This is a genomic window from Pseudomonas batumici, from assembly GCF_000820515.1.
Taxonomy (GTDB): domain Bacteria; phylum Pseudomonadota; class Gammaproteobacteria; order Pseudomonadales; family Pseudomonadaceae; genus Aquipseudomonas; species Aquipseudomonas batumici.
On the sequence record NZ_JXDG01000070.1, the window covers coordinates 57,672 to 113,648 of the forward strand.

A 55,977-nucleotide genomic window follows, 5' to 3' on the forward strand; every position below is an offset into this window, starting at 1 on the left:
GTAACTCAGGGACGAATAGCCGGTACCGAAGTCATCGATGGCCAGCTTCACCCCCAGGTCGCGCAGTTGCTGGAAGGTGGCGATGATGTGCTCGACGCTGTCGAGCAACTGGCTTTCCGTCAGCTCGAGCTCCAGCAGCTCCGGAGCCAGGCCGGTTTCCTCCAGCACCTGGCGCACCAGGCTGACCAGCTTGCCCTGGCGCAACTGATGCACCGACAGGTTCACCGACACCCGGATCGCCGCCAGCCCCTCGCGTTGCCACTCACACGCCTGCCAGCAGGCCTGGCGCAGAACAAACTCACCGATCGGTCCGATCAACCCGGTTTCCTCGGCCAGGCCGATGAAGTCGCCCGGCGGCACCTGGCCCAGGACCGGATGCTCCCAACGCACCAGCGCCTCGGCGGCGTTCACCCGCCCGCTGGCCAGGCACAGCTTGGGCTGGTAGAAGACACTCAGTTGCTGCTCTTCGATGGCCTTGCGCAGCTGGTTCTCAAGCTGCAAGCGCTCCAGGGTGCTGGCCTGCAGGCTTTCGGTGTAAAACTGGAAGTTGTTCCCGCCCAGGTGCTTGGCATGCTGCATGGCGATGTTCGACTGGCTGAGCAGCAGCGGTATTTCCCGCGCATTGTCCGGTAACAGGCTGATGCCCATGGACGCGCTGACCACCAGTTCGTGCTCCTCGATGGTCACCGGCACCCGCAGCTTGCCGAGCAGGCGGGTCGCTACCCGGGCCAGGCTCGAGAGATTGCCGTAGGCATCGAACAATACGGCGAACTCGTCCCCGGATAGACGGGCGATGGTGTTGGCTTCCGGCAGGGCGTTGACCAGGCGCCGGGCCATTTGCTGCAACAACTGGTCGGCCACTTCATGGCCGAGGCTGTCGTTGAGCAGTTTGAAACGGTCCAGGTTGATGTGCAGCAACGCCAGGCTGCGGCCCCCCTGGCGAACTCGCTGATGGACCTCGTACAGGCGCTCGCGGAACAACGAACGGTTCGCCAACCCGGTCAGTTCGTCGTAGTGGGTCAGGTAGCGCATGCGCTCTTCGGATTCGCGCCGGGCCGACAGATCGGCGAAGAAGCCCACGATATGACTGACATTTCCCCGCGTATCGCGCACCACATTCAGTTGCAGCCATTGCGGGTACAGTTCGCCGTTCTTGCGCGCCTCGACCAGTTCACCCTGCCAACTGCCGTGCTGCTCCAGGGCCTGGTGGATGATCGAATAGTGGCGCCGGGCATCGCGACTGCACGGCAGGTCGACCACATTGCGCCCGAGCATGTCCTCGGGCAGGTAACCGGTCACCCGGCTGAAGGCCTGGTTGATCGCCAGCAGGACGTAATGCGGGTCGAAAATCACGATGCCTTCGCTGGCCGCCTCGAACACCGTGGCGGCCAGTTGGCGCTGGGCCTCCTGCTCCTTGTGCGCGCTGATATCGCGACGGGTGCCGACCATGCGCGACACACGACCGCTGGCGGTGCGTTCGACCGCCCTGCCCCGGTCCTCGATCCAGACCCAGTGGCCATCGCCATGCCGCACCCGGTACTCGATCACGTAGTCCTCGGTGCGCCCCTTCAGATGCTCCACCAGCGCACGCTTGAGCGCCGGCACATCTTCGGGATGCAGGCGCGGCTTGAGGTGGCCGAGCACGGCGGTCACGTATTCCGGGTCCAGGCCGAACAGCTCCTTGAGCTGGGTGTGATGCACTTCGTCAGTCTGCAGGTTCCAGTCCCACAGCCCCAGCTCACTGGCTTGCAATGCCAGGGCCAGGCGCGTTTCGCTTTTGCTCAGGGCCTGGTTCGCCGCGTCCAGTTCCAGGCTGCGCTGGGCGACCCGGCTTTCCAGGCCGACCTGGGCCTCGCGCAGTTCCTGTTCGGCCCGGCGACGCTGCTCGATCTCCCGTGCCAGCTCGTGGTTGAGCTGTTCGCTGCGGGTGTGCGCCTGTTGCAGGCTCTCGATCAGCGCCTGGTTCTGGAAGCGCCGCAACAGGCCGCGCTGGATCAGGCGATTGACCTGCAAGGCCACCACGCTCAGCGACACCAGCAGGATCAGCCCGAGCCAGCCCCAGCCTTGCTGTTGCTCGCCACCGCCCCAGAACAGGTAGCCGATGGCCGGCAGCAGGCAGGGCAAGGTAAAGGTCAGGAACGCCGGGATGCTCACGGCATAGGCCACGCTGGCGGAGAGGGTCGCGGCGCCGATCAGGCCAAACACCCAGGCCTGTTCGAGGAAACTGTCGGTGGGCACCAGGGCGATGCCGGCGCAGGCCAGGGTCAGGCCACTGACCGCCGAGCCCAGCAGGAACATCCGACGCCAGATCGGCTGGGCCTGCCGGCTGGGCATCGCCGAGTCGAACGCCGCCACCTGGATGACGCGCAAGGCCACCAGCGCCATCAACCACACCAGCCAGATACTGACCAGCAGGTAGCGCTGCGGGCTCCAGAGCAACCAGGCGCAGACCAGACCGTTCAACAGCATGAATAAAGTCGGCAGCAACGAGCCCTGGTACAGCAGGCGCGTGCGCTCGACCATCAGCTCAGTGGCGAATTGCTTGCGGATAACCCGCCCAGCCTCCATCGAGGGGCTCAGCGCGTCAAAGCTCTGGGTCATGGGCAGTATTCTTATAATGGTTGAGCCATAAACGTGGCTGGAGCATACACAAGCATCCGGCAGGACCAAACTGCCCTGGGTCATAAAATGTAATGAATTGGTTTGTACCTGGAACCCTTGTATAGAGCCGGAGCGAGACACGACGCCGCCTGCAGCCGATGACTGACCGGTCATCACAGCTCATCTTTTTATCGGACGATACGCGTCCCTGTGTAGGAGCAGCCGGTCGACGCTCGATTGCTCGCGATGGTGGCTGGTGCACCGCGGGGTATCAGGCTTGTCGCGTTATCGTTGACGTCCATCGCGAGCAAGCTCGCTCCTACAAGGGCACGCGTCGCCTTGGGCAGCATTAGGGTTTGCCCGGCCACGCCCCGCACCCTAGAATGCGTCGATGCGCGATGATCTCTCCCTTTTGCTGAATTCCCTCAACGATGCCCAACGCCAGGCCGTGGCCGCTCCCGTTGGCCGTCAGTTGGTCCTGGCCGGTGCCGGCTCGGGTAAGACCCGGGTGCTGGTGCACCGTATCGCCTGGCTGATCCAGGTCGAAAACGCCTCGCCCCATTCGATCCTGTCGGTGACCTTCACCAACAAGGCCGCTGCCGAGATGCGCCATCGCATCGAGCAGTTGCTGGGCATCAGCCCGGCCGGCATGTGGGTCGGCACCTTCCACGGCCTGGCGCACCGCCTGTTGCGGGCGCACTGGCAGGAAGCCGGCCTGAGCCAGACCTTCCAGATCCTCGACAGCGACGACCAGCAACGACTGGTCAAGCGGGTGATCCGCGACCTTGGCCTGGACGAACAGCGCTGGCCCGCCCGCCAGGCCCAGTGGTTCATCAACGGCCAGAAGGACGAGGGCCTGCGCCCGCAGCATATCCAGGCCAGCGGCGACCTGTTCCTGGCGACCATGCGCGGTATCTATGAAGCCTACGAGGCCGCCTGCGCCCGCGCCGGGGTCATCGACTTCTCCGAACTGCTGCTGCGCGCCCTGGACCTGTGGCGCGACCATCCGGGCCTGCTGGCGCACTACCAGAAGCGCTTCCGGCACATCCTGGTGGACGAGTTCCAGGATACCAACGCCGTGCAGTACGCCTGGCTGCGCCTGCTGGCCAAGGGCGGCGACAGCCTGATGGTGGTGGGCGACGACGACCAGTCGATCTACGGCTGGCGCGGCGCGAAAATCGAGAACATCCACCAGTATTCCGCCGACTTCCCGGACGCCGAGACCATCCGCCTGGAGCAGAACTACCGCTCCACGGCCGGCATCCTCAAGGCCGCCAACGCCCTGATCGCCCACAACACCGGGCGCCTGGGCAAGGAATTGTGGACCGACGGCGGCGACGGCGAGGCGATCAACCTCTACGCTGCCTTCAACGAACACGATGAAGCGCGCTACGTGGTGGAAACCATCGAAAGCGCCCTGAAAACCGGCCTGGCCCGCAGCGATATCGCCATCCTGTACCGCTCCAACGCCCAGTCCCGGGTGCTCGAAGAGGCCTTGCTGCGCGAACGTATCCCGTACCGCATCTACGGCGGCCAGCGCTTCTTCGAACGGGCTGAAATCAAGAACGCCATGGCCTACCTGCGCCTGCTGGAAGGCCGAGGCAACGACGCGGCGCTGGAGCGGGTGATCAACGTCCCGGCCCGTGGGATCGGCGAGAAAACCGTCGAGGCCATTCGCGAGCACGCCCGCCACAGCGAGCTGTCGATGTGGGAGGCCATGCGCCAGCTGGTCGCCAACAAGGGCCTGGCGGGTCGTGCCGCCGGGGCGCTGGGGGTGTTTATCGAGCTGATCGAGGACCTGGCGGCAAAAACCCGGGAAATGCCACTGCACCTGATGACCCAGGTGGTGATCGAGCAGTCCGGGCTGATCGCCTACCACGAAGCGGAAAAAGGCGAGAAAGGCCAGGCCCGGGTGGAAAACCTCGAGGAACTGGTCAGCGCCGCCCGCAACTTCGAGGCGGCCGAAGAGGACGCCGAGCTCTCGCCGCTGGCCGCTTTCCTCGGCCACGCCTCGCTGGAGGCCGGCGACACCCAGGCCGACGAGCACGAAGACAGCATTCAACTGATGACCCTGCACAGCGCCAAGGGCCTGGAATTCCCCTACGTGTTCCTGGTGGGCATGGAAGAAGGCCTGTTCCCCCACAAGATGAGCCTGGAAGAACCCGGCCGCCTCGAGGAAGAACGCCGGTTGGCCTACGTGGGCATCACCCGGGCGATGCAGAACCTGGTGCTGACCTACGCCGAAACCCGACGCCTGTACGGCAGCGAGACCTACAACAAGGTGTCGCGCTTCGTCCGCGAAGTGCCGAAAGGGCTGATCCAGGAGGTGCGCCTGTCCAACAGCGTCAGCCGACCGTTCGGCGGCGCCCAGGCCCAGGTGAGCAGCAGCCTGTTCGGCGGCAGCGACATCCCGGACACCGGCTTCAGCCTCGGCCAGACCGTGCGCCACAGCATCTTTGGCGACGGCGTGATCCTCAACTTCGAAGGCGCCGGTGCCCAGGCGCGGGTCCAGGTGAATTTCAGCGAAGGCAGCAAGTGGCTGATGCTCGGCTACGCCAAGCTGGAAGCGGTCTGAGTCACCCCGCCAGGCGTTGCCGCGCCTGGCGGGGCAACGTCGCCGGCGCTGCCCGGCGTCACGCCGGTTCCCCATCATTCAATCGAGGTCGCGACACACCATGGGCTCAAGCTTCTTTTCCACGTGGACATTCTGGGCCCTGCTCTCGGCGACGTTCGCCGCCCTGACGGCGATCTTCGCCAAGATCGGCATCGACAACGTCAACTCGGACTTCGCCACCCTGCTGCGCACCATCGTGGTATTGGTCAGCCTGGCCTTGATTTTGTACGCAACGGGCCAATATCAGTCATTGAGTTCGATTTCCGCCAAGAGCTATCTGTTCCTGCTGTTGTCGGGCCTGGCCACCGGTGCGTCGTGGTTGTGCTACTTCCGCGCACTTAAGGTCGGCCCCGCCTCGCTGGTGGCCCCGGTGGACAAGCTCAGCGTGGTGTTCGTCGCCATCATCGGCGTGCTGTTGCTGGGCGAGAAGCTCGACCTGCGCCAATGGGGCGGTATCGGCCTGATTACCGCCGGCGTGGTCATGTTGGCCCTCCGACGTTAATCGGGGACATTTCACACAGGGTTTATCGACTCGACTGACGAAACAAACGGCATCGGCGCATTGGCCTTTCATGAAACCTTCAGGTGGGGCATGGGAGGATCAGGCAAAAGCCGGAAACACTCTCGCGCTAGCCAGTAACATTTCACCTGTGCAGTATGGCGCGCGTGCACTCCACAAACGGGAATACCCTTATGCAACGTTTTCTCAGTATCGCCTTGGCACTCGTCATCGGTCTGACGATGAGCCTCGACGCGAACGCCAAACGCTTCGGCGGCGGCAAGAGCATGGGTTCGGCACCCAGCCATCAAACCAGCCAGATGGCGCCTTCCGCCGGTGCGGCCGGTGTCGGCGGTGCAGCCGCGACCGCCGGTGCCGCGGGCGCTGCGGCCAAGGCCGGCGGGGCTTCGCGCTGGTTGGGCCCGCTGGCCGGCATCGCCGCCGGTGGCCTGCTCGCTTCCCTGTTCATGGGTGGCGGCTTCCACGGCATGCAGTTCTTCGACATCCTGATCATGGCGATCATCGCCTTCGTGATCTTCCGTTTCATTGCCTCCCGTCGACGCAAGCAGCAGGAGCACATGGCTCCGGCCGGCGCGCCGTACCAGCGTGAAGCGTTCGAGCAACCGGCGCAGCCGCAGAACGCGATCTTCGGTGGTTCCGCCCCCGTCGCCCCGCGCCGCGAGATCAACGCACCGGCCTGGTTCAACGAGGAGCGCTTCCTGGAGGCGGCCCGCAGCCACTTCATGGCCCTGCAACAGCACTGGGACGCCAACGAGATGGACAAGATCGCCGAGTTCGTGACCCCGCAGATGCTGCAATTCCTGAGACAGGAACGCGCGAGCGAGGGCGACGGCTTCCAGTCCACCTACATCGACAACCTGCACGTGCAACTGGACGGCCTGGACGATCGCGCCGACAAGACCATCGCCACCCTGACCTTCAGCGGCGTGGCGAAGAACTCGCGTTTCGACCAGGGCGAAGCCTTCAGCGAAAGCTGGAACATGGAGCGTCCACAAGGCGAGAACCAGCCTTGGCTGGTGGCCGGTATTCGCCAGAACGGCTGATCCACGGCGCCCGCTGAAAAAAGCTACAAAAACCCCGGACCTGTCCGGGGTTTTGCATTTCACAATTGTACTTTTTGCAAGCTACTGTATAAGACCCGGGATACGAACCGCGCCATGAAGCAAGAGGATTGAGGCCGTGGAAGAAGTCATTGAACAATTGCGTGAAGCCAACGAACCCGTACCGGTGCCCCTGGAGTTGCCCGACGAGGATCAGTTGGTAGAAATCGAAGAGGAGCTGTTCATCAACATCCCTTTCGTTTTCAAGGAATTCCTGCTGACCGTCAGTGACGTGGTCTATGGCAGCCTGGAACCGGTGACCGTCACCGATCCGCAGTCGCACACCTACCTGCCCGAGGTAGCGGCCAACGCCTGGGACTCCGGGGTGCCGCGGGACCTGATCCCGATCTGCCAGGACGGTAACGACTACTACTGCGTCGAGGAAGACGGCACCGTGGTGCTGTGGTCCGGCGAGGAAGAGCTGATCACCGAAGAGTCCTGGGAATCGGTGTGGCACTGGGCGCGGGATGTCTGGCTGGAAAGCTGATCCGCTCACGACCGCCATCGCCCCCCTGTAGGAGCATCGGCGCCTGGGCCTCAGTGCCCCGCCGAATCGCTCTTGTGCTCCAGCGTCTCCAGCAAGGCGACCTGCATCCGCGTATGCACGCGCACAAACCAGCGCCACAGCACGGCCGCCACCGCCGCCGCGACCACCGCGATCAACACCAGCAGCTCGCTGGTCGGCAGGATGCTCGCCGACAGCGCCGACAGCAGCAGGAAAAGCACCAGCAGCGACACGATTGGAATGACCTCGGCGATCACCCTTCTGACCCGCTGGGTGTGCCGCCCCGCCACCTCGGCCTTGACCCCCATCTCCGCCAACAGCATCGACAAGGCCTTGAGCTTGCGGTACGCCGCGATCAGGAACGGCAACGACACCAGCAGCGCCCCGCCCCAGATCAGGGCCTTATGCCAGCCCGGCTCATTGACCCAACTGCCCAGATAGTCGGCAATCGGCACCGCGAAGAAAGCACCGGCCAGGAAGATCGCCACCACCAGCGCCAGGTTGACCCCCACCTGCAACAGAATCCGCCGAATCATCGACGCCAGCAGCGCACCCTCGCCCCGGGGCTGGATACTGCGCAGCCACTCGCCGTAGAGACCGAACACCCGCGCCAGGCGCCCGGGCATAACCGCCGCCAGCTTGAGCGACAGCGGATCCGCCGCGCGGATCAGATAGGGTGTGAGCAGCGTGGTCATCACCGAGACCGCCACCGCGACCGGATACAGGAAGTCACTGGTGACCTGCAAGGTCATCCCCAGCGCCGCGATAATGAAAGAGAACTCGCCGATCTGCGACAGCCCCATCCCGACCCGCAACGAAGTACGCCCGTCGTTGCCGGCAATGAACGCCCCCAACCCGCAGGACAGCATCTTGCCCAGCACCACCGCCACGGTGATCATGGCAATCGGCCAGGCATAATCCAGCAGGATCGCCGGGTCGATCATCAAGCCAATGGCGACGAAGAAAATCGCGCTGAACAGGTCGCGAACAGGCTCGATCAAGCGTTCAATTTTCAGTAGTTGCCGGGACTCGGCCATGATCGCGCCAATCAGGAAAGCGCCCAGCACCGTGCTGTACTCCAGCTTGACCACCAGCAGGCAGAAGCCGAAGCACAGACCCAGCACGGTGATCAGCAGCATTTCGTTGCTCTCGAAGCGGGCGACGTAGGCCAACAGCCGCGGCACCAGCAGGATGCCGACCACCAGGGCGACGATCATGAACAGCGACAGCTTGCCCACGGTGGAGAACACCTCGCCCGAGCTCACGCTACCGCTGAGCGCGATGCTCGATAGCAAGGCGATGATGCCGATGCCGAGGATGTCCTCGACGATCAGCACCCCGAAAATCAGCTGGGCGAAGCGCTGGTTCTTCATCTTCAAGTCGTTGAGCGCCTTGACGATGATGGTGGTCGAGGAAATGGCCAGGATCGCGCCGAGGAACAGCGAGTCCATGGTGTTCCAGTCAAACCAGCGGCCGATTTCGTAGCCGATCCAGATCATCAGCACGATTTCCAGGAACGCCGCGATAAACGCCGTGGCACCGACCTTGAACAGCTTGCCCAGGCTGAACTCCAACCCCAGGCAGAACATCAGGAAAATCACCCCCAGCTCGGCCAGGGTCTTGATGGTGTCTTCGTCGTGGATCAGGCCGAACGGCGGCGTGTGGGGCCCAATGATGAACCCGGCGACGATGTAGCCGAGCACCACCGGTTGCTTGAAACGATGGAAGAGAATGGTCACCACGCAGGCCACCAGCATGATCACGGCCAGGTCCTGGATAAAACTGATGGCATGCATGACGTGGCGCTCCTTGCTGTTCGGAAAGCGGCCCTGCAACAGCTTTTTGAGCTGTCGGTAATCACCGTTCCTGGTGTGAGAGTCTTCTATGGCATGGCTTTCTGAAGGTTAACACCGCGACTTCCGACAAAAAGCCGGTGCAATATGTAGAAACAGATCCCTTGAAGCGTGACGATGGCCCGATCGCCGGCGTCCCGTTATCGAGTGTCTGTGAAAATGAAGGAAGCGCCCGTAGAGGTGCTTGAGCCAATCCCTGCCTACCCTACCGTGAGCGTGCTATGGAACCCGGAAACGCCCAGCTGTCGATGACTGTTTTGATGACCCCGGACATGGCCAACTTTTCTGGCAATGTCCACGGCGGCACCCTGCTCAAGTACCTGGACGAAGTGGCCTACGCCTGTGCGGCCCGTTATGCCGGTCGTTATGTGGTGACCCTGTCGGTGGACCAGGTGATTTTCCGCGAGCCGATCCATGTCGGCGAACTGGTGACCTTCCTGGCCTCGGTCAACTACACCGGCAACACCTCCATGGAGGTGGGCATCAAGGTAGTGACGGAGAATATTCGCGAGCGTTCGGTGCGCCACACCAATAGCTGTTTCTTCACCATGGTCGCGGTCGACGACCAGCGCAAGCCGGCCTCGGTACCGCCGTTGCAGCCGCAGAACAGCGAAGACAAGCGTCGCTACGCGCAGGCGCAACAGCGTCGGCAGATTCGCCAGGAGCTGGAGAAGCGCTACCAGGAAATCAAGGCCGACGCGCCTTGATTGCAGGCTATTGACGCCGTGTAGAGCCAGGGTGAACGCGATCACTGTAGGAGCCGGCTTGCCGGCGATAGCGGCCGTAAGGGCGATGCAAGGCTCAAGGACCTCATCGTCGGAACGCCGCCCGCAGCAAGCTGGCTCCTACAGGGTATGTTGCGCCTTCAAGATCCCGATCAGAGACTGATCGACTCCGCCTCGAAACGCACCCGCGGATGCGCGATGCGATCCTGGGCCCGCACCAGCTCCAGTTCGTAGCTGCCACAGGCCTGGGTTTCCAGCAGCACCTCATGCACCGCCGAGGCGGTGAACTCGAATGCCGCCACCAGGCTGTCGCCCAGCAGCACCCGCGCCAGGAACAACCCCGAGGTCAGGTCGCCCACGCCCACCGGCTGCTTCGGGAACGCCAGCAAGGGTCGGCGCAGGTGCCAACTGCCCTCGGCGGTGACCAACAACATCTCGAAGCTCTCGTCAGGCTTGCCCGGATAGGCCAGGTGCTTGACCAGCACCGCCTTCGGCCCCCGTGCCAGCAGGCTGCGGGCCATCGCCAGGCAATCGAACAGGGAATGCGGCGTGCGACCGCAAAAGCTGTCGAGCTCGAGCTGGTTGGGGCAGAGAAAATCGGCCATGGTCGCCGCTTCTTCCAGCAGGAAATCACTGACCTCGGCCGGCACGCTGCAACCTTTCTCCGGATGGCCCATCACCGGGTCGCACAAGTACAGGACATTCGGATTGACCGCCTTGATCCGCGCCACCACACCGAGTATCGCCCGCCCCTGGGACGCGCTGCCGAGGTAGCCGGACAGCACCGCATCGCAGTGGCCCAACTCACCGATGGCGGCGATCCCCTCGACCAGTTCGGGAATCCGCTGCGGCACCAGCACCTCGCCCGCCCACTGCCCGTATTGGGTATGGTTGGAGAACTGCACGGTGTTCAGCGGCCAGACATTGACCCCGAGCCGCTGCATGGGAAACACCGCGGCACTGTTGCCGGCATGACCGAAAACCACGTGGGATTGAATGGCGAGCAGATGGGGAGTGCGTTTCATTCCGTATTCCAGAAGGGCCAGTGGATTCAAGCCACTCAGTATGCGACTAAACGGAGCCTGTACGACAGACCGGGGAGCCAGTTAAGCTGAGCTGACTTTGTTGGAGTGGCGTTCATGCTGACCCTGGGAAATATGTTCGTGCTGATGTTGCTGGCGACCGGTGCTGCCTGGCTCTGGCACAACCATGGCCTGCGCGAGCGGGCGCTGGAGCGGGTCAAGCAGCATTGCGCCAAGCTCGACATCGAGCTGCTCGATGGCAACGTCGCCCTCAAGCGCATCGGCTTTGTCCGTGACGCCCATGGCCGGCGGCGCCTGGCGCGGATCTACAATTTCGAGTTCACCGTCACCGGTGAGCAGCGTCACGCCGGGACCATCACCCAGTTCGGCGCCCACAGTGCCCATATCGAGCTGGCACCCTACCCGTTCGAGGTCAAGCCGGAACTGCGTAGCGCCGAAGTGATCGAATTGAGCCAATGGCGCCAGGATCATGGCAAGGACCACAATAATTCGCGGCGCTGAACAGCCTCCGGCGAACCTGTTGACGAGGGTTTACCAGTGATCGCGATGCAAGATGCATTGCCGCCATCGCCAGCAAGCCGGCTCCCACAGTACGGTGTTTCACCGTGACCTATCGTCAAGCCCAGGACCTTGTAGGAGCCGGCTTGCTGGCGATGGCAATGTCACATTCACCGCTGCTATCCCGGCAAACGACAATGGGCCATCCCCAACTTTAATCGCTCGATAGCCTGCTTTTCAGCGAAGATCAGCTCAACACGGGAATCCCGCCGCCATTCACTGGGCTGCCACTGCACCGTGGAGTTATCCACAGCGTTGGCGGAAACCCAGCCGTCCGGGCTGTGGATAACCAGTTTGGCGCGTAGCCAGTCCAGGTCGGACAGCCAGTGCTGGAGCTTTTCCACATCGAAGCGCTGGCTCGGGTGCCAGCGCCAGCCGATGCTCCAGTTGCCGTCTTGTGTCTGATCCAGGCAGATCGGTTGAGTCGGGTCGGTCCAGATGGCTGGCAAGGGTGCGTTGACCGGCGCGCCGACAGGCGGCGTGATATCAGCGTAGGTGTGAGCCTGCTCGGGATGGCCGCTATCCAGGACGAGTAGCTCGGCCAACCCCAACACCCCCTGCTCCGTCCAGTGCACCGGCCCTGCAGGTAGCCGCGCCAGCACCCGCTGCCGTTCAACCGGGTCCAGCCCTTCAGACTTGTTCAACACCCGTAGCCCCGCCAACCCCAGCGCCTCCTGTTGCGAGTCCGGCAGCGGCTTACCCGCCGCCAGCGCCCGCGCGTCCAGCACCAGCACACACGGCTGCAAGGCCAGCACGCCCGACCAGGGCGCCTCGGCCAGTTGCTTGAGAATCTGCGCCGGATGCCCCAACCCGGAGGGCTCGATAAACAGCCGGTCCGGCCGCGCCTTGCGCAACAGCCGCGTCAGTCCCACCTGGAACGGCGCACCGTTGACGCAGCAGACACAACCGCCTGCCACTTCGCCCAGTGCGATACCCTGGTCGTCCCGGGTCAGCAGCGCGGCATCCAGGCCGATCTGGCCGAATTCGTTGATCAGCACCGCCCAGCGCTCGCCTTGCGGCTTTTGCGCCAGCAAGTGCCGAATCAGGCTGGTCTTGCCCGCGCCCAGGGGGCCGGCGATGACATGGGTGGGAATGTTCTGCAACATAGAGGGCCGTGGGTCTGAAAGAGATGAAAGCATGATGCGCCTGATCTGCCTGGCGTTGCTGTTCGGTTCGAGCCAGGTGCTGGCGCAGGCCTGTGTGGTGCATAGCCATGCGCAGCGGCTGGACGTCAAAGTCTGCCAGGAAAACATCAATATCCCGGCCAAGCTGTTCAGCGACGGCTTCTGCCAACCGAACCTGCCGGGACAGAAGGTCGAGGTCGAGTACCTCGAGCAGTGCCCGGGCGGTTCGTTCGGCGTGTGCAGCCACGCGCAGGTGGCCAATATGCCTTATCGGCAGAATATCCACTATTACGGCGTGGCGGGCGATGCGGCCTACCTCAAGCCATTCTGTGAAGGCCAGAGCGGCGGCCAGTGGCAAACACCGTAATCAAGACCGCCAGCGACCTTCCAATGACCACAAATCCCCTGTGGGAGCCGGCTTGTCGGGACGCCGCACCGCGGCGATGGCGTCCTTGAATTCAACACTTGACTCACGGGCCTCATCGCCGGCAAGCCGGCTCCCACAGAAGAAAAGGACGGCGTGAACCCGCGCGATCAGCTCAACCAGTCCAGCGTCAGGATCAACCGCCGCTCACCCTCCGGCACCGGCGGCGAACGATGCACCAGGCCAAAGCCTTCATTCCCGCGCCAGCGCTCGCCCTTGAGCAGCGCCACCGCACCACTGCCCACCTGGCGGATCAACGCGGAATCGCCAGGCTCCGCCGCCGGATTGCCCAGTTGTCGGCGGTCGATCGCCCCTTCCGCCAGCCACTGGCTCCCCACCCCCGCATAGGTGGTGATCAACCGCACCGGCACATGGTCGACGTGAAAGCGCGGGCACATCGCCTTGTCCAGCACCCGCAGGCGCAGGCCGATCCGCCGCGCACCAAGCAGACAGGCGTAGGCACTGACCAGCCAGGACACGTCACTCAAGAACCCCTCGTACCCCTCCAGGTCACGAAACCCCGAGGCCAGGCCGTACAGGTGCGGCTGTGCCTCGTCGTCCGGCATCTCCAGGCTCAGGGATTCGGCCAGCGGCTCGCCCAACGACAACAGCAAAGCCGCGAAATCGGCAATATGCCCCGGTAACCGACGCTGCCAGACCGCCAGGTTGACCCCCTCGTCGAGAATCTCGCCCAGCACCGTCGGGGCTTCGCCCTGCACCTGCCGAATCGTCGGCAAGGCCTTCCAGTGTGGCGCCAGCATCAGGCCGCCTCCTCGTCATGCCAGGCACCGAACGGATCAGGCATTGCGCTCCAACCCTCGACCCCCAGGGCCATTTCTTCATCACTCAACAAGCAGCTGTCCAACCGCTCGGTAAGCTGCGCGAAGTCGATGTTCTGTCCGATAAACACCAGTTCCTGCCGGCAATCACCGGTCTCGGGAGTCCAGTGCTGCATGATCGCCGCGCTGCTCTCCTGATCCTGCGGCCAATGCTGTTTCGGCACGAAACGCCACCAGCGCCCGGCAAAGCCATGGCGCATCAAGCCGCCGGCCTGGGACCAGCTGCCGGCCTCCTGATACTTGCTGGCCAGCCAGAAGAAGCCCTTGGAGCGCAGCAGCTTGCCGTTCACCCAGGGCTGGTTGATAAAGTCGAAAAAGCGCTCGGGATGAAACGGCCGCCGTGCCCGGTACGCCGTGGAGGCGATGCCATACTCCTCGGTTTCCGGCACATGCTCGCCGCGCAGCTCCTGCAACCAGCCCGGCGCCTGGGCCGCGCGATCGAAGTCGAAACGGCCGGTGTCGAGGATCTTCGCCAGCGGGATCTCGCCCATCACCATGGGAAGGATTTCCGCCTGTGCGTTCAGACGCCGCAGAATCGCCATCAACTCCTCGCGTTCGTGACGGCTGATCAGGTCGATCTTGCTGATCAGGATCACATCGGCAAACTCGACCTGCTCGATCAGCAGGTCGGTGATCGAGCGCTCATCCTCTTCACCCAGGGTTTCGCCACGGGAGGCGAGGCTTTCGGCCGCCTGGTAGTCGAGCAGGAAGTTCATGCCGTCGACCACCGTGACCATGGTGTCGAGCCGGGCGATATCCGCCAGGCTCTGGCCGTTTTCATCACGGAAGGTAAAGGTCTCGGCCACCGGCAGCGGCTCGGAAATGCCGGTGGATTCGATCAGCAGGTAATCGAAACGACCGTCGCGGGCCAGCTTGCCGACCTCCTCCAGCAAGTCTTCGCGCAAGGTGCAGCAGATGCAGCCGTTGCTCATCTCGACGAGCTTTTCCTCGGCGCGGTTGAGGCTGACGTCGCGCTGGACCTCACTGCCGTCGATATTGATCTCGCTCATGTCATTGACGATCACCGCCACCCGCAGGTTTTCGCGATTGCGCAGCACGTAATTGAGCAGAGTGCTTTTACCGGCGCCGAGAAAGCCGGACAGCACGGTCACGGGTAGACGTTGGGTCATGGGGGTTTTCCTCATCAGGTCGGCCGGGTCAAAGCGCCCGTTCATGGCAGGGGTCGGGGCCTGGAATTTATTGAATGTTATATTATAACAATGCAAATAATCCAATCCTCCGCTTGCTCGCCACGACGAAGGGCGCAATGCTGGCGGCGATCCCGTTGACGAGAATGCCGATGCGTCCTGTCCTGAACCATCTGCTGCCGGCCCTGTTGCTGCTGGCGGCGAACGCCCAGGCCCAGGTGCCTGCCGCCCCCCAGACCAACTGCACCCGCAGCGCCAACCTGCTGTCGTGCAAGGATGGGCTGGGCAACGCCTATGGCGTCGCCACCCAGGGCAATACGATTTACCTGCAAGGTTTTGAAGTGATCGGCAAGCGCTACTGGGCGCAGACCAGCAGCCGCTATGGGCAGTTGACGTTCTTCACCGGGATTGCCTCGGACGGTGAAGCCTGGGTCGGTTACAGCCGGCGGGTGGGCTGGACCACCCAGAACCGTTTTTCCAGTTCAGGCGGGTTGAGCAAGAAGTTCGTCTGCGACCGGATGGTGGGCTGCTAGGCCCCTCGGAGTGACGCGCACGCCTCTTGTAGGAGCCGGCTTGCTGGCGATGGCGGCCGAATAGTCGATGCAAGACTTGCCGGCCTCATCGCCAGAAAGCCGGCTCCCACAAGGGTGGCGCAGCCAGTCCTACACCAACCCTTCCTGCATCTGCTGCTGCCAGGCGATATAACTGTCCGCTGGCGGGTTCTTCTCGAAGTAGCGCTTCAAGCCCTCGAACAAACCATCGGCAATCGCCTGCTGATGCCGCGCCGTCACCAGCCGCTGGCTGTCGCGGGCATTGGAGATGAAACCGGTCTCGACCAGGATCGACGGCACGTCCGGCGACTTCAACACCGCGAAACCGGCCTGTTCCACGCGCTTCTGATGCAAGGTGGTGATGCCTTCCAGGCTGCCCAGCACACTGTGTCCCAGTTGCAGGCTGGAGGCGATGGTGGCGTTCATCGACATGTCGAGAATCACCCCGGCCAGCATCGGGTCCTTGTCCTTGAGATTGAGCAGGCTCTGCGCGCCCAACAGGTCGGCACCGTTTTCGCGCTGGGCCATGAACCGCGCCGTGGTGGACGTCGCGCCACCTTCGGACAGGGCGAACACCGAAGCTCCCGAGGCGGTGATACGCGGTGCGGCGTCGGCGTGCACCGAGATAAACATGTCGGCCTTGTTCTTGCGGGAGAACTCCACCCGTTTGCGCAAGGGTACGAAGAAGTCGTCGTTGCGCACCAGGCGCACATCGAAGCCTTTCTCGCGCTTGAGGCGCTTGGCCAACAGTCGGCCAATCGACAACACCACGTCTTTCTCACGCTCGCCCTTCGAACCCACCGCCCCCGGGTCCTTGCCGCCATGGCCGGGATCGACCACCACCATGATGTCGCGCTTGGGGTGGGCCTTGCCGCTGGCCGCTTCATGCCGCACGGGCGGCGGCGCTGCAACCGCCGGGGCCGCCGCCAGGGTGGCCGGGGGCACGGCGGCGCTGCCATTGCTGGTCAAGTCGAGTACCAGGCGATGGCCCTGCGCGCCCTCGGGCGGCAACAGGAAGCTGTTGAGCTGAACCGGACTGGCCAGGTCGAGGACGATCCGCGTATCGCCCTGGCCGAAATGCCCGGAACGGATCGAGCGGATCACCGTGTTGCCCAGCGCCAACTGTCGGAAATCGCCCGTGAGCTTGGCGCCGCTCAGGTCGATGATCAGCCGCTCGGGCGCGGTCAGGGAAAAGGTCTTGTATTGAATCGGACCGCTGAGATCCAGCACCAGCCGCAGCTTGTTGCCATCGCGCCACAGCCGCGCATTCTGGATCTGCGCCGCCGACAAGCCGAACGGCAGAACCGCCGCACTGGCTAATAAAAAGTTGAGCAACTGACGTCTATGCATGACAGGTACCGCAAATAAGGGAGTGTTCGTACGCGTTGTCGCTGTGTAAGCCCAGCAAAAAAAGCATCGTCGATCTAAAAGTTATAATATAACATGTCATTCTATTTCCGACGATGGACCTGCTCATGAATGCGTTGACGCTGCCGGATATCGCCGCGCAGTCATCCCGGCAAGCCTTGCCCCTCGAGTGGGTGGGCATGTGCGGCATTGCTCTCCCGATCTCGATTGACGGCCAGCGTCTCAGCGCCAAGGCCGATGCAGGCGTGAGCCTCGACGATGGCGAAGCGCGAGGCATTCATATGTCACGTCTGTACCTGGCCCTGGAACGACTGGAGCAGGAAGACCTGACGCCCGAGCTGATCCGAGAAACGCTACAACAGTTTCTCGGCAGCCACGACGGACTCTCCAGCAACGCTTACCTACGCATCCATACCGACCTGCTGCTCAAACGCCCGGCATTGGTCAGTCCGCTGGCCGGCTGGAAAACCTATCCAGTCAGTGTGTTAGTCGAACTGAAAAACGGAGTGTTCCACGTGGAACTAAAAATTGACGTGGCCTACTCCTCCACCTGCCCGTGCTCGGCAGCCCTCGCCCGGCAATTGATCCAACAGCAATTCATCGATGACTTCGCCGACAAGCCCCTGGAGCACAGTGACATCCTGGGCTGGCTTGGCGGTCAGGGCGTCGTCGCCACACCTCACAGCCAGCGCAGCATTGCACAATTGCATATTCGTTTAGATGAAAAAATCGGTCGGTTTCCTCTCGAGCCTCTGATCAACGAAGCCGAGGCCGCCCTCGGTACCGCCGTGCAGACCGCCGTGAAACGCGCCGACGAACAAGCCTTCGCCCTCGCCAACGGCCAGAACCTGATGTTCTGCGAAGACGCGGCACGCCGCCTCAACCTGGCGCTCAAGCGTTCGGACGCGGTCAGCGCTTTCCACCTGCGGGTGGTCCACGCCGAAAGCCTGCATGCCCATGACGCCGTGGCCGAAAGCCGCTGGAACTGGAGGCAGGCATGATCCGCTGCCAAGGCCTGCGCTGGGGCGCCCCGGGCCAGCCCCTGACTCCCGCCGTGGATTTCGAACTGGCCGCCGGCAGCCTGACCGCCGTGATCGGCGCCAACGGCACTGGCAAAAGCAGCCTGTTGAAAGTCATCGCAGGGCTGCAAAAACCCCTGGCCGGTAAAGTGAAACTGGATGTTCCACTCCGCGGCAACCTGTCGTTCCTGCCACAACAACAGCACCTCGACCGCCAGTTTCCCATCAGCCTGCAAGAACTGGTGGCCGCCGGGTTCTGGGGCATCAAGCAAACCCCGCAGCAGCGTAGCGAACGCCTGCGAGCCGTGCTCGAAGACTGGCACCTCGGCGGACTGGAACAGCGTCCGCTGATGGCCTTGTCCGGCGGTGAGTTGCAACGTGCCGTGCTCGCACGACTGAGCCTGGCCTCGGCACCGATCCTGTTGCTCGACGAACCCCACGCCGCCCTCGATGAGGAGGGTCAGGCCCTGCTGTGGAAACACATCCATGCCTGGCACGCCGAAGGTCGCACCCTGGTGGTGGTCTGCCACGACCTCGCCGCCGTGCGCCAGCACATCCCCAACGCCCTGTTGATCAAAAACAGCGGCTGCACCCTGGCACCCAGCACCCAGCTGATCCAGCAACAACCCCATACGCAGGTAGCCTGATGCTGATGTTCGCCAGCCACCTGTGGCAACCGTTCCAGGATTTCGTCTTCATGCGCCGGGCCTTGCTCGGCGGGCTGGTGCTGGCCTGCAGCACCGCGCCGCTGGGGGTGTTCCTGATCCTGCGGCGCATGAGCCTGATCGGCGATGCGGTGGCCCACGGCATTCTGCCGGGCGCCGCGGTGGGCTTCTGGATCGCCGGCCTGAGCCTGCCGGCCCTGACCATCGGTGGTCTCGGCGCGGGCATGGGCATGGCCGGGCTCTCGGCCTGGATCACCCGCCGCACCGGCCTTCGCGAAGACGCCAGCCTCGCGGCGATCTACCCGATTTCCCTGGCCAGCGGCGTGCTGCTCCTCGGCATCGCCGGCAAACGCCTGGACCTGCTGCACCTGCTGTTCGGCTCGGCCCTGGCGGTTGACGGCCCGACCCTGACCGGCATGCTCTGGGTCTGCGGCATCAGCCTGGTGCTGATGGCGATCATCTATCGCCCGCTGCTGCTGGACACCCTCGACCCGCTGTTCCTGCAAACCGTCAGTCGTCTCGGCCCCCTGGCCCACGGTGTGTTCCTGACCCTGGTGGTGTTGAACCTGGTGATCGGCTTCCAGGCCATCGGCGCCCTGATGGTGGTCGGCCTGATGATGCTGCCGGCGATCGCCTCGCGCTTCTGGAGCCGCAACCTGCCGGTGCTGATGGCAATTGCCGCGCTGATCGGCTGCGTCTCGGTCACCCTCGGATTATTGCTGTCGTTCTACTACTCGCTGCCCAGCGGGCCCTCCATCGTGCTGGTCGCGGGTGGTTTTTACCTGCTGTCCGTGATCTTCGGCCCGGTACACGGCCTGCTGCGCCGCCCGCCTTCGCTAACGTCCCAATGAGGTGTCATCCGATGCGCGCTCTACTCGTGCTATTCAGCTCCGTGCTGGCCTTGTCCCTGAACCTGTCCACCGCCCAGGCAGCGGACAAGCTCCCGGTGGTCGCCAGCTTCAGCATTCTGCGAGACATCACCCAACAGATCGGCGGCGATCATATCGAGGTCATCGGCATGGTCGGCCCGGACGCCGACGCCCACACCTACGAGCCGACGCCGGATGACGCCAAGGCCCTGCTCAACGCCAAGCTGATCGTCAAGAACGGCCTGGGCTTCGAGCCCTGGCTCGACCGCCTGGTGACCAGCACCGAGACCAAGGCGCCGGTGGTCACCGCCAGCAAGGGCGTGATCTCCCACACCATGGAAGAAGACGGCGAAACCATTCCCGACCCCCACGCCTGGCACAACCTGGCCAACGCCGAGCTGTATGTGAACAACATCACCAAGGCGCTGATCAAGGTCGACCCGGCGAACAAGGACGACTACACCCGTAACAGCCAGACCTACCTGAAAGAGATCTACCGCCTGCTGGCCGAAGCCAAGGTCAAGCTCGGCAACCTACCGGCCGGCAATCGTCGCATCGTCACCTCCCATGACGCCTTCGGCTACCTGGGCCAGGCCTACGGCATCCAGTTCATGGCGCCACAGGGCCTGTCCACCGAACGTGAGCCGTCCGCCGCCGAAGTCGCCACGCTGATCACCCAGATCCGCAAGGACAAGGTCAAGGCCGTGTTCATGGAAAACATCAAGGACGCCCGCCTGCTCAAGCAGATCGCCGACGAAAGCGGCGCGCAGATCGGCGGCACCCTGTATTCCGACGCCCTGGCCGCCGAAGGCCCGGCCAGCACCTTTACCGGCCTGTTCGAATACAACATGAACACCCTGCATGCGGCGCTGAGCAAATAACCCTGCGGCCACCCTCCCCTTGATCAGGTCCGGGGCTTCACCGCCCCGCAATCCTGCCCCATCCACACCGCTCGGGTTTCCATGCTGCCGTTCTGCTGAATGCCGGTAGCATTGAAGGTCCCGCTGACCTTGGTGGTGAACTCACGGTCATTGACGAAGTGCGCCACACCGGCACCCTGGGCCTTCGGACAACTGAAACGGAATTTCCAATCCGGCCCGTTGCGCTCGGTGATCTGCTGGTTGCAACCCGATTGCGGATCGGTCAGGGGAATCGACTCGGATGCCACCTGCTGCGGCGTCAGGCACACCCGTACGCCCTCACCCCCGAGGTTGATTCCCTGCTTCTCCAGCGCCGCGCGCTGCTCCGGGGTGGTGTTCTGTTTCAGCACGCCCATGAGCATGCCCACATCCAGTTGCTGGTTCTCGACCTGCACATTGCTGGAGGTCAGCTCCCACAAACCCGGTTGCAGCACCTGCGCCTGGGCAACGGAAATCATTGAGCCAAGGACAAGGGCCAGGCTCGGCAGACGAAGGTTCATCGAATAGCTCCTAGAGAATGGTTCGCCTTAGACGTCAGAATCATGCTGAGGTTGCGTCAATAATTAAATAGCGACAATAACGGCGGAACATGGTCTGTTAGACATTGAGAAACACTTGAGCAGGATCGCCCATGGATTATTTTGGCCCACATATTTTCGGCTACCTGATTGCCCTGATTCATTCCCTTGGCCTTATCGCCGCCCTCCATGCCGTGTTGACCGTGCGCACCGCCCAAGGCGCCATCGCCTGGGCCCTGTCGCTGATGTTCATCCCCTACCTGACAATGATTCCCTACCTGGTCTTCGGCCGCAGCACCTTCGACGCCTATATCAAGGCCCGGCGCCAGGCCAACGTGGAAATGCGCAAGGCCATCGCCGACCTGAACTGGCGCCCCTGGGTCGAGGAGGCCCTGGCCGCGCGCAGTTCCCAGGCCTATGCCTCGCTGCGGGCGATGCCGAAACTGGGGCGCATGCCCTGCCTGGCCAATAACCAGGTGCAGTTGCTGGTCAATGGCGACACGACCTTCGACGCGATTTTCCAGGCCATCGAGCAGGCCAGGGAAGCGGTGCTCGTGCAGTTTTTCATTATCCATGACGACCAGCTCGGGCGACTGCTGCAGAAACGGCTGCTGGAAAAGGCCGCCGAAGGCGTGGCGGTCTACGTGTTGTACGACCGGATCGGCAGCCATGCCCTGCCCCACGAATACGTCGAGACCTTGCGCGAGGGTGGCGTGCAGATTCGCGCGTTCGCCACCCGCAGCGGCTGGCTGAACCGGTTCCAGGTGAATTTCCGCAACCATCGCAAGGTGGTGGTGGTCGACGGTCTGGTGGGATTCGTCGGCGGGCATAACGTCGGCGACGAGTACCTCGGGGCCATGCCGCCGCTGTCACCCTGGCGCGACACCCATGTGCAGGTGAGCGGCCCGGTGGTCGCCTGCCTGCAGGAGTCGTTCGCCGAAGACTGGTTCTGGGCCTCGCGCAAATTGCCGCCGCTGATCCTGCCGGAGTCCTACCCGGACGACGGTGTGCTCTGCCAGTTGCTCGCCAGCGGCCCCGCCGACCCGGTGGAAACCTGTTCGCTGTTCTTCGTCGAAGCCATTCACTCGGCCCGGGAGCGGATCTGGATCACCAGCCCCTACTTCATCCCCGATGAAGCGGTGTTCGCCGCCTTGCGCCTGGCGGTGCTGCGCGGCGTGGATGTGCGCCTGCTCCTGCCGTCACGCCCCGACCACCGCATCGTCTACGCCGCGTCCAGCCTGTATGCCTTCGAAGCAGTACGCGCCGGTGTACGGGTGTTCCGCTACGGCCCCGGTTTCCTGCATCAGAAAGTGGTATTGGTGGACAACGAAATCAGCGCCATCGGCAGTGCGAACCTGGACAACCGCTCGTTCCGGCTGAATTTCGAGCTGATGTTGCTGACCGTGGACGAAGCCTTCGCCCGGGAAGTGGAACGCATGCTGGAGCAGGACTTTGCCCTGGCCCATGAGGTGGCCAAGGAGGAAAGCCGGCAGACCCACCGCCTGCAACAGCTCGGCATGCGGGTCGCGCGGTTGATCTCGCCGATTTTGTAACCGGCATGAAGGATAGATTCTCGAGGCTGGCAGGAATGGTCTGAAATCATCGTAATGCGCTACGAAGGGCGGGAAGTTCTTCTAAGCTGGACGGTTCTCAGACCAACGGAAGGTATAACGATGAAATCCACCTTAATGGGGCTGCTCTTGAGCCTCGGCGTTGCCCAAGCGAGCGCGGCACCGTCGCTCAACGTCGAGTTCGGCAAGCCCAGCTACATTCACCACCTGACCTACGAGGTGCTGTACAAGGACAAGCCCTTCAAGGAGGCGACGCTGTATTACTACGACAACGGCCTCTACAAGATCGTCTCGCCGGGGGAAGAACACTACGGCGTCTACGTCGTCAAAGGCCAGTTCAGCGACACCCGGTACGCCATCAGCTACATCTCGCTGCCATCCAGCGACTGGTATGGCAATGTCGCCCTTCATGATCTGGCCTTCGACAAGAATACCGGTGTGTTCCAGCAACAGGCGCACCTGCCTTCGGACCAGAACATTGCGCCCCAGCACGGCAGCTTCCGCCTGGAGCGCAATGAACTGGCCGACCCGTTGCCCATCCGCTGGCAGACGCCTCAGCGATAAATATCGGCGCGGGTCCAGGGCAGGTTGTGACTGCCGTCGGCGAAGGGTTTCACCGCCAGGATCTGGTGCAGGTTGATCCAGCCTTTTTCGAAGGCGTAGGCGCAACCGGCCAGGTACAGCCGCCAGATCCGCAGGGCCCGTTCCGGCACCTCGTGGCTCGCCGCCTCGAGGTTGTTTTCCAGGCGCTGACTCCACTGCCCCAGGGTACGCGCGTAGTGCAGGCGCAGGCTCTCCACGTCGACCACTTCCAGATCGGCCTCGCTGATGTGCGCGGTAATCATCGACACATGCGGCAACTCGCCATTGGGGAACACATAACGATCGATGAAGTCGCCGGCACCGCGTCCCACCGGACGTCCGTCGGTATGCTTGGCGGTAATGCCATGGTTCATCACCAGGCCGCCTTCGCGCACGGCGCCGAACAGGATCTTGCAGTACTGCTTGAGGTTGGCATGGCCGACATGTTCGAACATGCCGACGCTGACCACCTTGTCGAAGCGACCGTCCTGGGGCAGGTCGCGATAATCCAGCAGTTGCAGGTCGACCTTGTCCTGCAGGCCCTCGGCGGCGACCCGCTCCTTCGCCAGCGCCAGCTGTTCCTTGCTCAGGGTGATACCGAACACCTTGACCCCGAACTCCCGCGCCGCATAGCGGGCCAGCCCGCCCCAACCGCAGCCGACATCCAGCAGGTACTCGCCCGGCTGCAGGCGCAGCTTGCGGCACAGGTGGCGAAACTTGGCTTGCTGGGCTTCCTCGAGGGTGGCGTCATCGCGTTCGAAGTAGGCGCAGGAATAGACCATCTCGCGGTCCAGCCAGAGCTGGTAGAAGGCGTTGGAGAGGTCGTAATGGTAGGAAATGGAGGCGGCGTCGGTTTCCTTGTCGTGGGCCTGGCGCACCGGAAGATTGTCCCCTTCATCCTCCAGCAGAGCCTGGCTCAACTCATCGCAGACCCGCACGACTTCGCTGATCGAGCCTTCGAGTTCCAGCTTCCCCTCGACGAAGGCACTGCCCAGCAGGTCCAGCGTGGGGTGGGTGAATTGCGCGACCAGTTGCGGGTCCTTCACAACGATCGTGACACTGGGCGTCGGCCCGAGATTGAATTCGTGACCGTTCCAGAGTCTCAGGCGAAGCGGTAGCTGCAGATTCTGTAAGGCCGGTGGAAGTTGCGCGAGCATCAGTAATCCCCCTTGTTTCAGACGTCTGAATTAAGGGTAGCGCATTCGCGGGAACTGTCAGCCTATGGAGAGAATAGACTCGAACTATGGGTTTGCCCGCCACCGCCCGGCGGGGAAATGATCGCGTCAAAGCGCGTGGCATTGGCAAACCAGGCCGTCATTCACCCATTGCTTGAGCCAGCTGACCGCTTGCAAGGGTGCACCCTCCCCCAGACTGCCCGCCAGCTCGGCACACAGTTCGGCGAAACTCCAACCGTCATGCAGCATGCCGTTCAAGGCGTGGGCTTCGGCCGATTCAAGGCTGCGATACTGGCAAACCAGGCCGGCACGCCAGACCAGGCAAACCTGCGGCTCATCCAGTTCGAGACTGTCGGGAAACGCCGTTTCGGCCTTCACCGCCCGCCACATCGCCAGGCTGTTGAAGCGACCATCGAGCCACTGGACGCTGGGCACCCGCTCGAGCCGCAGCGCCGGCCAGGCCTCGGCCGGCAGGCTGGCCATGGCCTCCAGGGTCAAGGCCGCGCCCGGCAAGGCATCGAAGGCCAGGGTAAAGGCCCATTCCAGGCGAATCAGTTCCGCCAGGGGCGCGCCCTGCTCCGGCACCAGGTGGCGCAGGACGAACGCTTCGAACCCCGCCCCCAGCCAGCGCAGGCTGTAATGGGACGATGGACATTCGCGCAGGTAGGCCGCGGTCAGTGCATCGAACTCATCGTCACCCAGCCAGTGCCGGACCGTGGGAAAGTCGCTACGCAGGGTTTCCTGCAAACGGGCGCGGTAAGCGTTGTGGTAGATGGCAAGACCAGTCTCGACATCCAGGCTCGGCCCGCCGATCAGGCTGGCGCCCAATGCTGCGTCGGCCGTGGCGTCTTCTCCCAGCAGGTAGTCTTCGAATGCCAGTTGCCAGTCATTCAGGCGCATAACGACCTCCGCGCCAGGGCAATACCGCCCAACTCACGGGCCTTGTCCAGTTCGTCCACCAGCTCGGCCAACGGCGGGAAGTGATCGTCACGCTCCAGCAAGGTCGCCACCGGCCCCAGGTGTTCGAGGGTCCGCTGATAGAGCGCCCAGACCGGATCACAGACCGGGTGATCATGGGTGTCGATCACGTAGTCGCCATAGTCGGCATGCCCGGCCAGGTGCAATTGACGGATCTTGTGCGCCGGCAGGCTGTGGATGAAAGTCCAGGGATCGAAACCGTGGTTGCGTGCGCTGACATAGACATTGTTCACGTCCAGCAGCAGCTCGCAGCCGCTCAGGCGACTCAGGGCTTCGAGAAACTCCCACTCGGAAAACTCATCGGCCGCGGCACGCACGTAACTGGAGACATTCTCCAGCACCAGCGGCTGTTGCAGCACGTCCTGCACCTGGCGGACGCGGGCCGCGACGTAGTACAGGCTTTCTTCGGTGTAAGGCAGCGGCAGCAGGTCATGCAACTGATGAGCATTGCCGCGACTCCAGCACAGGTGGTCGGAAATCCACGCGGGATTGACCCGCCCGGCCAACTGCTTAAGTTGTTTGAGGTACTCCCCGTCGAGTGCATGGGGCCCGCCGATGGATAGCGACACGCCATGCATCACCAGCGGATAACGCTCGGCGATGGCATCCAGGTAATACAGCGCCTTGCCGCCCTGGACCAGGTAATTCTCGGAAACGATCTCGAACCAGTCCACCGCGGGCGACTGCTCGAGGATTTCCTGGTGATAGTGACTGCGCAAACCCAGGCCATAACCCAGGCAGGGACGGGAAACGGACATGCTGGACTCCTTGCGAAAGTGTCCGCAGCGGCATGGGGGCCGACCGCTGCGGGAGCACTCGGTCGTCGCTTATTCGCCAACCTTGCCGCCGGCTTTGTCGCAAGCCGACTTGGTCATGACCTTGAAGCCCTGGCCTTTGCAGGAGCCCATGCCTTTACAGGCGTGATCCTTGGTCTTGCAGTCGTTCTGGCCTTTGCAGGCGTTGACGCCATAGCAGTGAACCTGGGCGTCGGCAGCCGATGCCTGGGTCACGACACCGGCAAACAGGGTGGCGGCGGCGAGAGCGAGTGCGGCACCGGCAGCGGCGGTTTTGATCGACATGGTTCTTATCCTCGAAAATGCGTTAGGGGTATCGGTCCGAACGGAATGTTCAGTCTCGACATGCCACTAGAGAGCGGTCGATGCCGGCCGTTACAGGTCCTTGCAAATTTTTTCGAAAATAAGCCCTCGTCGGCGCCTCTCCCCCTCATCTGCTGGAACGTCACCCGGCGGCCCGGCAAGGGAAGTGGCCTATTGAAGCATTACGTTACTACATAACAAAAATATCCAAACAGCGGATAATGAAAGCGCTGCCTGAACGGTTTAATTCCGTCTATAAATTAATCTGACAACACGGAAAACACTGACACTGCTTTATCTGTCGTCCCACTACTCGAAACAACCCGAAAAGTTATCACTCACTCACCTGGTACTCATGTAACAAAATTCAACATCTGCGTGACTTGATTGGTGTCCTGGCAATGACTAACATCCCACTGACTTTGAATAGTCCGTGCCCATTCATTAAAAACCTTCGTAACTCCCAGTATTGAAAAGCGTCTGACAACGGTTCCGCAGCGCGCCCAACCCGTTGAATAGACGGCTCAAAACCCTGAAATCTTATTTATCCTCGTGCGCCTTCAAACATCACGAGGCCAGATAACTTATAACTATATGCCTCACCCTTAACACACTTGACCCCTGTGCTCGCTGCCGACTAATAACATACCCGACACTCAGCGCGCACACTTGAGCGACGGAGCCGCCATGAGCCATACCTTGAGTGAGTACCATTATTTTCAGCCGCCACTGGGGACTGCCACTGCCGCAGATACTTCCAGTTGCCTGACCATCAATCAACCGGGTTCTCCCTTGGGCCTGAGCAATCTGCTGGACTTGATCAGTCATGAAATCAGCCGGGAAAACAATCAACAGATTCACCGACTCACCTTCAAAAGTGGCCAGACACTTTGCATAAAGGCCGACCCGCAATGGGTCACCGTCCGAGGGCGGCGGATCAATTTCCACGCCGACTCGACGTATCCCTACACGACCTTTCTGGAAGATCCGGCTCGAGCAGGCAGCAGCAAAAAGCCCTCCAGGTGACGCGGTGCTTTCAGGACGCCATTAACGCCTGACGCCTTGACCAAGGTTGTGCACAGGGACAATATTATGATCATAATATTTTATGACACCGACCTTTGTCCCTCTTCCTCAACCAGGTGTCTCGCAGGAGAACAGTCATGAGCAGCTACGACGTCGTCATCATCGGGGGCGGGCCCGGGGGCTACAACGCCGCCATTCGCGCCGGCCAGTTGGGCTTGAAGGTCGCCTGCGTGGAGGGCCGCGCCACCCTCGGCGGGACCTGCCTGAACGTCGGCTGCATGCCGTCCAAGGCCCTGCTCCACGCTTCCGAGCTCTATGAGGCGGCCATGGGCCATGAATTCGCCAATCTCGGGATCGAGGTCAAGCCCGCTCTCAACCTCACGCAAATGATGAAACAGAAAGACGAGAGCGTGGCCGGGCTGACCAAGGGCATCGAATACCTGTTTCGCAAGAACAAGGTCGAGTGGATCAAGGGCTGGGGGCGGATCGCCGGCCCTGGCAAGGTGCTGGTACGCGCCGCCGACGGCAGCGAGACCGCCTTGCAGGCCAAGGACATCGTGATCGCCACCGGCTCCGAGCCGACACCACTACCGGGCGTCGACATCGACAACCGGCGCATCCTCGACTCCACCGGCGCGCTGTCGCTGCCCGAGGTGCCCAGGCATCTGGTGGTGATCGGGGCCGGGGTCATCGGCCTGGAATTGGGTTCGGTATGGCGCCGGCTGGGGAGCCAGGTCACCGTGGTGGAATACCTGGACCGTATCTGCCCTGGCGTGGACGTGGAAGCCGGCAAGACTTTGCAACGTTCCTTGAGCAAACAAGGCATCGGCTTCCTGTTGGGGTCCAAGGTCACCCGCGCCAGCAGCTCCGCGACCGGTGTCCAATTGCGTGTGGAACCGGCAGCCGGTGGTGAAGCGCAGTTGATCGACGCCGACTACGTGCTGGTGGCCATCGGTCGTCGCCCCTTCACCCAGGGGCTTGGACTGGAAACCGTGGGACTTTCAACCGACCGGCGCGGCCTGCTGGCGAACCAGGGCCACCGCACCGAAGCGGCGGGGATCTGGGTAATCGGCGATGTCACCAGTGGCCCGATGCTCGCCCACAAGGCCGAAGACGAAGCCATGGCCTGCATCGAGCAGATCGTCGGCAAGGCCGGTGAAGTCAACTACGCGCTGATCCCCAGCGTGATCTACACCCGGCCGGAACTGGCCAGTGTCGGCAAGAGCGAAGAACAGCTCAAGGCCGAAGGCCGCGCCTACAAGGTCGGAAAATTCCCTTTCAGCGCCAACAGCCGGGCCAAGATCAATCACGAGACCGAGGGTTTCGCCAAGATCCTGGCCGACGCGCAGACCGACGAAGTCCTCGGCGTCCACCTGGTGGGGCCGAGTGTCAGCGAGATGATCGGCGAGTACTGCGTGGCCATGGAGTTTTCCGCCTCGGCCGAAGACATCGCCCTCACCTGCCACCCACACCCGACCCGCTCCGAAGCGTTGCGTCAGGCGGCGATGAACGTCGAAGGCCTGGCCACGCAGATCTGAGTCAGTCGGGCAGGTGATTCAACGGCAGCGGTCCGGGCGCCTTCACCGCCTGGATCGCGAAGTTGCTGCGGATGTCACGCACACCGGGCAGGCGCAGCAGTTCGCCATTGAGGAAACGCTCATAAGCCCGCAGGTCGGGCACCACCACTTGTAGCAGAAAGTCCGACTCGCCGGAGACCAGGAATGCCGAGATCACCTGCGGCAAGGCCAGGACCGCCAGGCGAAACGCTTCGGCCTCGGCCTCATGGTGCCGCTCGACCTTGACCCCGACGAACACCGTCAGTCCCAGTCCGACCTCATCGCGATCCAGGTTCACCTGATAGCCTCGAATCACCCCCGCCTCCTCGAGCATGCGCACCCGACGCAGGCACGGCGACGCCGAGAGGCCGATCTGCGCGGCCAGTTCGACGTTGCTCAGGCGTCCATCCTGTTGCAGGGCCGCGAGAATTTTACGGTCGTAGGCATCGAGTTTTATTTTTGGCATATCCGACTATTCACTTCGACGATATTGGCAGGAAGTGCCAAGTCTAAGCTTTTCACGAGTTGAATACGCAAGCACCTGCCCTGGCCTTCCGACATAGAATTTTCTCCGGTTATCCCCCTTGGAGAAACAGCACGATGCTCCTCTACCTGTTCGCACTGGCGATGGTTTATCTGCTTCCCGGCCCCGACATGATCCTGCTGCTGCAAACCGGCGCCCGCCATGGCCGCAGCCAGGCCCTGACCACCGCCCTGGGCCTGGGTATCGCCCGCGCCTGCCACGTGGGGCTCGCGGCCCTGGGCCTGGCGGCGCTGTTCAAGGCCGCGCCGTGGACCTTCGATGTGGTGCGCCTGGCAGGCGCCGCCTATCTGCTGTGGATCGGCGTGCGCATGCTGCGGCCCGGGTCGTTGGCGTCGTTGAGCGCCGGTGGCGAGGGAAGCGAACGCGCCTTGAACTGGCGCGCCGCCCTGCAACAAGGCTTGCTCACCAATCTGCTGAACCCCAAGGCGCTGCTGTTCTGCTCCGTACTGCTACCGCAATTCATCGATGCCCACGCGGGCCCCGTGGCCGCGCAGTTCCTTGGCCTCGGTGCGACCCTGGTGGGGGTCGGGCTGCTGTTCGACAGTGGCTACGCCCTGGCCGGTGCGTGGATCGGCCAGTGGCTGGACAAGAGCCCGCGGGCACAACGCCTGCAACAATGGCTGTTCGGCAGCCTGTTGATCGGCTTTGCCGTCAGATTGGCGTTTATCCAGCAAGCCTGAAGGCTTCCCTTTGTAGGAGCCGGCTTGCCGGCGATGAGGCCTTTGAGTCTTGCTGTGCCCGTGCGGACGCCATCGCCAGCAAGCCGGCTCCCACAGTAAATCTGCGTATCACCGCAAAATATCGTGTTGCCACGCCCCTGTAAGAGCTGGCTTGCCAGCGATGAGGCCGGCAAGCCTTGCATCGATCTTGCGGACGCCATCGCCGGCAAGCCGGTTCCTGCATCGGGGATACAGCGTCGTGCAAAAGAAACGCCGTTAGCAGGTGAGCCGACGGCGTTTTTCTTATACATTTTGCCTTCTACTCCACAGACAAGTTTTCCCATCATGACCAGCACGCTTGATCGTCTTATCGCCGGCACTCCGATTCTCTACGCAGGTAACCGGGTTTCCCCGGTACCGCCGGAGTTGGCCGAGCGTTTCCAGCCGGGCGATCATCTGCTGGTGGACCAGGCCAGCGGCGAACTGTTGCTGATCCCCCGCGCCGAGCAACAGATCGCGACCCAGGCCATCGACACCGCACAGGACGCGTTCACCGCCCTGGCCCTGGTCTCGGACGAAGCCATCAGCCAGTTCTTCGACCTGTTCGCCCAGCACCTGGAAGCGCCGGCTTCCTGGGCCCTGATCGAGGCCGCGAACCAGGCCGATATCGCACAGGCCAAGGCCCGTGGTCGCTCCACCACCCGCCTGCTGGCGAGCGAGGCCATGCGCCGCGACATGATCGCCGGGCTGCGGGCCTGGCGCGACGCGCCGCTGATCCGCGGTCGGGTCCGCGAGTCGGTGGAACATCAGGGCTGGAAAGTCGAGCAGGTCGTTGCGCCCTTGGGCGTGGTGGCGTTCGTCTTTGAAGGTCGGCCGAATGTGTTTGCCGATGCCGCCGGCGTCCTGCGCACCGGCAACACCGCGGTGCTGCGGATCGGCAGCGATGCCCTCGGCACCGCCCAGGCGATTGTTCGCCACGCCCTCGATCCGGCGCTGCGCGAAGCGGGCTTGCCGGCGGGCGCGGTGTCGCTGGTGGAAAGCAGCGATCGGGCGGCGGGCTGGGCCATGTTCGCCGATCGGCGCCTGTCCCTGGCAGTGGCCCGTGGCTCGGGCCATGCGGTGCAGCAGCTCGGCGGGATCGCCCAGCAGGCCGGCACCGTGGTCAGTCTGCACGGCACCGGCGGCGCCTGGCTGGTGGCCCATCAGGACGCCGATGCCGGACGGTTTGCCGAAGTGGTGCGCAACTCCCTGGATCGCAAGGTCTGCAACACCCTCAATGTCTGCGTGATTCATCGCCAACGGGCGGCCGAACTGGTGCCGCTGTTCCTCGAGGCCCTGAAGGCCGCCGGCGAAGCACGCGGCCAGAACTGCAAGCTGCATATCGTCAGTGGCGATGAAAGCGTGCTGCCCGCCGAGTGGTTGCAGGCGCGGGTGCAGGTCCAGCGTGCCGAAGGCTATCAGGAAGAAGCGCAAACCGAGTCGTTGCCCGAGGATCAGCTTGGCTGTGAGTGGGAGTGGGAAGAGACACCGGAAGTCAGCCTGAAAATCGTCGATGACCTGGATCAGGCAATAACCCTGTTCAATCGTTACAGCCCGCAATTCACAGTATCGCTGATCAGCGCCGACCGTGGCGCCCATGACTATTTCTACAACAGTATCAACGCGCCCTTTGTCGGCGATGGTTTCACCCGCTGGGTCGATGGACAGTACGCGCTGAACAAGCCGGAGCTGGGGCTGTCGAACTGGGAGAACGGGCGGTTGTTTGCCCGTGGCGCGATCCTGGCCGGAGATGGGGTATTCACCCTGCGCAGCCGGATGAGCCAGATCGATACCAGCCTGCGGCGCTGAACAGTCCTTCCGTAAGGCCAACGTCCTGCGATGAATGCGACATCGCCATCGCTGCGGTGCGGCGTCCCGACAAGCCAGCTCCCACAGGGTTCACGGTTCGACGATATCCGGCGGTGGAACGCAGATCTGTGTGGGAGCCGGCTTGCTGGCGATAGCGGTAGTACATCTTGCATCTCCACCGCTGACACTCCACGCTATCGGCCGTTACAGATCCAGCACCAGCGGTTCCGTGCTTTTGGCCGGAATCGCACAACAGATTAACACCTGCCCCTCGCCCGGCAACTCCGCGGGCGGCAGTGGATAATGCACCTGCCCACTGATCAGGCGGGTGCTGCAGGTTCCACAAGAGCCGCCCCGGCAACTGAACTCAGGCTGCAAACCCCGGCTCTCAGCCAACGCCAGCAGGCTTTCACCCTCCGGCTGCCACCGCGCCTCCTTGCCCGAACGATGGAACACCACCGGCACCGACTGTGTAGCCGCCGGCGGCTGCTCGATCCGAGGGACACCCGGATCCTGGCGGCGGCGCAACGTCGAGGGCCCGAAAGTCTCCGCATGAATACGCTCGTCGCGGATATCCATATCGCGCAACTGATCGTACAGCCCCTGGGTAAAACCACCCGGGCCGCACAGGACAAAATCCACCGAATCATAGTCATCGACCGTCAGCACGGCCCTCAGTACTTCGACATCGAGTCGACCTTGCAGGTGATAATCCTCGCCCGGAACCGCATCAGGCTCCGGTTGGCTCAGCAGTCGGACCACCTGGACCGTGTCGCCGGCACGGGCCAACAATTCATCCAGCTCGGTCCTGAACGGCAACTCCGCCAACGACCGGGCACTCTGGAACAATACCGTGGGTCGCATCCGCCGGGTGCGTTTGCCCTGGTACACCACCTCCCGCAACATCGACAGCAAGGGCGTAATCCCCACGCCCGCCGCCAGCAATACCAGCGGGCGCTGCTCATGGGTCCCCAGCGTGAAATGCCCCTGCGGCGCACGCACCTCCAGCACATCACCGACCTTGAGTTGCTCATGTATATGGGACGACACTCGGCCGTCGCGCTTGACGCTGATCCGGCAGAACTCATCCGACGGCGCCCCCGACAGGCTGTAGGTGCGAATCTGCGTCTGCCCGTCCAGATTGAAACGCAGCGGCAAATGCTGCCCGGCCTGAAACACGGGCAATCCCGCCCCGTCTGTCGGCTCCAGGTACAGCGAGCGAATGCTGCGACTTTCCTCAATAATCCGACTGATCCGCAAAGGCCGCCAAGCGTTGCCCAAAGCCTCGGCCTGCAGACGCGCGGCGGCCTTCTCCCAGCTGCCGGTCATCAGGCTGTTCGGTGAAAAACCCTCGAACTTCCAGCGCAAGGTCGAAGCCGCCGGGCGCCGCACACAATGTTCCACGTGGAACGTCCACAAACGTTCGGCGCCCTGAAAGGCCTTCACCAGCGGCCCTTCCAGGATGACCTCGGTCCGCCCGCTGAGCTGCAGCAGGTCACCGCTATTGAAATCGATAAACAACAGGCCGGCACGGGGATTGACCAGCAGATTGCCCAGGGTATTGAAATGCAGGTTGCCGGCGAAATCCGGGATAGTCAGGCGGTCACCTTCCACCCGGACAAAGCCGCTTTGCCCGCCACGATGGGAGACATCCACGGAACGGGCACCGTCGATATCCACATAACTGGCGACGAAGAAGGTATCGGCGGCGCGGACCATTGCCGTCGCCACGGCGTCCAGGCCGTGCGAGCGATGAACCACTTGTGTCGTCGGGTCCGGCGCGGGCACCCGTTCGAACTGGCGCAACTGGATGTACTGCGGACAGTTGCCGAATGCATGTTCCACGGCAACGCTCAAACCTTGCCCAGAGCGCGCCGTGACACGCCCATTGATGCGATTGCGCCGCCGGGTGTGCAGTTCGATCCCCAACAGGCCGATGGCCGCGCCGGTTTGCAGGGCTGAATACGTGGGATCGCCCAGCTGTGGAAAACTCTCCACTTGCAGAAGCCTCGGCTCGGGAGAAAAGGCAAAGCCGGGCTCACCTTCAAACAGGCTCGCCCATGGGTTGCCTTCGTCGTCCACGCTGCCAAACAGCAGGAACGGCAACTGCCGATAAAAATCACGGTGCTGGTCCGGCATATAGTCGCGAATCACCTTGGGGCCGAACTCCGCCATCCGTTCGGCGACCCCGACGTGGGCCTGCATCCGCAGTTCGCCGGCATGCCAGGGTGAGGTTCTGGAGGGGCTGTGTGGGTTCATCGCGACGTCTCCACGGAAAACCTTCCCGGCCCGAGACCGGGAGGCTTCATTGACTTCAGGCTGTCTGCAAACCGACCACGGTGCGCGGCATCGGTACAAAGCCTGGCAGCGCTTCGATGCGAGCCAGCCAGGCCCGGACATTAGGGTAGTCGGCCAGCGAGACATTGCCTTCCGGCGCATGGGCGATATAGCTGTAACCGGCGACGTCGGCGATGGTCGGCGTATCCCCCACCAGATAGGACGAGTGGCTCAGTTCCTGCTCGACGACCTTGAGCAAGGCATGGGAACGGCTGATCGCTTCTTCCGCGTCATAGGGTGCACCGAAGGCCGTGATCAGGCGGGCCCGGGCCGGACCGAAGGCAATCGGCCCCGACGCCACCGACAACCAGCGTTGCACATGGGCGGCGCCAACCGGATCGGTGGGCAGCCAACGGCCTTGCCCATACTTGAGCGCCAGGTACACCAGAATGGCCGTGGAGTCGGCGAGGATAACGCCTTGATCATCGATGACCGGCACCTGGCCAAAGGCATTCAGGGCCAGGTATTCCGGCTTTTTATGGGCACCGCTGGGCAGATCCACATGAATCAGTTCCACCGGCAGACCGAGCAGGGACAACATCAGTTCGACACGGTGAGCGTGGCCGGAACGAGGAAAATTGTAGAGCTTGATGGCGTTCTGAGGCATGACCGACTCCAGGGCAGAAGCGCGACCCGGGATGGTTCGCGCTGATGGAGTAATCTTCCCCCTTCAGCGAAAACAACAGAATCACCAGAAACGGCAATCCATTCTTTCAGAAACTGAAAGGGTGATCAGCCTCTCAGATTCGGATCCTCGCGCAGGGCCGCGACCACGAAGTCGACAAAGCTGCGCACCCGCACGGACGTCGTGCGACCACCTTGATACACCACATGGATCGGCAGCGGCGGCAACTCGAAATCCTCCAGCACGATCTCCAGCTCGCCGCTCGCCAACTTGTCTGCCACTTGATAGGACAGCAGCCGAGTCAGACCAAAGCCCATGCAGGCGGCGCGGATGGCAGCCCGATTCGCAGTCAGCGCCAATCGCGGTTCCAGACGGATGCTCAAGGGTTTGTCGCCGTCGAGAAACTGCCAGTTCCTGACCTGTGAAGCCGACGCGGCCATGACGATCTGCGCCTGGCGCAATTCGTCCGGATGCTTCGGTCGGCCCTGCTTGTCGAGATAAGTCGGCGAAGCGCAGACCACCCGGCGTACCTGCCCTACCCTGACGGCGTGATAACCGCTGTCGGGCAACTCGCCGATCCGCACCGCGACGTCGATCCCGTCCTCGGCCATGGGCACCACGCGATCCACCAGCAATGCGTTGATATCCACCGCCGGATACTGCGCCAGGTACTGCACCATCACGGGGGTGACGTACAGCTCTCCGAACAGCACCGGCGCAGTCATGGTCAGTTGGCCACTGGGGCGGGCGTGACTGTCGGCGGCCGAGGCCTCGGCTTCCTCCATCGCGGCGAGGATACGCCGGCAGTCGTCCAGGTAACGTTGCCCGGATTCGGTCAGGTTCACATTGCGCGTGGTACGAACCAGCAACTGGGCGCCGATACGTTGTTCCAGCGCCGCCACCGCCCGGGTCACGCTCGGTGCCGAGAGGGCGAGACGCCGTGCCGCCGCCGCAAAGCCCTGCTCCTGGGCCACGGCGACGAACACCTGCATTTCCTGGAATCTGTCCATGGATTGACCGACTCGCTCCTACCGAGGATTGCGGTGATTAGACAGGCAGCTCTGACAGGAAGGTCAGCAGCGCATCGTTCACGAACGTCGGGTTTTCGATACTGGAAATATGCCCAGCATCCGGTATCCCGATGTAATCGCAGCCGATCAACTCGGCCATTTCCCAGGCTTCGCTCGGCGGCCGGGGCTTGTCCTGCTCACCGCCCATCACCAGGGTGCTCCCGGCATCCAATGCCGACAGCGCGGCCAGACGATCGTCACGCCCGAAGATCAGTCGTCCCAGCGGTACGACGCTGTCACGCAGGCGCTCGCTCGACCAGGTCGCCAGGGATGCGCGAAACGCCTGGTAGAACGGCAGCTGCGGATCGATACCCGGTTTGAAGAAAATCGGCACGATCGCGTCGAGCAGCGGCGGCGGAACGCTGCCGGCGTCCTCGATCATTTTCAGCATCGAGAAATAATACTGTCGGGTCGGCGCTGGCTCTTCACCTGCGTAGGTGTCCATCAACACCAGACCACGAACGCGCTCGGGTGCCGCCAGGGCCAGACGGGCGCCCCACATGCCGCCAACCGACAGGCCGACCAGGCTGAAACGCTGAATCTCCAGGTGATCCAGCAAGGCCAGCACCTGGTTCGCCAGATCGTCGAGGCCATGGGTAGTGTCCGGCAACGGCCCTGACTGCCCGTGGCCCCAGAGCTCCGGCACGATCACCCGATAGTGCTGCGAAAGCGCCGCGATCTGCGGCGCCCACATACCGCTGTCCCACAGGTAGCTGGAACCCAGCACCACCACCTCGCCCACACCCTGGTCGAGGAAATGAAGCGGTTGCCCATCGATCGTCACAAACGGCATTGAATTCCCCCTTCGCAAATGGATGAAACCGCGAGTGCCTTGCCCCTTGCACCCGGAATCAAGAGATCGGACAGCGTTGCCTGCACGCGTTCAAATGTCCAGCGGTATGCGACGTTGACGGGTCAGGCATTTTTCATTAGCCTGAAGTGGTCTGGATATATACGGAGCTTCTACCTTTCAGGTCTGAAGTGTTCAGATGCCGCCATTGGTTCTCGGCCGTGCCGGTTGATGGGTTAATCCCTAAGGGCTTCCGCGAAACCCCCTTCATTGGGGGTTTGCTTTTTCTACAGCCGCCCCTTCTTCCTCATGCTCAAAGCACTGTTTCTCGCCGCTTTGATCGATGTCCCCTGCGTCGTGTTCGGGATTAGTTGACCGCTATAGAAGATGCTTCGGGTACGCTCGTGGGGCAGCCACAATCGGTAATAATCCTTACCTTGTCGCCATACCAGCCTGAATACTACCCTTCGAATGTCGCTGCTCATTCAGCGATCGGGCCTGGAAACCCGGTAAGAAATCAGGCGCTCGACGCCTCCATGAATTACGATTGCAGGCGTTTTTTTGTGCCCGCATATCTGTGTCATGGCGGCTGTGCGCGGGAGACCTTCGGGTCTGCCGGGGTCCTGATTTCCCGGTTTCCAGCCTGCGTACAGCTGCCACCCTTCGCCTGGAAACGAATGGTCGCGGCTCCTCAAAATCAGGAGTTATGCCATGGATGTTTGTATCTTCTCGTTGCTTCACACTGATGCCGGTTCCGCCTCCGCAACTTCTGGAGGTGTCCAATGAACGACCATCCCCCGATCAAGACCCTCGGTGTCATTACCTTTGCCTCCTGCGGCGCGGGTGATCAGCAGTTGTTCCGAGTCAACCCCGATGTCCCAATCAAGGACGCCATGGAGCACGCCTCCAACCTGTTTTACTGCGCCAAGCACCTGGCCCTGGACGCCGCCATGGAGACAGATGGAAAGCGTTATGCCTGGGCCTCCCACTACCTCTGCGAGATGGGCAAAGCAGTGGTCGATGACCTGAACCAGAGAATGTTGTCTAGCCAAAAGGCCTAGGCTGGGGGAGCCACTGACAGGTCGCAATTGTCGACTCAAACAAAACTGCAGTTGTAGGAGCAAGCTTGCTCGCGATGGACGCCAACGATGACGCAGGTAACCTGCGCACTGCAGCGTCTTCATACTCGGCGCGAGCAAGATTGGTCCCACACAGCGAAAAATAGATCCACGCCCTCCCCTCACGCCGGAATCATAGTTATTCCAGTGCGGCGAAACCTCACCATACTTATCTAGCCGCAGCCGAATCAGCTCTACGTAAGTAAAAGCGCTTTGCCGTGTGAGTTTGTAATTTCCTGCATATGATTGAAGCATTGAGTGCACGTCAATGTTCCTGACTGGGCCCGTGACGGCATGCGTTGTCAGCATCCATGGAATCAAGGGAGTGAAGATGAAAAGGTTGATGGCAAATGGAATCAGGAGGTGGTGGTGCGGTATCTCAGTTCCGCTGATCGTAGGATTTGCATGCTCAACCGCATCCGCTGCCCCTTACACAGTCACAAGAGGCAGTGACGGGACTGAGCAGATCACTCTGGATGAAATTCAAATCGAAGGCACATTCACCGGTCCGCGTAAGAACCTGTGTGGGGACTGCAGGGATGGCGTCTATAACCCAAAGCAGACCAAACCCTCCCTGCCGAACCCGTCAGCTGCGCCAACCAAATCACAGCAGCAAATCGAGATTGAGGCCAAGCAGGCGTTCGACGATGCCGCCGTGCTCTATGTGCGCAAGATTCGCCAGGACGAAGAGCCGCTTGAAAATGAGTCAATGGTTGTAAAGTGGCTCGAGGACAAGCTCAAAGACAAGCTGTTGCCCACCGGTCCCTGGGGGACGGTGCTGGATTCGCTCGAACCAACAGTAGGGGGCGTATCGGAGTTCGACAAGGCCAAAGACAAAGAGGAAATGAAGAGGCTGAGAACCGAGATCGAGGCTGAGGAACGTCAGCTTCGCCGCGATCGAGAGCAAAACGCGAAGCTCTATGAAGAGAACATGCGTTACCTGGAACCCAAGCTTCCTCCAGAAGAGATAGCTCGCGGTGTTGCGGCATTACCCGAACTGAACAAAATGCAAGATGCCCTCGTCGCTCGCGCAAGACTGCGATCTGAAGACTATGGCTACGTCGTTCAGCAACTGCTCAGTCGGACTCGTTTCGACGCGGATATACGGATGCCGGCGGAGACTTATAAAAAGGTCTCGAGTGAAATATGGCGCACCACTCCCTCCAACGTATGTACCGTACCAACGACACCAACCGTGACCTGTGTGCTCAATGGCTTTCGCAAAGGCCAGCCCTGCACATGCCCCAACGTGCCAGTGGTGGGGACAACCTCTCGATATCCCACGGGGAGTATTTGTCGCCATGATGATGTTTCGGTGGACCTACGACAGCTCTTCCCTGCCCGGGCGCAGTGTGGCATTCCGGTTGATGTCAGTGTCAATCCGGGCTTCCCGAGGTGGGAGTATCTACGCGGTGTGATCAGTGAGAGGTAGCGCCGCATGGAGTAGTACGGCGCCGGGCTTAGTGTGAAGGGAGCAGGGTCCCCCGGTGCTTCTCTCCAGAGATGACAGTTCGAAGCGCAGGCCCGATTCGCTGGCGAACGGTCCATCAAACTCGAAATTGACCAGATTGAGGTGGGCCCGCGTGCGATACGTGGAGTTGGCAAACTGGTTAATATTTGATCGCTTGTCAGAAACCATGCTAGAGTTCTGACATTGCATCAAACCTCTTGGAAAGCGCCCTCATGAAGAAACTTCCTGAAATGATCATTCAGCGCAGCCAGTCTCTGCCCGAAGGCGAAGTGCTGTCCCCTAAAGAGTTCTTGAGCATCGGTAGTCGTGCAGCGGTTGATCAAGCGTTTTCTCGCTTGGCCAGAACTGGGAAACTGATGCGTATCTGCCGCGGAATGTACGTAGCACCGGTGAAAAGCCGTTTTGGTACTCGTGCCCCAGAGCCAGAGAAGGTTGTTCAAGCGCTTGCCGAGAAAACTTGCGTAGAAGTGACATCCAGCGGGGCCCGAGCGGCTAATAGCCTGGGTTTGACGCAGCAAGTACCCGTTCGCCAGGTCTTTCTCACCAGTGGCCGCGCCCGCACCTTGAGAATTGGAAAGTCCGAGGTTCAAATTAAACACGCGCCTAAGTGGATGCTTGCTCCCACCGCCGCAGGCGAAGCGGTGCGGGCGCTTGCCTGGCTAGGCGAAAAGCACGCCTCCAGCACAATCCACCAGTTGCATCGTTTGCTTTCCAAACGCGAGTGGGACCGACTTCTGAGCTTCCGAGCGGTTTTACCATCCTGGATGGCAGGTATGATTGGTGCAGAGGCGATCCATGGCTGATCAGTTTTTTTCGCTTTCGCCGGACGACCAGAAAAACGCTCTTCTGCAGGCGTCGTCAGATTTGGCTCGCCCCGCCTTCTTGTTAGAGAAAGACCTATGGGTTGTGTGGACCTTGGGTAAAATCTTCTCCAACAAGATAGGCGATCACCTTACCTTTAAAGGCGGAACTTCACTCTCCAAGGTATACCAACTCATCGATCGGTTCTCCGAAGATATCGACCTAACCTACGATATACGCCAGATTTGTACCGAAGCGAAAACCGAGATCCCACCAAGTGCTAGCCAGGCTAGAAAGTGGGGGAAGAGCGTACGCGAACTGCTCCCAGTCTGGATCGAACAAAATATATCACCGCTGCTGAGAGACGCCCTCGAAGCTGAAGGACTGGCGGCAACCCTCACTCAGGAAGGTGACAAGCTTTACCTTCACTACCGCCCTCAAACCCCAGCTCATGATTACGTTATGCCACGAGTGATGCTGGAGTTTGGTGCTCGCTCAACCGGGGAGCCACACGCTCGGAAACGTGTTGTTTGTGACATGACCAAGGCTCAGTTGGAGGGGGTCACCTTCCCGGAGGCCAATCCAATTGTGATGGATGTCGCCAGAACCTTCTGGGAAAAGGCCACCGCAGCTCATGTGTACTGCGTTCAAGGGCGTTTGAGGAGCGAGCGCTTCGCCAGACACTGGCACGACCTTACTGCAATTGTGCAAAGCCAAGAGTTCGCCGGAGTGATCGAGCGTAGGGACGTAGCTGCACTTGTGGCGGAGCACAAGACTTGGTTCTTCGCAGAGAAAGCTGCTGATGGGACCGTGATTGATTACCGGAACGCAGTTAACGGAGGCCTTCAGTTAGTCCCGATAGGAGAAGCTCACAGCAGCCTGGCAGAGGACTACGCCAAGATGCTCGAAGGCGGCATGTTTGATACCCCACCCCCTCCATTCGATGACCTGATGACAGCCTGCACTGAGCTAGAGGCACGCCTCAACGCTGTAGCTCATCACGCTTAGTTGGGAAATGGCGTATATGACGAAAAGGTAGGGGTCACCCGAGCCTGGCGACGCTAGCGGAAGGATCTAATCCAAGGTGAAGGATGTTGAGGCCCCAAAGGGGCCTCCGACCTGCAACAATTTTTATTCCCTGAAACCACCGGAGTGGATTTAGACAATTAAAGCTGTCGCAGGCATGCACGGATTTACGTGGCCCCGAGCCAGCTTCGGAGAAAGCGCAAAACTGTCGCAATCTACCAAAACGCCGGTTCGGACTGATGCGCTAGAGAATTAAAACTGTCGCAGCCAGGGACGACACGGCTTTGGTGTACGTTTAACAGCACCGGCAGCTGGTCAGCCGCCGGGCCATGAATCATCGACGAGGGATGAAGTAGGCAACGAGACCGATGGTCATCAACCAGACGTGGGTTGAACTGTCGACCGGAATGTCGCCTGGGAATAGGAACATGGAGTACATGGGCCGATTCTCCGGCCAGGGGAGAAGGTCAAAGCCGGGTTTGGCTTGTGACTGTCCTGACTTCGTATTTAGTGGTGTTGATCATCGAGTTGACGAATTCAGACGAAAAAATCGCATCGGCTGAGTCTCTGCGCTCCCAGTCCGTCGAATCTCCTGGTCCTCAGACATTCCTAACGCCCCCATAGCCCCTGTTGAAGGTCGGCTCTTCGCTTTCCTTCACAGGGGATGGTGCTAAGGAATCACCTCTGGAGCGTAACCGCGTTAGTCAATCGCAAGATGCCGGCTGCACCGCCCGGCCTGCAGATCAGTGGGGGCGTACATGGGAGTGAGCCTTCTAATGATTTCCCCAGCCATGACTTGGATTGATGCTTCCTGGTGACACCCCTCGCAACACAGCAATCCTGCAAGCCTACTGCACTCGCGGCACAGTACCAGATGCTCCCCGGAGTCGTGCTCATGGACATACGACAGCTCAACGACAGACGCTTCTAGGTCTAAGCAATGTTCACAACGAATCGTTCCGCCGTGCAGAAGGCCAGCGGAAATAGTACGGAAAGTCATATCTGACCCGTCCTCTATCAAAAGAAAGGTTAATTCCTGGTCTTTTTGGTAAAGAGGAGGAGTTACCGGTGCCGGTGACGAAACTCGCTGAGCTCTGGACCGTCGGCGAAAAGCGGTACGCGATAGAAGGCTGCATCAGCCAATTGGCTGAGTCTGGACAGAAGCGAAGATAGGTTTTTCTGTGCGGAGGTGATTTGGCGGATAGCCAGAGCAGCAGCTAACCGGTGGGACAAATATGGGCATGCTCTCAACGCCCGTCGGGAAAGTGTTCGGAGAACTGTGACAGCTTTGCTTAATGAGACATGGCCGTCCATGATCACGTACATCGCGTAATCAAGGTAGGACTGTTTCACTTCTCCATCGACATCAACTGGAATGATCTCTCTGGCTAGCGACCCGGTTCCTCTGTAGCCGGGATCATGCTCGCTTGCAGAATGGCCATTTTCGACGGCATGGAACGCCGTCTCGATCGCACGACAGATGTCGTCTTCCAGTACCAATGCTTCAAGAAGCGCAATTTCGCGAGCTGTTTCCTTCTCCCCCCACGACGACTCAGCGGGGTCATACGTGATGACTCCTCCGTTACTCGTCAATTCAGACCGTGGGTGGTTCATGGGTCAAGCAACCTCTTGATTAGGTTGGGCATACAGCAACTCGAATATATTCCAAATGCTGTGGCCATCTCAACCTCATTCCGCAAATCGACTGCCTATTGCTTCAATAGGCCTCGACACCGTGCCGATTGAGCGGTCGTTCGCGAATGCCAGCTATCGACTCTAATCGGTCGCTCAGTCTCTCCTCCATCTCAAACTGATCTCAGGGAATAAAAACTGTCGCAAGTCTGGGGTTTGGTGCCCGCCTGTCGCCGGTAGTGCAGATCCTTCGCCTGAGAGGTCCGATTTAGAGGAGGCTGGCGACAGGCTTCATTCCCCTGCGACAGTTTTTAATGAACTTTGAAAATTAAAACTGTCGAGGAAGGGCCCTGTGTTTCGCGGCCTGCAGCCTCTTGTAGAGGGAACGAAAAACTGTCGCAATCGCCCAAAAGGCTGGTCTGGACACATGCTCTAGTGAATTAAAACTGTCGTAGCCAGAAACGACGTGGCTTTGACGTACATTCAAGAGCACCGACGGAGAGTTAATACAGTCCAAATATGCTGCCCCCTGACAGGCGGCCTCTGGGAGGTGGACAGTAGCTAGGGAGCAGATCGACGCTTGGTAAAGCACTCCGCCAATTTAGCCCAAAAAAGCCAACTCAACAAAGATAAAAAATCGCCAGTAGATTACATGACGATTTTTTATAAACCCCAACAACCTTCGCGGACTACTTAGACGTCCGACGTTTTGCATTCATGTTCGGCTCTTGCTTATCTACCGAGTCGGGACTAATAAAACCGATCGAATTTTCAAGCTTCAGTCCAGACCGAATAGAATCAGGCCATTCTCTCATCGCCTGCTGAGCTTTCATGACTTGCTGCGCCAAAGCGCTTGACTTTTTCATGCTACCTCGCTCCGTACTCAGTCTGATGAGAGTTTAACACCTAGTTTTGCAAGAAGGTTTGGAATTTCACGACCGATTATCAGTTGCTCAAGCTGAAGGTAAGTGTCTATGTACCTGACGATACGGGGCTGATGGCCCAGCTCCCGCCAGTCTACGGCTCTGCCGTTTTCATCCTTTCGAGGTCGGATTGGCTCAAAAATCTCTTGGTACTGCCGTGGTGCGATGCCTTGAAAAGGCTCAAAATTTACTTGGGTTCTGGATGCTGCCGGGGCATCGATGCTAATGGAATCTTGATGCAACTGTTTTGCCTTGCTTTTTGGGTATGGCTCGATATAAACCACACGTTTTATTCCGCTAGCGACAATATGTCGAGCACACATGTGGCAGGGAAAAGTTGTACAGTAGAGTGTCGCTCCCACGACAGACACACCTAAGCGTGCGGCGGACATTAGTGCTGCCATTTCCGCATGAACACTCCTACCAAACTCAAGGATGTTCATTATTCGACTATTTTTGAGTATTTTTTTGTCTGCGCCGGAGATCAGGTTTTGCACTAACGACGTAATATCTCTTTCAGTTGCTTTCGCTGAGAGCAGACCATTAATATTTAAACGTTCGAGCATTTCGCCGAGCACTTGAACCCGTTCGTCTGCCATAGAGTCGATGCCCTTTTGAAAGTCGCGAGCGTCGTCTTTGTCTCCAGGCCAATACAAATCACCTCCGGACTTTGGAACGTCATTGCAGCCTACTGCAATAATATCCCCCTCTGGCTTCAGTATCGCAGCACCCACCTGTCGATTCAGATCCGCAGAACGCAGTGCTGCGGACCTCGCGTGGTAGATTCCATGTTCGTCTCGTGTTGGAGTAAGGAAGGAGTTTCCAAAAAGCAGTTGAAGAAACCGCCCTATCTGCATATCGATTGTCGACTTGCTTCTGCCGTCTACAAACAGGTCAGCTAAGGGAAAGGCATCTTTCACATCTTGGCCCAGAGGTATGCTCTCCTCTTGCTCATCTTTCTGGACAAGCTCCTCGGCGATCGCGCGTGGATTAGTACCCCCTCCAAATTGAGAACGACTGATTTTCTCAGCAAGAGCAGTCACGCGCACATCACGAGGGGAATACACTGAGATGAGGAAAAATCCTTTTCCGTAAACCGCACGGAGCATTTCCACCTCATCGGGATGCTTTAACGACCTCAAAATAAAAGCCTGTCGAGATGGTATTCCTCCGCTATGATCATCTCTAAGCTGCCGGATTGCCGCTAGACCAAGCATAGCCACTGCTGCACCTTCATTGCTCTCAACCCGCAGCTTAGTCCCAGCTTCCATAAGAGCACTAATACGATCGGCTTCAGATTTAGCGCTATGGGAGATGTCAAAAAAAGCTTCAATCTGCTCACTGAGCCTCACCACGTGAGGAGTATATTCAAGCCCAGTCAACTGGCTTTTAAGCACCGCGATAACAGGGTCAAGATTTACGCCGACTGGACCAACCAGCCCGAAGACCAGCTCCGGGTCTTTTTTGGGAGTCAGCGAGGATGTCGTCTCTACTTTAGCTGCATCTCCAGCGGTTTTTTGTCGACCGTGGCTTCTACTTCCTGACGATTTAGTGGCCATCACTGCACCCAGTCCTTGGCATTGCGGTTAAGATACGTGCAAAACGGCGAGCTGAATGACCCCGATAGTGGACTCATGTCTGCCTTTCACATTAGCCTTATTCTCAAAAAAATCACCTTCCTTATCGTAGGCAGTGACGAAGGTGCTTTTGGATGGGTTCGGCTTGGCAACAGAAATTTCTTCATTTAGTGAAGCCAACGACTTTGTAGGCCTGAGCTCAGCAGCCAATACCGCCAGCGTGTAATCGTTGCGGTAAAGACCACCACTCGCATATCAGATACAGGTTCGGGAGATTCGACACCCTCCAGGTGATAGTGGCCGGTAGCTTCCGAAGGCTTACTGCAAACGCTGAACGTTTCGTAACGCCATTCTCTGGCTGACTGGACCGAAGGGCTTGTGGATCCGGGGGGACGCATAGGATGCCAAGCGGCCGCTTGCGACAGTTTTAATTCACAAGCGACCGTTTAAATTCACAAAAGCCAGGAGAGCAGCTGAATCCGCAGCCTTACTCCACCGTCACCGACTTCGCCAGGTTACGCGGCTGGTCGACGTCGGTGCCCTTGAGCACCGCCACATAGTACGACAGCAGTTGCAGCGGGATCGTATAGAGGATCGGCGCCAGGGTGTCGTGGATATGCGGCATGGTGATGACGTGCGTCCCTTCGGCGTTGGCCATCCCGGCGTTTTCGTCGGCGAAGACGATCAGCTCACCGCCGCGAGCCCGCACTTCCTGCAGGTTGGATTTGAGCTTCTCCAGCAATTCGTTGTTCGGCGCAACGGTGACGATCGGCATGTCGTTGTCCACCAGGGCCAACGGACCATGCTTGAGCTCACCCGCCGGATAGGCTTCGGCGTGAATGTAGGAGATTTCCTTGAGCTTGAGCGAGCCCTCCATCGCCACCGGGTACTGCGCGCCACGGCCGAGGAACAGGGTGTGATGCTTGTCAGCGAACAGCTCGGCGATTTTCTCGACCTTGGCGTCCATGGCCAGGGTCTCGCCCAGACGGGTCGGCAGGCGACGCAACTCTTCCACCAGCTCCGCTTCGACACTCGGTGCCAGGGTGCCACGGACCTGGCCCAGGGCCAGGGTCAGCAGCAACAGGCTCACCAGTTGGGTGGTGAAGGCCTTGGTCGAAGCCACGCCGATTTCGCGGCCGGCCTGGGTCAACAGGGTCAGGTCCGACTCACGCACCAGCGAACTGATGCTGACGTTGCAGATCGCCAGGCTGCCGAGGAAGCCCAATTCCTTGGCATTGCGCAGGGCCGCCAGGGTGTCGGCGGTTTCACCGGACTGGGAGATGGAGACGAACAGGGTGTCCGGTTGCACCACCACCTTGCGGTAGCGGAATTCACTGGCGACCTCGACCTGGCACGGAATACCCGCCAGGCCTTCGAGCCAGTACCGCGCAACCATGCCGGCGTGATAGCTGGTGCCGCAGGCGACGATCTGCACGTTGCGCACCTTGGCGAACAACTCGGCCGCCTGGGGGCCGAACGCCTGCACCAGGACCTGGTTCGGGCCGAGGCGGTTTTCCAGGGTGCGCTGGACCACGGTCGGTTGTTCGTGGATTTCCTTGAGCATGAAGTGGCGGAACGCGCCCTTCTCGGCCGCCTCCGCGCCGTCGCGATACTGCACGGCTTCACGCTCGACCTGACGACCCTCGATATCCCAGATCTGCACGCTGTCGCGGTGGATCTCGGCGATATCGCCCTCTTCCAGGTACATGAAGCGGTCAGTGACCTGACGCAGCGCCAACTGGTCGGAGGCGAGGAAGTTCTCCCCCAGGCCCAGGCCGATCACCAGCGGGCTGCCGCTGCGGGCGGCCAGCAGGCGATCCGGTTGCTGCGCGTTGATCACCGCCAGGCCGTAGGCACCATGCAGCTCCTTGACGGTGGCCTTCAAGGCCTTGGTCAGGTCGCCCAGGTCCTTGAACTTGTGGTGCAGCAAGTGGGCGATGACTTCGGTGTCGGTGTCCGAAGTAAAGACGTAGCCCATTCCCTTGAGCTGTTCGCGCAACACTTCGTGGTTCTCGATGATGCCGTTGTGCACCACGGCAATATCGGAGCCGGAGAAATGCGGGTGGGCATTGCGTTCGCACGGGGCACCATGGGTTGCCCAACGGGTGTGGGCGATACCCAGTCGACCCGGCATCGGCTCACCCGCCAGCGCCTGCTCCAGCTCGCTGACCTTGCCCGTGCGACGGGTGCGCTCCAGCGTGCCGTTATGGCTGAAAACGGCGACACCGGCGCTGTCGTAGCCGCGGTATTCCAGACGCTTCAGGCCCTCGACCAGAATGGCCGTGATATTACGTTCAGCAACTGCACCGACAATTCCACACATGCTCTATTTCTCCTGGCTGGCAACCGCGCAAACGACAGTGATGCCGCGGGCCTGAATCTGTTCGCGTACCTCTTTGGGTAAACGATCATCGGTAATAAGGGTATGGATACTGCTCCAGGGCAGCTCCAGGTTGGGAATCTTGCGGCCGATCTTGTCGGACTCGACCATGACCACCACTTCGCGGGCGACCTCCGCCATCACGCGGCTCAGTCCCAGCAATTCGTGGAAGGTGGTGGTGCCACGCTCCAGATCGATGCCGTCGGCGCCGATGAACAACTGGTCGAAGTCGTAGGAACGCAGGACACGCTCGGCGACCTGCCCCTGGAAAGACTCGGAATGCGGGTCCCAGGTTCCGCCGGTCATCAGCAGCACCGGCTCGTGTTCCAGCTCGCTCAGGGCTCGGGCGACATGCAGGGAATTGGTCATCACCACCAGGCCGGGTTGCTGACCCAGCTGCGGGATCATCGCGGCGGTGGTACTGCCACTGTCGATAATGATACGCGCATGCTCACGGATACGTCCTACAGCAGTTCGGGCAATTGCCTGCTTGTAGCGGGAAACCGTCTGGGCCGGGTCGCCGAACATCTCGTGGGGAATGGTGATCGCGCCGCCGTAGCGCCGCATCAGCAGACCGTGGCTTTCCAGGGCCGCGAGGTCCTTGCGAATCGTCACCTCGGAGGTTTCGAAGCGCCTGGCCAGTTCATCCACACTGACTTCGCCCTGGTCATTGAGCATGGCCAGGATGTTGTGCCGACGTTGAGGGGTATTGCGTTTCGATATAGTCACTTAAGTTTCGATTCGAAAGATAATTGCGGCAATGAAACCTTCGAATCGAAACTTAGTCAAGTGAAATGAGCGGACTGTGGATAAATATCCTCCGCAGCGCCGCTGTGGATAACTCAGGGTTTGCTGATCTTCACCGGGCGTTTCCAACCCTCGATATTACGCTGGCGGGCGCGGGCCACCGCCAACTGCGCTGCGCCGACATTCTGGTGGATGGTCGAGCCCGCCGCCGTGCTGGCTCCGGACGCGATATCCACAGGCGCCACCAGCGAGTTGTTGGAACCGATGAAGACGTCTTCACCCAGCACCGTCCTGTGCTTGTTCGCCCCGTCGTAGTTACAGGTGATGGTACCGGCACCGATATTGGTCCGCGCGCCGATTTCGGCATCGCCGAGGTAAGTCAGGTGCCCACACTTGGCGTCTTCGCCCAGGTGCGCATTCTTCAGTTCGACAAAGTTACCCACATGGGCACGGGCGTCGAGCACGCTCCCCGGGCGCAGGCGAGCGAACGGACCGGCATCGCTGCCCTCGCCCATGACCGCACCGTCGATATGGCTGTTGGCCTTGATGGTCACGCCCTTGCGCAGGGTGCTGTTGCGAATCACACAGTTCGGACCGATCACCACCTCGTCCTCGATCACCACCTGGCCTTCGAGAATCACGTTGATGTCGATCAGCACATCACGACCGACGCTCACCTCACCGCGTACATCGAAACGGGCTGGGTCGCGCAGGGTCACGCCCTGTGCCATCAGCCGACGGGCCGCGCGCAACTGGTAATGACGCTCCAGCTCGGCCAACTGCCGGCGGTCGTTGGCCCCCTGCACTTCCATGGCGTCTTGAGGTTGCTCGGTGGCGACCACCAGGCCGTCAGCCACCGCCATGGCAATGACGTCGGTCAGGTAGTACTCGCCCTGGGCATTGTTGTTCGACAGGCGACTCATCCACTCACCCAGGCGCTTGGCCGGCAGTGCGAGAATCCCGGTGTTGCCTTCGGTGATCGCACGTTCGGCGGCGTTGGCGTCCTTCTGCTCGACGATCGCGGTTACCTTGCCTGCGGCATCGCGCACGATCCGGCCATAACCGGTGGGGTCATCCAGCTCGACCGTCAACAGCCCCAGCTGCTCCGGGCCGGCCTGCTCCAGCAGACGCTGCAAGGTCTCGACTTCGATCAAGGGCACGTCGCCGTAGAGGATCAGCACGGTGTCGGCGGTAATGAAAGGCACCGCCTGGGCCACGGCATGGCCGGTGCCCAGCTGCTGGTCCTGCAGGACAAAGTTCAGGTCATCGGCGGCCAGGCGCTCACGCACCTGGTCGGCGCCATGGCCGATCACCACATGGATACGCTGTGGATCAAGTTGTCGGGCGCTGTGGATAACATGTCCCAACATCGAATTGCCCGCGACCGGGTGCAACACTTTAGGCAGCGAAGAGCGCATACGGGTGCCCTGACCCGCCGCGAGGATAACGATTTCGAGAGACATGACTGGTTACCAATCCTGGGTGGTCGGTGGCTGTGACCACGTGATAAACGCGAAAAAGAAAAAAGGGTAGCCGAGGCTACCCTTTTTAATCAATCACACAACAAGTGCCGGCTTAGCCGCCAAACTTCTTGCGGATCTGCTGGACGGTGCGCAGCTGAGCTGACGCCTCGGCCAGACGTGCGGCAGCGGAACCGTAATCGAACTCCGCGCCACGTTCATGCAGGGCCTTCTCGGCAGCCTTGACGGCTTCCTGAGCGGAGGCTTCATCCAGGTCGGCAGCACGTTGCACGGTGTCGGCAAGAACCTTGACCATGTTCGGCTGAACCTCGAGGAAACCACCGGAGATGTAGAACACCTCGGCTTCCCCGCCCTGCTTGATCAGGCGGATCGGACCCGGTTTCAGATTAGTGATCAGCGGCGCGTGACCCAGGGCGATACCAAGATCACCCAGTGCACCGTGCGCAATCACCATCTCGACCAGGCCGGAGAAGATTTCCCCTTCCGCACTGACGATGTCGCAATGGACTGTCATAGCCATCTGATTGCCTCAACCTAAATGAGCGCCCGTTGCCGGGCGCCGGGATTACAGTTTCTTGGCTTTCTCGATCGCTTCTTCGATGCCGCCAACCATGTAGAACGCTTGTTCTGGCAGGTGGTCGTAGTCACCGTTGAGGATGCCTTTGAAGCCAGCAATGGTGTCTTTCAGGGAAACGTATTTACCCGAGGCACCGGTGAAGACTTCAGCCACGAAGAACGGCTGCGACAGGAAGCGCTGGATCTTACGAGCACGGGATACCAACTGCTTGTCGGCTTCCGACAGCTCGTCCATACCCAGGATCGCGATGATGTCCTTCAGCTCTTTGTAGCGCTGCAGCACGTACTGAACGCCGCGAGCGGTTTCGTAGTGCTCGTTGCCGATCACGTTCGGGTCCAGCTGGCGCGAAGTCGAGTCCAGTGGATCGACCGCTGGGTAGATACCCAGGGAGGCGATGTCACGGGACAGTACGACGGTGGCGTCCAAGTGGGCGAAGGTGGTCGCCGGCGACGGGTCGGTCAAGTCGTCCGCAGGTACGTAAACGGCCTGGATCGAAGTAATCGAACCTTGCTTGGTCGAAGTGATGCGCTCTTGCAGCACGCCCATCTCTTCAGCCAGGGTCGGCTGGTAACCTACTGCCGAAGGCATACGGCCCAGCAGTGCGGATACTTCGGTACCGGCCAGGGTGTAACGGTAGATGTTGTCGACGAACAGCAGAACGTCGTTACCTTCGTCACGGAACTTCTCGGCCATGGTCAGGCCGGTCAGGGCTACGCGCAGACGGTTTCCCGGCGGCTCGTTCATCTGACCGTAAACCAGTGCCACTTTGTCCAGAACGTTGGAGTCCTTCATCTCGTGGTAGAAGTCGTTACCCTCACGAGTACGCTCACCCACACCGGCGAACACGGAATAACCGCTGTGCTCGATGGCGATGTTACGGATCAGTTCCATCATGTTTACGGTCTTGCCGACACCGGCACCACCGAACAGACCGACTTTACCGCCCTTGGCGAACGGGCAAACCAGGTCGATAACCTTGATACCGGTTTCCAGCAGGTCGTTGCCGCCTGCTTGCTCGGCGAACGACGGCGCCGGGCGGTGGATACCCCAACGCTCGTCGGTGTCGATCGGACCTGCTTCGTCGATCGGGTTGCCGAGGACGTCCATGATCCGGCCCAGGGTCGCTTTACCGACCGGTACGGAGATCGCGGCGTTGGTGTCGACGACGTCCAGACCGCGCTTCAGGCCTTCGGTGGAACCCATCGCAATGGTACGAACCACGCCGTCGCCCAGCTGCTGCTGAACTTCCAGGGTGGTTTCCGCGCCTTGTACTTTCAGCGCGTTGTAGATGCTCGGTACGCTGTCGCGTGGAAATTCCACGTCGATAACGGCGCCGATGATTTGAACGATACGTCCGCTACTCATAGCTGGATCCTCTGAATATTTGAACCGTTAAACCGCGGCAGCGCCGCCGACGATTTCCGAGATCTCTTGGGTGATCGCAGCCTGACGCGCCTTGTTGTAGATCAGCTGCAAATCGCTGATCAAATCACCGGCGTTGTCGGTAGCGTTCTTCATCGCGATCATCCGCGCAGCTTGTTCAGCCGCGTTGTTCTCGACCACCGCCTGGTACACCTGCGACTCCACGTAACGCACCATCAGGCCGTCAAGCAGCTCTTTGGCGTCCGGTTCGTAGAGATAGTCCCAGTGGTGCTTGAGTTCTTGATCCGGGGTCGCCACCAGAGGAATCAACTGCTCCACTGTCGGCTGCTGGGTCATGGTGTTGATGAACTTGTTGGACACCACGGACAGGCGGTCAATACGGCCGTCCAAGTAGGCATCCAGCATCACCTTGACGCTGCCGATCAGATCGTTGATCGACGGCTCTTCACCCAGGTGGCTGATAGCGGCTACGACGTTACCGCCGAAGTTGCGGAAGAATGCCGCACCCTTGCTACCGACCACGCACAGATCAATCTCGACGCCGTTTTCGCGGTTTACCGCCATGTCCTTGACCAGGGCCTTGAACAGGTTGGTGTTCAAGCCACCGCACAGACCACGGTCACTGCTCACCACGACATAGCCGACGCGCTTGACGGCGCGGTCGATCATGAACGGGTGGCGGTATTCCGGGTTGGCGTTGGCCAGATGCCCAATTACCTGGCGGATACGCTCCGCATAAGGACGGCTAGCAGCCATGCGCATTTGTGCCTTGCGCATTTTGCTGACCGCCACTTTTTCCATGGCGCTGGTAATTTTTTGCGTGCTTTTGATGCTCGCAATCTTACTGCGAATCTCTTTTGCGCCTGCCATGTAACACCTATCAGGTTAGCAAGCGGGAGCCTTGCGGCTCCCGCTGCGGCTTACCAGGTTTGGGTGGCCTTGAACTTCTCGATACCGGCTTTCATGCCAGCGTCGATTTCGTCATTGAAGTCACCCTTCACGTTGATCTTGGCCAACAAGTCGGCATGATCGCGGTTGAAGTAAGCAATCAGCGCTTGTTCGAAGCTGCCGATCTTGGCGATTTCGACGTCAGTCAGGAACCCACGTTCAGCGGCATACAGCGACAGCGCCATGTCGGCGATCGACATCGGTGCGTATTGCTTCTGCTTCATCAGCTCGGTAACGCGCTGACCGTGCTCAAGTTGCTTACGGGTCGCTTCGTCCAGGTCAGAAGCGAACTGGGCGAATGCCGCCAGCTCACGGTACTGGGCCAGGGCGGTACGGATACCACCGGACAGCTTCTTGATGATCTTGGTCTGAGCGGCACCACCTACGCGGGATACCGAAACACCGGCGTTCACAGCAGGACGGATCCCGGAGTTGAACATGGCCGATTCCAGGAAGATCTGACCGTCGGTGATGGAAATCACGTTGGTCGGAACGAACGCGGAAACGTCGCCAGCCTGGGTTTCGATGATCGGCAGCGCGGTCAGGGAACCGGTCTTGCCAGTCACTGCGCCGTTGGTGAACTTCTCGACGTACTCTTCCGAAACGCGGGATGCGCGCTCCAGCAGACGGGAGTGGAGATAGAACACGTCACCTGGGTAGGCTTCACGGCCTGGCGGACGGCGCAGCAGCAGGGAGATCTGGCGGTAAGCCACTGCTTGCTTGGACAGATCGTCATAAACGATCAGCGCGTCTTCGCCGCGGTCGCGGAAGAACTCGCCCATGGTGCAACCGGAGTACGGTGCCAGGAACTGCAGCGCAGGAGATTCGGAAGCACTGGCAGCCACGATGATGGTGTTGGCCAGGGCGCCGTTTTCTTCCAGCTTGCGAACCACGTTGGCGATGGTCGATTGCTTCTGACCGATAGCCACGTAGACGCAGAAGATGCCGCTGTCTTTCTGGTTGATGATCGCGTCGATCGCCAGAGCGGTCTTACCGATCTGACGGTCACCGATGATCAGCTCACGCTGGCCACGGCCGACCGGGATCATGGCATCGACAGCCTTGTAGCCAGTCTGTACAGGCTGGTCTACCGACTTACGCCAGATCACGCCTGGAGCCACTTTCTCGACCGCGTCGGTCAAGGTGTTGTTCAGCGGACCTTTGCCGTCAACAGGGTTACCCAGTGCGTCGACAACGCGACCCAGCAGTTCCTTACCGACCGGAACTTCGAGGATGCGGCCGGTGCACTTGGCGCTCATGCCTTCAGCCAGAGTCGTGTAGGCGCCCAGTACCACGGCACCTACGGAGTCTTGCTCGAGGTTGAGGGCCATACCGTAGACGCCGCCCGGAAACTCGATCATCTCGCCGTACATGACGTCGGCCAGACCGTGAATCCGCACGATACCGTCAGACACGCTGACGACAGTGCCTTCGTTACGGGCTTGGGAGGTCACATCGAGCTTTTCGATGCGGCCCTTGATAATTTCACTTATTTCGGAAGGATTGAGTTGCTGCATTGCTCTGCTGCCCCTTCAAACTCAAGATTTCAATGCTTCGGCCAGGTTCGCGAGTTTGCCGCGAACCGAGCCATCGATAACCAGGTCGCCGGCGCGGATCACGACGCCACCAATCAGCGCGGCGTCCTCCGCAACTTGCAGGCGCACTTCCCGATTGAGTCGTGCACTGAGAACCTTGGCGAGTTTGTCTTGCTGTTCTTGGTTCAATGCAAAAGCACTGGTCACTTCCACGTCTACCGACTTCTCCCGCTCGGCCTTGTACAGGTCGAACAGAGCGGCGATCTCCGGCAACAGCAGGAGACGGTCGTTTTCAGCAACGACGTGGATGAAATTCTGTGCCTTGGCATCAAACTTGTCGCCACACACGTCAATGAACGTGGTGGCCTTTTCTGCGCTCGTCAGTCGCGGGGCCTTGAGCACGCGCTGCATGGTGTCGTCTTCCGACACCGCTGCTGCCAGGCCGAGCATGGCTGACCAATTGGCCAGTTGCTGGTGGGCCTGAGCGTGCTCGAAGGCCGCCTTAGCGTAAGGTCGGGCCAACGTGGTCAGTTCTGCCATGATCGCCCTCGCTTAGATTTCAGTAGCCAGTTTGTTAACCAGCTCTGCGTGCGCGTTTTGATCGATTGATTTGCCCAGGATCTTCCCGGCGCCGTCGACCACCAGGCTACCCAATTGGGCGCGCAGCGCGTCTTTGACACTGTTGAGTTCCTGTTCGATCTCGGCCTGAGCCTGAGCCTTCACACGGTCAGCTTCGACGCGAGCCTGTTCACGGGCTTCGTCGACGATCTGGTTACCGCGTTTCTTGGCTTGCTCGATGATTTCGGCTGCCTGAGCTTTAGCATCGCGCAGTTGATGACCCGCTTTCTCTTGGGCCAACTCCAGGTCGCGAGCTGCTCGGCTGGCAGCGTCCAGTCCATCCGCGATCTTCTTCTGACGTTCGTGCAGTGCCGCGATGACCGGAGGCCACACGAACTTCATGCAAAACAGTACAAAAATGAGGAACGCAACGGACTGGCCAATCAGGGTCGCATTAATGTTCACGCCAACACCTCGCTCGTTCGTTGTCCATCACACCCATCTACTCGAAATATCCGAGTGATTAGTGTGCGAGTTGACCGACGAAGGGGTTCGCGAAGGTGAAGAACAGAGCGATACCAACACCGATCATGGTTACGGCGTCGAGCAGACCGGCAACGATGAACATTTTGACTTGCAGCATTGGAACCATTTCTGGCTGACGCGCGGCGCCTTCCAGGAACTTGCCGCCCAGCAGGCCGAAACCAATTGCGGTACCCAGTGCGCCCAGGCCGATCAACAGTGCAACAGCGATAGCGGTTAGACCAACTACAGTTTCCATCTTTCCTCCCGACTTTTACGTCGTATGGTTTAGGTTTTTTTAATTTAAAGCGGTAAAACAAATCGTTTCGCGGCCCCTTGCGGGGCCACCCCGCACCGAGGCGCGAGGGACATCAGAACCGCCAAGGCGGCTCTTAATGGTTTTCTTCGTGTGCCATCGACAGGTAGACGATGGTCAGCATCATGAAGATGAACGCCTGCAGGGTGATGATCAGGAT

General features: G+C 60.7%; 53 protein-coding genes (2 of these 53 running past the window's edge). 22 read left to right on the plus strand and 31 right to left on the minus strand.

The annotated features are described in order from the left end of the window. Positions 1–2,601, minus strand: partial view of a putative bifunctional diguanylate cyclase/phosphodiesterase gene (locus UCMB321_RS27260; protein WP_040071810.1) — the 5' portion only. Its footprint begins 267 nt before the window's first position; 2,601 of the gene's 2,868 nt are visible here — the first part of the coding sequence; the start codon lies at positions 2,599–2,601; its stop codon lies off the left edge, out of view. Between the two features lie 391 nt (positions 2,602–2,992). Here UCMB321_RS27260 and uvrD point away from each other — a divergent pair, with 391 nt between their 5' ends. The 4 genes from uvrD to UCMB321_RS27280 all read left to right on the plus strand — a co-directional run bounded on the left by uvrD (position 2,993) and on the right by UCMB321_RS27280 (position 7,322). Continuing rightward, positions 2,993–5,176 carry a DNA helicase II gene (uvrD, locus tag UCMB321_RS27265; RefSeq protein WP_040071811.1) on the plus strand — a complete coding sequence of 728 codons (2,184 nt, stop codon included), beginning with the start codon at positions 2,993–2,995 and terminating at the stop codon, positions 5,174–5,176. A 100-nt stretch (positions 5,177–5,276) separates the two neighbouring features. Further along, complete coding sequence (locus UCMB321_RS27270; RefSeq protein WP_040071812.1) at positions 5,277–5,717, plus strand: EamA family transporter; 441 nt, start codon at positions 5,277–5,279, stop codon at positions 5,715–5,717. Between the two features lie 191 nt (positions 5,718–5,908). Next, positions 5,909–6,778 (plus strand): Tim44 domain-containing protein, encoded by an 870-nt coding sequence (locus UCMB321_RS27275; RefSeq protein WP_040071813.1) that lies wholly within the window; start codon positions 5,909–5,911, stop codon positions 6,776–6,778. A gap of 136 nt (positions 6,779–6,914) precedes the next feature. Continuing rightward, positions 6,915–7,322 (plus strand): SMI1/KNR4 family protein, encoded by a 408-nt coding sequence (locus UCMB321_RS27280; RefSeq protein ID WP_040071814.1) that lies wholly within the window; start codon positions 6,915–6,917, stop codon positions 7,320–7,322. A gap of 50 nt (positions 7,323–7,372) precedes the next feature. Here UCMB321_RS27280 and UCMB321_RS27285 read toward each other — a convergent pair whose 3' ends face one another. Continuing rightward, entirely contained in the window at positions 7,373–9,136 is a 1,764-nt protein-coding gene (locus UCMB321_RS27285) for a cation:proton antiporter (RefSeq protein WP_040071815.1), read from the minus strand. A 278-nt stretch (positions 9,137–9,414) separates the two neighbouring features. Between UCMB321_RS27285 and UCMB321_RS27290 the strand changes: the two genes are divergently transcribed. Then, entirely contained in the window at positions 9,415–9,900 is a 486-nt protein-coding gene (locus UCMB321_RS27290; protein ID WP_040071816.1) for an acyl-CoA thioesterase, read from the plus strand. A 170-nt stretch (positions 9,901–10,070) separates the two neighbouring features. Here the strand turns inward: UCMB321_RS27290 and pdxY are convergent, their stop codons facing one another. After that, positions 10,071–10,943 carry a pyridoxal kinase PdxY gene (gene pdxY, locus UCMB321_RS27295; protein ID WP_040071817.1) on the minus strand — a complete coding sequence of 291 codons (873 nt, stop codon included), beginning with the start codon at positions 10,941–10,943 and terminating at the stop codon, positions 10,071–10,073. Positions 10,944–11,057: 114 nt separating this feature from the next. On the opposite strand from pdxY, the gene UCMB321_RS27300 reads away from it, so the two are divergent. Next, a complete protein-coding gene (locus UCMB321_RS27300) occupies positions 11,058–11,462 on the plus strand; it encodes a DUF3301 domain-containing protein (RefSeq protein ID WP_040071818.1) in 405 nt (134 codons plus the stop codon). A 176-nt stretch (positions 11,463–11,638) separates the two neighbouring features. Here UCMB321_RS27300 and UCMB321_RS27305 read toward each other — a convergent pair whose 3' ends face one another. After that, a complete protein-coding gene (locus UCMB321_RS27305; protein ID WP_040071819.1) occupies positions 11,639–12,625 on the minus strand; it encodes a CobW family GTP-binding protein in 987 nt (328 codons plus the stop codon). A 34-nt stretch (positions 12,626–12,659) separates the two neighbouring features. Between UCMB321_RS27305 and UCMB321_RS27310 the strand changes: the two genes are divergently transcribed. Further along, positions 12,660–13,010: a hypothetical protein gene (locus UCMB321_RS27310; RefSeq protein ID WP_040071889.1), complete on the plus strand. Its 351-nt coding sequence runs from the start codon at positions 12,660–12,662 to the stop codon at positions 13,008–13,010. 167 nt (positions 13,011–13,177) lie between these two features. On the opposite strand, the gene UCMB321_RS27315 is transcribed toward UCMB321_RS27310, so the two are convergent. Then, the gene (locus tag UCMB321_RS27315; RefSeq protein WP_040071820.1) at positions 13,178–13,828 is read right to left on the minus strand and encodes a DUF1826 domain-containing protein; all 651 of its coding nucleotides are present in this window, start codon (positions 13,826–13,828) and stop codon (positions 13,178–13,180) included. Further along, entirely contained in the window at positions 13,828–15,036 is a 1,209-nt protein-coding gene (gene zigA / locus UCMB321_RS27320; protein ID WP_040071821.1) for a zinc metallochaperone GTPase ZigA, read from the minus strand. Before zigA ends, UCMB321_RS27315 begins: the two co-directional genes overlap by 1 nt. A gap of 170 nt (positions 15,037–15,206) precedes the next feature. On the opposite strand from zigA, the gene UCMB321_RS27325 reads away from it, so the two are divergent. Next, a complete protein-coding gene (locus UCMB321_RS27325; protein ID WP_040071890.1) occupies positions 15,207–15,587 on the plus strand; it encodes a hypothetical protein in 381 nt (126 codons plus the stop codon). A 129-nt stretch (positions 15,588–15,716) separates the two neighbouring features. On the opposite strand, the gene UCMB321_RS27330 is transcribed toward UCMB321_RS27325, so the two are convergent. Then, complete coding sequence (locus UCMB321_RS27330; RefSeq protein WP_040071822.1) at positions 15,717–16,955, minus strand: N-acetylmuramoyl-L-alanine amidase; 1,239 nt, start codon at positions 16,953–16,955, stop codon at positions 15,717–15,719. A 125-nt stretch (positions 16,956–17,080) separates the two neighbouring features. Between UCMB321_RS27330 and folE2 the strand changes: the two genes are divergently transcribed. Genes folE2 through UCMB321_RS27350 form a run of 4 tightly spaced genes read left to right on the plus strand, consistent with a single transcriptional unit; the run spans position 17,081 to position 20,407 of the window. Next, positions 17,081–17,974, plus strand: coding sequence for a GTP cyclohydrolase FolE2 (gene folE2 / locus UCMB321_RS27335; RefSeq protein WP_040071823.1), 894 nt, complete (start codon positions 17,081–17,083; stop codon positions 17,972–17,974). Further along, positions 17,971–18,639: a metal ABC transporter ATP-binding protein gene (locus tag UCMB321_RS27340; protein ID WP_040071824.1), complete on the plus strand. Its 669-nt coding sequence runs from the start codon at positions 17,971–17,973 to the stop codon at positions 18,637–18,639. The genes folE2 and UCMB321_RS27340 overlap by 4 nt, the downstream gene beginning before the upstream one ends. A gap of 2 nt (positions 18,640–18,641) precedes the next feature. Further along, positions 18,642–19,508 (plus strand): metal ABC transporter permease, encoded by an 867-nt coding sequence (locus UCMB321_RS27345; RefSeq protein ID WP_040071891.1) that lies wholly within the window; start codon positions 18,642–18,644, stop codon positions 19,506–19,508. Positions 19,509–19,519: 11 nt separating this feature from the next. Then, a complete protein-coding gene (locus UCMB321_RS27350; RefSeq protein ID WP_040071825.1) occupies positions 19,520–20,407 on the plus strand; it encodes a metal ABC transporter substrate-binding protein in 888 nt (295 codons plus the stop codon). A gap of 23 nt (positions 20,408–20,430) precedes the next feature. Here UCMB321_RS27350 and UCMB321_RS27355 read toward each other — a convergent pair whose 3' ends face one another. Beyond that, positions 20,431–20,946: a DUF3617 domain-containing protein gene (locus UCMB321_RS27355; RefSeq protein WP_040071826.1), complete on the minus strand. Its 516-nt coding sequence runs from the start codon at positions 20,944–20,946 to the stop codon at positions 20,431–20,433. 131 nt (positions 20,947–21,077) lie between these two features. Between UCMB321_RS27355 and cls the strand changes: the two genes are divergently transcribed. After that, on the plus strand, positions 21,078–22,517 hold the full coding sequence (gene cls, locus UCMB321_RS27360) for a cardiolipin synthase (RefSeq protein WP_040071827.1): 1,440 nt from the start codon (positions 21,078–21,080) through the stop codon (positions 22,515–22,517). Between the two features lie 120 nt (positions 22,518–22,637). Beyond that, positions 22,638–23,099, plus strand: coding sequence for a hypothetical protein (locus UCMB321_RS27365; protein ID WP_040071828.1), 462 nt, complete (start codon positions 22,638–22,640; stop codon positions 23,097–23,099). On the opposite strand, the gene cfaB is transcribed toward UCMB321_RS27365, so the two are convergent. From cfaB to bufA2, 4 genes are all read right to left on the minus strand, one after another. Beyond that, the gene (gene cfaB / locus UCMB321_RS27370) at positions 23,090–24,274 is read right to left on the minus strand and encodes a C17 cyclopropane fatty acid synthase CfaB (protein ID WP_040071829.1); all 1,185 of its coding nucleotides are present in this window, start codon (positions 24,272–24,274) and stop codon (positions 23,090–23,092) included. The two genes, UCMB321_RS27365 and cfaB, sit on opposite strands and share 10 nt — an antisense overlap. 126 nt (positions 24,275–24,400) lie before the next feature. Further along, positions 24,401–25,192 carry an HvfC/BufC N-terminal domain-containing protein gene (locus UCMB321_RS27375; RefSeq protein ID WP_040071830.1) on the minus strand — a complete coding sequence of 264 codons (792 nt, stop codon included), beginning with the start codon at positions 25,190–25,192 and terminating at the stop codon, positions 24,401–24,403. Beyond that, a complete protein-coding gene (bufB, locus tag UCMB321_RS27380) occupies positions 25,183–26,028 on the minus strand; it encodes an MNIO family bufferin maturase (RefSeq protein ID WP_040071831.1) in 846 nt (281 codons plus the stop codon). Before bufB ends, UCMB321_RS27375 begins: the two co-directional genes overlap by 10 nt. 69 nt (positions 26,029–26,097) lie before the next feature. Beyond that, complete coding sequence (gene bufA2, locus UCMB321_RS27385) at positions 26,098–26,349, minus strand: BufA2 family periplasmic bufferin-type metallophore (RefSeq protein WP_040071832.1); 252 nt, start codon at positions 26,347–26,349, stop codon at positions 26,098–26,100. Between the two features lie 705 nt (positions 26,350–27,054). Between bufA2 and UCMB321_RS27390 the strand changes: the two genes are divergently transcribed. Beyond that, complete coding sequence (locus UCMB321_RS27390) at positions 27,055–27,393, plus strand: hypothetical protein (protein ID WP_040071833.1); 339 nt, start codon at positions 27,055–27,057, stop codon at positions 27,391–27,393. A 137-nt stretch (positions 27,394–27,530) separates the two neighbouring features. Beyond that, positions 27,531–28,931 (plus strand): dihydrolipoyl dehydrogenase, encoded by a 1,401-nt coding sequence (gene lpdA / locus UCMB321_RS27395; protein WP_040071834.1) that lies wholly within the window; start codon positions 27,531–27,533, stop codon positions 28,929–28,931. 1 nt (position 28,932) lies between these two features. Here the strand turns inward: lpdA and UCMB321_RS27400 are convergent, their stop codons facing one another. Continuing rightward, positions 28,933–29,406 carry an Lrp/AsnC family transcriptional regulator gene (locus tag UCMB321_RS27400; RefSeq protein ID WP_040071892.1) on the minus strand — a complete coding sequence of 158 codons (474 nt, stop codon included), beginning with the start codon at positions 29,404–29,406 and terminating at the stop codon, positions 28,933–28,935. A gap of 143 nt (positions 29,407–29,549) precedes the next feature. On the opposite strand from UCMB321_RS27400, the gene UCMB321_RS27405 reads away from it, so the two are divergent. Next, positions 29,550–30,173, plus strand: a complete 624-nt coding sequence (locus UCMB321_RS27405) for a LysE family translocator (protein WP_040071835.1) — start codon at positions 29,550–29,552, stop codon at positions 30,171–30,173. Between the two features lie 324 nt (positions 30,174–30,497). Beyond that, positions 30,498–32,000, plus strand: coding sequence for an aldehyde dehydrogenase family protein (locus UCMB321_RS27410; protein WP_040071836.1), 1,503 nt, complete (start codon positions 30,498–30,500; stop codon positions 31,998–32,000). Between the two features lie 204 nt (positions 32,001–32,204). On the opposite strand, the gene UCMB321_RS27415 is transcribed toward UCMB321_RS27410, so the two are convergent. From UCMB321_RS27415 to UCMB321_RS27430, 4 genes are all read right to left on the minus strand, one after another. Continuing rightward, complete coding sequence (locus tag UCMB321_RS27415) at positions 32,205–34,259, minus strand: 2Fe-2S iron-sulfur cluster-binding protein (RefSeq protein ID WP_040071837.1); 2,055 nt, start codon at positions 34,257–34,259, stop codon at positions 32,205–32,207. A 55-nt stretch (positions 34,260–34,314) separates the two neighbouring features. Then, a complete protein-coding gene (locus UCMB321_RS27420) occupies positions 34,315–34,944 on the minus strand; it encodes a glutathione S-transferase family protein (RefSeq protein ID WP_040071838.1) in 630 nt (209 codons plus the stop codon). Between the two features lie 125 nt (positions 34,945–35,069). Next, positions 35,070–35,972, minus strand: coding sequence for a LysR family transcriptional regulator (locus tag UCMB321_RS27425; protein WP_040071839.1), 903 nt, complete (start codon positions 35,970–35,972; stop codon positions 35,070–35,072). A 37-nt stretch (positions 35,973–36,009) separates the two neighbouring features. Further along, positions 36,010–36,825 (minus strand): alpha/beta fold hydrolase, encoded by an 816-nt coding sequence (locus UCMB321_RS27430; protein WP_040071840.1) that lies wholly within the window; start codon positions 36,823–36,825, stop codon positions 36,010–36,012. 779 nt (positions 36,826–37,604) lie between these two features. On the opposite strand from UCMB321_RS27430, the gene UCMB321_RS27435 reads away from it, so the two are divergent. From UCMB321_RS27435 to UCMB321_RS27450, 4 genes are all read left to right on the plus strand, one after another. Next, positions 37,605–37,883, plus strand: coding sequence for a DUF3077 domain-containing protein (locus tag UCMB321_RS27435; RefSeq protein WP_040071841.1), 279 nt, complete (start codon positions 37,605–37,607; stop codon positions 37,881–37,883). 388 nt (positions 37,884–38,271) lie between these two features. Then, complete coding sequence (locus UCMB321_RS27440; RefSeq protein ID WP_157016076.1) at positions 38,272–39,372, plus strand: hypothetical protein; 1,101 nt, start codon at positions 38,272–38,274, stop codon at positions 39,370–39,372. A gap of 251 nt (positions 39,373–39,623) precedes the next feature. Further along, complete coding sequence (locus UCMB321_RS27445) at positions 39,624–40,214, plus strand: DUF6088 family protein (RefSeq protein ID WP_040071843.1); 591 nt, start codon at positions 39,624–39,626, stop codon at positions 40,212–40,214. Further along, the gene (locus tag UCMB321_RS27450; RefSeq protein WP_040071844.1) at positions 40,207–41,220 is read left to right on the plus strand and encodes a nucleotidyl transferase AbiEii/AbiGii toxin family protein; all 1,014 of its coding nucleotides are present in this window, start codon (positions 40,207–40,209) and stop codon (positions 41,218–41,220) included. The genes UCMB321_RS27445 and UCMB321_RS27450 overlap by 8 nt, the downstream gene beginning before the upstream one ends. A gap of 1,080 nt (positions 41,221–42,300) precedes the next feature. Here UCMB321_RS27450 and UCMB321_RS27455 read toward each other — a convergent pair. The 14 genes from UCMB321_RS27455 to atpB form a co-directional block, all read right to left on the minus strand. Then, positions 42,301–42,852, minus strand: a complete 552-nt coding sequence (locus UCMB321_RS27455) for a hypothetical protein (protein WP_040071845.1) — start codon at positions 42,850–42,852, stop codon at positions 42,301–42,303. 707 nt (positions 42,853–43,559) lie between these two features. Then, positions 43,560–43,736, minus strand: a complete 177-nt coding sequence (locus UCMB321_RS30870) for a hypothetical protein (protein ID WP_157016078.1) — start codon at positions 43,734–43,736, stop codon at positions 43,560–43,562. A gap of 17 nt (positions 43,737–43,753) precedes the next feature. Further along, the gene (locus tag UCMB321_RS27460; RefSeq protein WP_084615170.1) at positions 43,754–45,352 is read right to left on the minus strand and encodes an anti-phage dCTP deaminase; all 1,599 of its coding nucleotides are present in this window, start codon (positions 45,350–45,352) and stop codon (positions 43,754–43,756) included. A gap of 505 nt (positions 45,353–45,857) precedes the next feature. After that, a complete protein-coding gene (gene glmS, locus UCMB321_RS27465) occupies positions 45,858–47,693 on the minus strand; it encodes a glutamine--fructose-6-phosphate transaminase (isomerizing) (RefSeq protein WP_040071846.1) in 1,836 nt (611 codons plus the stop codon). 3 nt (positions 47,694–47,696) lie between these two features. Continuing rightward, positions 47,697–48,473, minus strand: coding sequence for a DeoR/GlpR family DNA-binding transcription regulator (locus UCMB321_RS27470; RefSeq protein ID WP_040071894.1), 777 nt, complete (start codon positions 48,471–48,473; stop codon positions 47,697–47,699). Positions 48,474–48,592: 119 nt separating this feature from the next. After that, entirely contained in the window at positions 48,593–49,960 is a 1,368-nt protein-coding gene (glmU, locus tag UCMB321_RS27475; protein WP_040071847.1) for a bifunctional UDP-N-acetylglucosamine diphosphorylase/glucosamine-1-phosphate N-acetyltransferase GlmU, read from the minus strand. Positions 49,961–50,072: 112 nt separating this feature from the next. Next, complete coding sequence (locus UCMB321_RS27480; RefSeq protein ID WP_040071848.1) at positions 50,073–50,498, minus strand: F0F1 ATP synthase subunit epsilon; 426 nt, start codon at positions 50,496–50,498, stop codon at positions 50,073–50,075. A 45-nt stretch (positions 50,499–50,543) separates the two neighbouring features. After that, positions 50,544–51,920: a F0F1 ATP synthase subunit beta gene (atpD, locus tag UCMB321_RS27485; RefSeq protein WP_040071849.1), complete on the minus strand. Its 1,377-nt coding sequence runs from the start codon at positions 51,918–51,920 to the stop codon at positions 50,544–50,546. 27 nt (positions 51,921–51,947) lie between these two features. Next, the gene (gene atpG / locus UCMB321_RS27490) at positions 51,948–52,808 is read right to left on the minus strand and encodes a F0F1 ATP synthase subunit gamma (protein ID WP_040071850.1); all 861 of its coding nucleotides are present in this window, start codon (positions 52,806–52,808) and stop codon (positions 51,948–51,950) included. A gap of 50 nt (positions 52,809–52,858) precedes the next feature. Beyond that, complete coding sequence (gene atpA, locus UCMB321_RS27495) at positions 52,859–54,403, minus strand: F0F1 ATP synthase subunit alpha (RefSeq protein ID WP_040071851.1); 1,545 nt, start codon at positions 54,401–54,403, stop codon at positions 52,859–52,861. Between the two features lie 21 nt (positions 54,404–54,424). Further along, complete coding sequence (locus UCMB321_RS27500) at positions 54,425–54,961, minus strand: F0F1 ATP synthase subunit delta (protein ID WP_040071852.1); 537 nt, start codon at positions 54,959–54,961, stop codon at positions 54,425–54,427. 12 nt (positions 54,962–54,973) lie between these two features. After that, positions 54,974–55,444 carry a F0F1 ATP synthase subunit B gene (locus UCMB321_RS27505; protein WP_040071853.1) on the minus strand — a complete coding sequence of 157 codons (471 nt, stop codon included), beginning with the start codon at positions 55,442–55,444 and terminating at the stop codon, positions 54,974–54,976. A gap of 58 nt (positions 55,445–55,502) precedes the next feature. Then, positions 55,503–55,760 carry a F0F1 ATP synthase subunit C gene (gene atpE / locus UCMB321_RS30435; RefSeq protein ID WP_019694395.1) on the minus strand — a complete coding sequence of 86 codons (258 nt, stop codon included), beginning with the start codon at positions 55,758–55,760 and terminating at the stop codon, positions 55,503–55,505. Positions 55,761–55,893: 133 nt separating this feature from the next. Beyond that, on the minus strand, positions 55,894–55,977 hold the 3' portion of the coding sequence (gene atpB / locus UCMB321_RS27515) for a F0F1 ATP synthase subunit A (protein ID WP_040071855.1). It continues 789 nt past the right edge of the window; the window shows 84 of its 873 coding nt (coding positions 790–873); the start codon falls outside the window, past its right edge; it ends in the stop codon at positions 55,894–55,896.

What these genes read in the sequence shown, in the direction of transcription:
- UCMB321_RS27365 (WP_040071828.1), top strand. Translation starts at nt 22,638, where the DNA reads ATGAAATCCACCTTAATGGGGCTGCTCTTGAGCCTCGGCGTTGCCCAA.
- UCMB321_RS27325 (WP_040071890.1), top strand. Translation starts at nt 15,207, where the DNA reads ATGCGTCCTGTCCTGAACCATCTGCTGCCGGCCCTGTTGCTGCTGGCG.
- UCMB321_RS27275 (WP_040071813.1), top strand. Translation starts at nt 5,909, where the DNA reads ATGCAACGTTTTCTCAGTATCGCCTTGGCACTCGTCATCGGTCTGACG.
- UCMB321_RS27305 (WP_040071819.1), bottom strand. Translation starts at nt 12,625, where the DNA reads ATGTTGCAGAACATTCCCACCCATGTCATCGCCGGCCCCCTGGGCGCG.
- UCMB321_RS27290 (WP_040071816.1), top strand. Translation starts at nt 9,415, where the DNA reads ATGGAACCCGGAAACGCCCAGCTGTCGATGACTGTTTTGATGACCCCG.
- UCMB321_RS27450 (WP_040071844.1), top strand. Translation starts at nt 40,207, where the DNA reads ATGGCTGATCAGTTTTTTTCGCTTTCGCCGGACGACCAGAAAAACGCT.
- UCMB321_RS27415 (WP_040071837.1), bottom strand. Translation starts at nt 34,259, where the DNA reads ATGAACCCACACAGCCCCTCCAGAACCTCACCCTGGCATGCCGGCGAA.
- UCMB321_RS27445 (WP_040071843.1), top strand. Translation starts at nt 39,624, where the DNA reads ATGAAGAAACTTCCTGAAATGATCATTCAGCGCAGCCAGTCTCTGCCC.
- glmS (WP_040071846.1), bottom strand. Translation starts at nt 47,693, where the DNA reads ATGTGTGGAATTGTCGGTGCAGTTGCTGAACGTAATATCACGGCCATT.
- pdxY (WP_040071817.1), bottom strand. Translation starts at nt 10,943, where the DNA reads ATGAAACGCACTCCCCATCTGCTCGCCATTCAATCCCACGTGGTTTTC.
- UCMB321_RS27460 (WP_084615170.1), bottom strand. Translation starts at nt 45,352, where the DNA reads ATGGCCACTAAATCGTCAGGAAGTAGAAGCCACGGTCGACAAAAAACC.
- UCMB321_RS27390 (WP_040071833.1), top strand. Translation starts at nt 27,055, where the DNA reads ATGAGCCATACCTTGAGTGAGTACCATTATTTTCAGCCGCCACTGGGG.
- UCMB321_RS27500 (WP_040071852.1), bottom strand. Translation starts at nt 54,961, where the DNA reads ATGGCAGAACTGACCACGTTGGCCCGACCTTACGCTAAGGCGGCCTTC.
- UCMB321_RS27340 (WP_040071824.1), top strand. Translation starts at nt 17,971, where the DNA reads ATGATCCGCTGCCAAGGCCTGCGCTGGGGCGCCCCGGGCCAGCCCCTG.
- UCMB321_RS27430 (WP_040071840.1), bottom strand. Translation starts at nt 36,825, where the DNA reads ATGCCGTTTGTGACGATCGATGGGCAACCGCTTCATTTCCTCGACCAG.
- uvrD (WP_040071811.1), top strand. Translation starts at nt 2,993, where the DNA reads ATGCGCGATGATCTCTCCCTTTTGCTGAATTCCCTCAACGATGCCCAA.
- UCMB321_RS27350 (WP_040071825.1), top strand. Translation starts at nt 19,520, where the DNA reads ATGCGCGCTCTACTCGTGCTATTCAGCTCCGTGCTGGCCTTGTCCCTG.
- UCMB321_RS27375 (WP_040071830.1), bottom strand. Translation starts at nt 25,192, where the DNA reads ATGCGCCTGAATGACTGGCAACTGGCATTCGAAGACTACCTGCTGGGA.
- atpD (WP_040071849.1), bottom strand. Translation starts at nt 51,920, where the DNA reads ATGAGTAGCGGACGTATCGTTCAAATCATCGGCGCCGTTATCGACGTG.
- bufA2 (WP_040071832.1), bottom strand. Translation starts at nt 26,349, where the DNA reads ATGTCGATCAAAACCGCCGCTGCCGGTGCCGCACTCGCTCTCGCCGCC.
- UCMB321_RS27270 (WP_040071812.1), top strand. Translation starts at nt 5,277, where the DNA reads ATGGGCTCAAGCTTCTTTTCCACGTGGACATTCTGGGCCCTGCTCTCG.
- UCMB321_RS27310 (WP_040071889.1), top strand. Translation starts at nt 12,660, where the DNA reads ATGCGCCTGATCTGCCTGGCGTTGCTGTTCGGTTCGAGCCAGGTGCTG.
- bufB (WP_040071831.1), bottom strand. Translation starts at nt 26,028, where the DNA reads ATGTCCGTTTCCCGTCCCTGCCTGGGTTATGGCCTGGGTTTGCGCAGT.
- UCMB321_RS27435 (WP_040071841.1), top strand. Translation starts at nt 37,605, where the DNA reads ATGAACGACCATCCCCCGATCAAGACCCTCGGTGTCATTACCTTTGCC.
- UCMB321_RS27355 (WP_040071826.1), bottom strand. Translation starts at nt 20,946, where the DNA reads ATGAACCTTCGTCTGCCGAGCCTGGCCCTTGTCCTTGGCTCAATGATT.
- cls (WP_040071827.1), top strand. Translation starts at nt 21,078, where the DNA reads ATGGATTATTTTGGCCCACATATTTTCGGCTACCTGATTGCCCTGATT.
- lpdA (WP_040071834.1), top strand. Translation starts at nt 27,531, where the DNA reads ATGAGCAGCTACGACGTCGTCATCATCGGGGGCGGGCCCGGGGGCTAC.
- UCMB321_RS30870 (WP_157016078.1), bottom strand. Translation starts at nt 43,736, where the DNA reads ATGAAAAAGTCAAGCGCTTTGGCGCAGCAAGTCATGAAAGCTCAGCAG.
- UCMB321_RS27285 (WP_040071815.1), bottom strand. Translation starts at nt 9,136, where the DNA reads ATGCATGCCATCAGTTTTATCCAGGACCTGGCCGTGATCATGCTGGTG.
- UCMB321_RS27315 (WP_040071820.1), bottom strand. Translation starts at nt 13,828, where the DNA reads ATGCTGGCGCCACACTGGAAGGCCTTGCCGACGATTCGGCAGGTGCAG.
- atpE (WP_019694395.1), bottom strand. Translation starts at nt 55,760, where the DNA reads ATGGAAACTGTAGTTGGTCTAACCGCTATCGCTGTTGCACTGTTGATC.
- UCMB321_RS27330 (WP_040071822.1), bottom strand. Translation starts at nt 16,955, where the DNA reads ATGCATAGACGTCAGTTGCTCAACTTTTTATTAGCCAGTGCGGCGGTT.
- UCMB321_RS27420 (WP_040071838.1), bottom strand. Translation starts at nt 34,944, where the DNA reads ATGCCTCAGAACGCCATCAAGCTCTACAATTTTCCTCGTTCCGGCCAC.
- UCMB321_RS27440 (WP_157016076.1), top strand. Translation starts at nt 38,272, where the DNA reads ATGAAAAGGTTGATGGCAAATGGAATCAGGAGGTGGTGGTGCGGTATC.
- zigA (WP_040071821.1), bottom strand. Translation starts at nt 15,036, where the DNA reads ATGACCCAACGTCTACCCGTGACCGTGCTGTCCGGCTTTCTCGGCGCC.
- atpG (WP_040071850.1), bottom strand. Translation starts at nt 52,808, where the DNA reads ATGGCAGGCGCAAAAGAGATTCGCAGTAAGATTGCGAGCATCAAAAGC.
- glmU (WP_040071847.1), bottom strand. Translation starts at nt 49,960, where the DNA reads ATGTCTCTCGAAATCGTTATCCTCGCGGCGGGTCAGGGCACCCGTATG.
- atpA (WP_040071851.1), bottom strand. Translation starts at nt 54,403, where the DNA reads ATGCAGCAACTCAATCCTTCCGAAATAAGTGAAATTATCAAGGGCCGC.
- UCMB321_RS27300 (WP_040071818.1), top strand. Translation starts at nt 11,058, where the DNA reads ATGCTGACCCTGGGAAATATGTTCGTGCTGATGTTGCTGGCGACCGGT.
- cfaB (WP_040071829.1), bottom strand. Translation starts at nt 24,274, where the DNA reads ATGCTCGCGCAACTTCCACCGGCCTTACAGAATCTGCAGCTACCGCTT.
- UCMB321_RS27410 (WP_040071836.1), top strand. Translation starts at nt 30,498, where the DNA reads ATGACCAGCACGCTTGATCGTCTTATCGCCGGCACTCCGATTCTCTAC.
- UCMB321_RS27405 (WP_040071835.1), top strand. Translation starts at nt 29,550, where the DNA reads ATGCTCCTCTACCTGTTCGCACTGGCGATGGTTTATCTGCTTCCCGGC.
- UCMB321_RS27425 (WP_040071839.1), bottom strand. Translation starts at nt 35,972, where the DNA reads ATGGACAGATTCCAGGAAATGCAGGTGTTCGTCGCCGTGGCCCAGGAG.
- UCMB321_RS27455 (WP_040071845.1), bottom strand. Translation starts at nt 42,852, where the DNA reads ATGAACCACCCACGGTCTGAATTGACGAGTAACGGAGGAGTCATCACG.
- UCMB321_RS27480 (WP_040071848.1), bottom strand. Translation starts at nt 50,498, where the DNA reads ATGGCTATGACAGTCCATTGCGACATCGTCAGTGCGGAAGGGGAAATC.
- folE2 (WP_040071823.1), top strand. Translation starts at nt 17,081, where the DNA reads ATGAATGCGTTGACGCTGCCGGATATCGCCGCGCAGTCATCCCGGCAA.